The organism is Halobaculum gomorrense, assembly GCF_900129775.1.
In the GTDB taxonomy this organism is placed as follows: domain Archaea; phylum Halobacteriota; class Halobacteria; order Halobacteriales; family Haloferacaceae; genus Halobaculum; species Halobaculum gomorrense.
On record NZ_FQWV01000008.1, the window covers coordinates 57,672 to 114,074 of the forward strand.

A 56,403-nucleotide genomic window follows, 5' to 3' on the forward strand; every position below is an offset into this window, starting at 1 on the left:
CCGGCGATCCACCCAGGTCGACGACGGACTCCTCGCTCCGGGCGGTCAGGTCGCCGGCGCCGTCGATCCGTCCGTCGTCGACCCTGAGATCGCCCGGCCGAACGCCCGCGCCGTCGACCAGTGTCGCATCCCGCAGAAGCATGCTCGTCGGTCCGACTGGCGGTCGAAAGAGCGTTGCGAATCCGGGGGCGGACGAGTGGGGAGTCCGGTGGCGAGCCACAACGAGTTTGTTTCGCGGCGGCGTCCGAGAACCCATGGGGGATCCAGAGGCGACGGCGACAGCGACGGGAACGAGCGCAACCGGGCTCCGCGAACGCGTGTCGCTCGCGCCCGGCGCGGCCGCGGGCGTCGGGGCGTACCTGCTCGGCTACCTCGCGACGTACGCGACGCAGGCGAGCGCGGTGCGCGAGCGGATCTCGGCGCTGAACTTCCTCGCGAGCCTATTCGGCGGCGATCCGATCGCAGCGTGGCAGGGGGTCGGCTGGTACTTCTACAACGCCCACTTCGTGGCGACCGTGGCGCCGGCGCTGGGCGGCGGGACGCGCTCGTCGAACCTCCTCGCGAGCGCCGACGCGAGCGTCGCGTACCTGTACGCCGTGCCGCCGCTCGCGCTGCTAGCGGCCGGCGCGGCGCTCGCTGTCCTGGACGACGCGACCGATCCGACCGACGGGGCGCTCGCAGCCCTCGGCATCGTCCCCGCGTACTTCCTGCTCGCGGTCGGCGGCACGGTCGCGTTCGCGTACGGCGTCGGCGACGCCGGGAGCGTCCACCCGGACTCCGCCACCGGCGCGCTGCTGGCGGGCGTCGTGTACCCCGCCGTCTTCGGGGGCGCCGGCGGCGCGGTCGGCTCGCTAGTCGGTGACGCCTGAGGGACCGGACGCGGCGACCGCGCTTCCCGCTACAGGTCCCGGGCGACCATTTCGCCCCAGTGCTCGAAGCCGTACCGCTCGTAGAACGCCCGAGCGCGGTCGTTCTCGCGGTCCACGTCGAGCACCATCCGATCGAGCGGCAGGTCCTGTTCGCGGGCGACCCCGAGCGCCGCGTCCATCAGGTCGTCTGCGACGCCCGTCCCGCGGTACGCGGGGCGCACGTACACCTCGTTGAGCACGGCGGCGTCCCAGACGAACGACAACGACTCCGGAAAAACGAACACGTAGCCCGCGAGAGACGACGAATCGGCCTCGTCGCCGCTGGCGTCCGCCTCGGTCTCTGTGGCGCTGTCGGCGATGTCGGCGGTCGCCTCCGCGACCGTCACTGTGGCGGACTGTTCGTCGACGCAGCGGTCGACCCACTCGAGCCAGCCTCGCCGGTACTCCCCGGTCAGCTTCGCATCGTACGTCGCGGCCTTCTCGTCGCCGCCGGTCCCGGCGCCGAGCCCCGTCTCGAAGCCGCGCTTAAGTGTCCACAGCGCGTCCGCATCGGCGTCTTCGTACGGTCGGATCGTCACCGCCGGCTCGCTCGACTCACTCGAATCGCTCACACCCATCCGTTCGACGGCGGCGGAATCAAGCCGCCGGTGCCGGCGAGGCGGGCGACGCTACCGCTCGCGAGCGCACCGAACCGCCAGCACGCCGGCGCTCGCGACGATCAACAGGAGCTGCCAGCCGGCCCACGCGAGCGGGAACACGCGCTCAACGTGCTCGGGCTCCGCGCCCGGCGACGGGTCCACGCCGGTCGCGTAGTGGAGGGTTTCGGTCGTCCGGACCCGCTCGGGCGACAGGTCGACGAACGTCTGGAAGAAGCCCCGTTGGTTCGACAGGCCGGCCCGACCGTTCAGCGTGTAGAACTGGTCGTGGATCGGCCAGAACAGGTTCACGCCGTTAGTGACGTAGTCCAGTCCCACCCCCGCGACTGCGACGCCCGCGAGTGCGACCCACGCGACCGCCGGCGCCGACGGGCCGAACCGGCCGCGGAGCCACGAGCGGTCGCGAATGCGGGTGTCGTACGCCACGGCCCCAACCAGCGCGAGCGGGAGAAAGACGTTGTGACCGAGCGATCGGTGCGCGCCCGCGAGGAACGGCGAGACGAACGAGTCCAGGTCCGGGAGGACGGCCGCCACGAGGACGACCCCGACCGCGCGACGGCCGAACTCGTCCTCGCGCAGCAGCGCCGCTGCGAGCAGCCCCGCGAGCGCGACGTGAACGAGCGTGGACGGCACGGGGGGAGCCTGGGGTCGTGCGGGTATGGCCGTTTCGGCGCGCCGACCCCGCGAGGACGCGGACCGGCCGCTCCGACACCCTTACACCCGGGTGCACCGACCTCAGGAATATGACTGTGGGCGAGGACCCCGGCGAGGCACGCGCGCAGCTCGCCCGACGGATCGCGGGCGAGATCACCCTCTCGACGGACCCGGGAGCGACGCTCCGGAAGTGGCGCACGGACTTCGACGTCTCCCAGACGGAGCTGGCCGATCGGATGGGCGTCTCCTCGTCGGTCGTCTCGGACTACGAGAGCGGGCGCCGCGAGTCGCCCGGGATCGGCCTCGTCTCTCGGGTTGTCGAGGGGCTGCTCGACATCGACGAGGCTCGGGGCGGCTCGCGCATCCGGCAGTTCGCCCGCGTCGTCTCGGCCGGCTTCGAGTCCGACATCGTCCGTGACATCCGGGAGTACCCCGCGGCGATCCCGACCGAACGGGTGTACGAGGCGCTCGACGCCACGGAGGTGGCGCCCGGCGAGCGCGATACGGTCAACGGCCACACGGTGATCAACTCCATCGAGGCGATCACGTCGCTGTCGTCCGAGGAGTTCTACCGGCTGTACGGCCAGTCGACCGACCGCGCGCTGGTGTTTACCGGCGTCTCCCGCGGGGAGTCCCCGCTGGTTGCGCTGCGCGTGGTGACGCCGACACCGAACGCGGTGATCCTCCACGGCCTCGACGAGGCGGCGCTGTGGGACCACGCCGCCGCGCTCGCGCAGGTCGACGGGTTCTCGCTGGCGGTGTCGACGGCGGAGCTGGACCCGGCCCTGGAGGCGCTTCGGTCGCTGTGAGGTCGCGACTGGGTCGATTGGGTATCGGTGTCAGCGGTGCGACTCGACGAACTCGACGATCCGCTCGGCGCCGACGAAGCCGTCGGCGATGCGGTCGACCTCGACGGGCTCGCCGTTCTCGCCCACCTCGAACAGCGCGAGCGTCGGCACCGACCGGATGGCGTACTCTTCTGCGAGCGTCGGGTCCGTCTGTGGATTCACGAGCAGTATCGGCACCTCGGCCGCACGGGCGACGCTCCCCAGCACCGGTTCGATGCTCTGACACAGCGTACACCCCTTCGTGTACACGTCGACGAGCACGAGGTCGTGGTCCGCGACCGCGGCGCGCAGTTCCTCGCGGAAGGCGCGCGCGTTCACGTCTCGGGGCTTCGGGATCGCCGGCGTGTCGTCGGCAGTCGTGGCGGTCGTCTCGCTCATAGGACTCCTTCGACGCCCGCGGGCAAAAGGCGTTGCAGTCGTGTGTGAGAGCCGCGCACCGGCGCCCCGGGTCGACCTCGCTCGTCGGTGATGAGCGCGACGTTACTCGACGTAGTCGTACTTCCGCTCGCTCATCCGGCCCCAGCCGGTGAAGACGAACTCGCCGTCGGGGTGGGTGAACTCCTCCAGTTCCACGTCCATGTCGTGGTTGTGGCGGTCGTGGACCTGCTCGTACTCGTCGTACGAGAGGTCGTACCGCCGCTGGAGCTGGTCCTCGAGGTCGGCCGCCTCGATCTCTTCTTTCCAGCCGTCGGCGACGGTCTCGGCGTGGATTTCTGCCTGCGCGCCGGAGCCGTACGACGCGACGAGGAGCTTCTGTCCCGCGAGGTCCACGTCGTTCGCGGCGGCGTGGCGAAGCGCCGAGGCGCGAGCGATGTGGACCGATCCGGTGTACCAGTTGCCGACGCGTCGCGAGATGTCTAGTGTCGGCTCGATTATATCTGCGTACCAGCTCTGGTACTCCTCGGTCTCTTTGAGGTCGTCCATGTACGCGCGGATGGCCTCCTCGTACGACTCCCAGTCGTCGAAGTCCTCCTCTCGGGGTTGGCGCCCGATCCGGCCTTCGAGCGCGTCTTCGATCTCGGTGTCGCGGATCATGTGTCGGTAGCCGAGCAGGCCCGCCTTCCGGACCATCCCCGGGAACGGCGTGTGGAACGGCACGTACGCGAAGTCGTCGGGATGGGCGTCCCACGCGACCGACTCGAAGTCCGTCAGCGCCTCGCGCATCCGCGCGAGATACACCTGCATCGAGCGCTTTCCGTCGACGCTCGGGAACTGCTGGTTCGGCTTCAGGAAGTCCGTCTCGTCGGCGCTGCCGTACCCCTGCTCGGTCGACAGCTCGACGACCGACGGGTTCTCGGAGATGAGCATCGCCACCGCGCCCGCGCCCTGGGTCGCCTCCCCGGGGTCGCCGCGGGCGTACAGCGCCGTGTCGGTCGCGATGACCAGCGCCGACCGGCCGCGGTTGCGCCCCGCCTTGATCCAGTTGTACGCGTCGTCGATGGACTGCGTGCCGGCGACGCAGGCGAACTTCCGCTCGCCTTTGTTCGCGTGGTGGAAGTCGCCGTCGTACACCTGCTCCAGACACCCCGCGATGTACGTCGAGACCGGCTTGGAGTTGTCGAAGGCGGACTCGGTCGCCACGTCGATGCGGCCGATGTCCTGCGGGTCCAGCCCCTTGCGGTCCATCAGGCGCTTTGCGGCGTTTGCGCCCATCGTGACGATGTCCTCGTAGGCGTCCGGGAACGAGGACGTCTCGAGGCCGAGGCCCTTGGTGTACTTGCCGGGGTCCTCGCCTTTCGCCGGGGCGAACGTCTCCGGGAGATTCAGTTGGAGCTTCCCGGTCCAGATCTCGATCGCGTCGATGCCCACTGCTGTCATGGCTGGCCCTAAACGAAACTGGGTTGTAGGTCTGTCGATGGTGAGATACGTCGATTGTCGAACTCAGGCGAGGTGGTGACTCTGTCACCTACCCGTCGATGGTTCCTTTCTCCGGCTGCGGTCCGTCTTCACCGTTCTTCGTGCCACTCTGGAGGATCAGGGTCTGTGCGTTACCGTTCGGGCGTTCGAGTCTAGTCCCCAGTTCTCCCCCACCCGCCTGGTTGAACAGGAGTTCCCCGCCGGGCGTACTGGCTGTCATTCTGTTGCCGGGGTTTCCACCGACGAGCCGTGCGTTTCTGATGTCGATATCGAACCCGGCCGTGTTCTGTGACGCTTTCAATTCGATAACGTTGCCGTTGCCGGTCTCCACCGTCGACCCGCGGAGGTCGATTCCCCGGTTCGTCGAGATGACGACGTCGTTCTCCGTCGTCGTCTCGACCGTGACGTCACGAGCGGTGAACGATCCCGCACTCATATCGAGTTTCCCGACGGTGATGTCCTTCGCCAAGACGATGTCTTGGTTCCCGAAGTCACCGTTAGGTCCGCTCCCAGCGTTTGCGTCGAAGTCGGAGGCGGTGTAGGTCGTCTCACCGCTGTCGTACTCGCCATTGCCGTTGGCGTCGTTGAACGCGTCGGCGTTGGACGGGAGTGTCCCGGCACCGCCTTCACCGCTGGCGGTCGGCCTGGGCGTCAGCACGCTTGTCGGAATCGCCTGCTTCCCGCCCGTTCCGGGACCCTCCCAGGACACGTCGAGAACCTGTCGTCCCCGATTCTCGTACATGTAGATGGTGATGTTGTGCTGGCCTTCGGTCAGCGTCACCGACCCACTCTCCTCTTGTGCCGCGTGGTCGCCGCCGTTGTCGACGATCTGAGTCCCGTCGATGTACAGCCAACTCCCGTCGTCGGAATTGGTGTAGAACGTGTACGTCCCGTTTTGCGGTACGTCGATGTACGCGGTGTAGGCGTACGCGAAGTTGTCCTCTCGGTTCTCCGGGCCGATGGTGAACTGTAGCTTCTCGCCGGTTTCGACCGGCGTTCTGGAGTCGAGGTTCAGGTCAGACGGCTGACCCTCGTTACCGAAGTCGGCTTCGTAGTAGCGGTAGTAGATACCCCCGCCGCTGCTGCGGATTCTGACCGAGAGGATGTCGCTCGATTGCGCCGAGGAGGCGTACACCTTCGCCGTCTGATTTCCAGCACCGAGGTCCATCGTCACCGTCGACCGACCATCGTTGCCGGTCACGCCCTCGGAGTCGCCGCCGGTGAAGTCTGCGCCTGCGGTATTGTTCGAGGCGTAGTCGACCGACACGCCTGAGACGTCGTCACCCCCGTCGGTCGCTCGCGCGGTCATCTGGAGGCTTCCCCCTGAAGTGGCTCTGTCGACGACCAGCGTGTCGTTCGCGGCGTAGTACGTGACGCCAGTGTTGTCGCTCGTGATCCTATCGGTGTCCCACACCAAGTCGTAGGTGCTCGCTCCGCCGCCACCGCCGGGCGCGTCAGTCACGGTGACGCTCACGCGAGCGTCTTCGGGAGTCGTCTCGTTGAACACCACAGCGGGATTCGAGTCAAACGAGAAGTCGAGCGTCGCGTCCGCGCTCCCGGCGGTGTACTCGAACACCGCGCGCCCTCGGTCGTCTGTTCGGACGGTCGTCGAGGCGCCGTTTGCGAAGGATCCGTCACTCGCGACACCAGTGACGCCGACGCCGGCGACTGGGTTCCCGAACTGGTCGCGCACCTCGACGACGACCTCGCGGGTCGTCCCCGCGGTCATCTCCGAGGGACGCTGCTCAACGTCGAGGTACGCCGGCGATCGATCCGGAGCCTCGCCGGAGCCGACGTGGACCGCCGCGATGCCCAGCGAGTACGTTCGCGAGTCGTTCAACTCGATGGTGACCCCGCCCGGGGCGTTCCGCGTCCCGTTCACCCACCCGTCGGCGATCTCGTCGGCCAGAAGCTCCTCCCATCGGGTCGCGTTCAGCGTCGTCGGGATGGTGACGTTGAGCGTCCCGGAGACGCGCTCGCGCCTGGAGACGGTGCTCACCGCCTCCGGATCGACCGTCACCGCCGAGACGCCGCTTCGGCCGAGGTCGCCCGACACTGCGACCACCGTGATACGATCGCCCTCGACGACGCTCTGGTCGGTCAGCGTGAGGTTCGCCCCGCCGGGGAACCGGTTGAACACGACGCTCGACTCGTAGCGCGTCGTCGGAGCCTCGCGGTAGTTGTTGTAGCTCGGGCGGTATACGACGAACGTCGTGGACTTGTTCCGATTTCCGGAGGCGTTCCAGTAATCGCCTGCCTCGCTATCGACCGAACTCACCACCGTGAGATTCCCCAGCGAGACCCCGTTGGGTCCAGGCGGGTCAACCGTCTGCAGCCTCCCCGACGCCGGCGGCGGGTTCACGAAGAACGTCCGGCGGGGGTAGCGGGTACCCAGCTTCACCGTCACCGGTGCGGCGTCGCCGGTCCGACCGGTCGCCGTGATGCTTGACGACAGCGTTATCATGTCGGTCTGGACCGCCTGGCTGTGGCGGAACTCGACCGCGGCGTTCTGGTCGGGGACCACCGTCGCCTGGTACGTCGAGAGCGCGACGATCAGGAATCCGAAGAGGATCACCGCGCCGATCTGGACCGTGACGGCGCGATCGCGTTTCCTGTGTCCATCCCCCCGATCCGTCATGAGGCGGTGTAGCCGGAGGGCACTGATAAGCGTGCGGGACGGAGTATCAAATCGGAAGCCCCCACGCGGGCGCTACTCGTCTTCCTCGACGACCTCCGGGTCGGCCATCGCCGACTGCAGCGAGTCGAGGCCGTTGACCCACTCGGAGACGAAGCCGTACTCGAGATCCTCGACCAGGTCCATCGGAAGTTTCTCCCCGTCGATGATGCGCGTGCCCGCCTGGACGAGATAACCGAGCGCGGCGTCGACGTCTTCTTCGGCCTCTGCGGCCGCGGCGGCGTCGACGTACTCGGCGACGCTCCCCTCTTCGGCGGGACCCCCGACGATGTACTCCTCGGCGGTGTAGAACACGCATACGAGGCTCGTCTGCACGCCGTCGATCAGCATCGCCTTCTCCTCGTCGGCGATGTCGACATCCGCGAGCACGATGTCGCGGATGTCTGCGACCTCCTCGGTTGCCTCCTCCTCGTTCAGACGGCCGTCGTCGTAGGCCGCGAGGATCTTCGCGACCGCGATCGCGGTGTCGTCCTGGAGATTGAGCAGCAACCGGGCGGAGTCCTCGTTTTCGGGGTCGAGATCTTCTTCGGCCACACGGTCGAGCCAGTTCTGCCACCGATCGGCGGTGTAGAACGTCTCCTCGGATTCGCTCATACCCACACGGTTTCGGCCTGTATTGATATGCCTTTCTTCTCCCCGAACGCCCGGCGATCACGGCCGATTCGGGTGTTTGCAGCCGATCTTCCGTGGCACACCGAAGCATCGATACCGGTCACAGTTGCCGACGTTCCGCGTCTTCACCCGCGGAACGTCGGGTCCGACAGCGTCGCCTCGGTGTCGATGTCGTACACCGCCCGCGGCGTCTCCACGTGGGCGGTCCGCACCGCGTCCTCGTACCCCTCCTCCAACAGCCATCGAACGCGCCGGGGAACGGTCTTCGGCCCCAGCACCATCCCCGGCTTCTCGGGATCGTCGACGAAGTCGGTCTCCATCAGGAACGGCTCTCCGCGCTCGGCGGCGGTCCGCAGCCAGTCCTTCTCGCTCATCACGCTCGGCGTCGGGCCGGCCAGCTCCCCGGACGCGTAGTGCTTCACGACGCGCGAGGGGTCCATCCCCGCCTCGGCGGCCCACTCGGCGACCTCGGTGAGGTCCTCGCTCGCCTCGGTGTGTAACTGGACCGCGCAGTCCAACTCGGCGCCGTGTTCGAACGCCCGCCGCATCACGGCGTTCGACGCCGTCCACACGGCGTCGGAAACGTCGTAGTGGGGTCGACCCGACTTCAGCCCCAGCGCGCGGCCGTCGGCGACGAACTCCGCGGCGACGCCGATGCCCTCGCGCATCAGCTCCCGCGCCCCCGACGGGTCGTACCCCCCGTCGTCGACGAGCCGAGAGACCAGTCCCGGATGAACGCCCAGAACCGGCCACGCCCGGCCGCGGAGCCGCTCGCTGGCCTCGCGTGCGACTGCAACGGTCGTCTCAAAGACGGGACGGAAATCGTCGGCCTCCGAGGGCACCGGACCCAGGTGCCACGAGGGCTTGTTGACGACGAGCAGGTGCGTCCCCCCGAGGCGGGCGAAGTCGTCGACGGCGGCCATCCCGCGGCCGTGCTCGGGGTCGAGATGGAGGTGATCGTCGAGCACTGGCGTGCCCAGTTCCTCGCTCATGGTCGCGGTAGCGCCCCGGCGGTCGAAAACCCTGCGGGCTGTGACCGGCCGTGATCGCTCGGGGTCGGCTCTCGGGATCGCACGGAGCCCGTGCGTTCAAAACGGTGTCCGCCCGAGCGCGATGACCGTCGATCGGCCGCCGTCGGGGCTCGTCCAGATCAACCGAACGTCGGTGCCGGGCGGCACGGGTCCGTCGGTTTCCTCAGAGAGGACGATGTCGTCGCCGCCGGTGAGCGGGTAGCGCGTTTTTAGCGCGGTGTGCTCGTGTCCGCTGTCGGCGACGAGCGTCAAGTTCCCCGTGTTCTGCTTGGTGATCGTCTCGCCCCCGTGGATACTCGCGAGCACCTCGTACTCGCCGCCGACCGACCGGTAGGTGAAGTCCACCGTCAGCGCGGGCGGTCCGGCGTTGAGACCACCCGGCAGACCGAGCATCGCAGAGCCCAGCACGGCCGCGAGCAGGACGGTGATTGCGACCATCGCCACGGTTGCGATCACCGGCGTCACCCCTCTGTCGCGGGACGAGGATTCGCGCTGTGATGTCGCTGTCATGGATCTCCGACTGTCGGGACCCCCAGCGACGCACCCGAGTTATCGGTGATCCCGCCGAGGGACACTTAATCACGTCGCCGAGAGTATCACGAACGATACCCGAGCGACAGTTGCGCCCGATTCGGCGTGCCGGTCGCGACCGGGGTCGCGGCTCCGCCCCCGTCCACAACCACTAAGCGCGGCTCGCTCTTCCCTCCGGTAATGACCGACTGGACGGAGACGTACCGCCCGTCCTCGCTCTCGGAACTCCGGGGCAACGACAAGGCGGTGAAGGGCGTCCGCGAGTGGGCCGACACGTGGGACGACCACCGCGAGGCGCTCGTCTTGCACGGTTCGCCCGGCGTCGGCAAGACCTCCGCGGCGCACGCGCTGGCGGCCGACAAGGGCTGGGAGACCGTCGAGCTGAACGCATCCGACCAACGCACCGCCGACGTGATCGAACGGTACGCGGGCCGCGCGGCGAACAACGCCACTCTGGGCGGCTCGGCCGGCGGCGACGACACCGGCGGCCGCCAGCTCGTCATCCTCGACGAGGCCGACAACATCCACGGCAACTACGACCGGGGCGGCAAAAGCGCCGTCACCTCGCTCGTGAAGAGCGCCGGTCAGCCGGTGATCCTCATCGCCAATGAGTACTACGAGATGAGCCGCGGCCTGCGCAACGCAACGCAGGACATCGAGTTCCGAGACGTGGGCGCGCGCTCGATTGTGCCCGTCCTCCGCGACATCTGTCGCAAGGAGGGGATCGAGTTCGACGCGGACGCGCTGGAGCGCATCGCCGAGCGCAACGCGGGCGACCTCCGCGGCGCCGTCAACGACCTCCAGGCGGTCGCCGACGGCAAAGACCACCTCATGCTGGAGGACGTGGTCACCGGCGACCGGGACCGCTCGATGGGGGTCTTTCCGTTCCTCGATCTGGTGCTCAAGGAGAGTACGTCGGCGCAGGAGGCCCTCCAGTCGAGCTACGAGGTGGACGAGACGCCCGACGACCTGACGACGTGGATCGAGGACAACATGCTGAAGGTGTACGATACCGAGGAAGCCGTCCGCGCGTACGACCACCTCGCCGACGCCGACGTGTGGCTCGGCCGTGTGTGGGCCAGCCAGAACTACTCCTACTGGCGCTACGCAGGCGACAACCTCTCGGCCGGCGTCGCGGCCGCCCGCGATGGGACGAAGGGCGGCTGGACCCGCTGGGGCCGCCCGCAGTTCTACCACTCCACCTCCGACACGAGCGACGAGGTGGTCCGCGCCATCGCCGAGCGCGGCGGCTTCTCGATGGACACCGCCCGACGCGCCGTCCTCCCGTACCTTCAGGCGATGACCCACCACTGCAAGCCGCGAGCGCTGACGGTCGAAATGGCCGCGGCCTACGAGTTCGAGGCGGAACACGTCTCCTTCGTCACCGGTTCGGGGGAGACGACGAACAAGGTGGAATCGATCGTGGAGGACGCCGAGGACCTCCGCGCCGAGCGCATGGAGGAACACTCCGGCGGCGCGTTCGCCGGCGTCGCGCTGAGTGCAGAAACCGGGGAGCACGGCGACGCCGGTTCCGACGACGCGGGCGACAGCGAGGACGGCCAGACGAGCCTCGCTGACCCCGACGGCTCGGCGGAGTCCGGCGAGTCGGCCGGTGACGCCGGCCACGACGCCGTCCGCGACGCCGACCCCGACGCCGCCGAGGACGACGACGGCCAGTCGGGCCTGTCGGACTTCATGTGATCCGCGGGCTCAGCTGAGGCGACCGGCCCGGCGTTCGCCGGGACACACCGACTTTTCATCCCCGTCCACGAATCCAGCGCTATGCAAGCGGCCGTCCTCCGCGAGTACGGCGACCCCCTCGACGTGACCGACGTGCCAGAACCGGATCTCGAACCACACGGCGTCGTCGTCGACGTGGAGGCGTGCGGCATCTGCCGCTCCGACTGGCACGCGTGGATGGGTCACGGTGAGTGGGCCGACGATCAGGTCCCGCTCGACTTCGTGCTCGGGCACGAGCCCGCTGGTACCCTCGTCGAGGTCGGCGAGCGCGTCACCGCCGTCGAGGCGGGCGACCGCGTCGCCGTCCCCTTCAACCTCGGCTGCGGCGCGTGCCACGAGTGCGCGAATGGCCACGGGAACACCTGCCTCGACGGCCGAGCGCTCGGATTCGAGCGCGCCGCACCGGGCGCGTTCGCCGAGCGGGTCCACCTCCCGCACGCGGACTACAACGCGATGCGTCTCCCGGAGGGGATCGCGCCGCGAGACGTGGCCGCCCTCGGCTGCCGGTTTATGACCGCGTACCACGCGCTGGAACATCGCGCCAACGTCGGCGCCGGCGACTGGGTCGCCGTCCACGGCTGCGGCGGCGTCGGCCTGTCGGCGGTGCAGGTTGCGGACGCACTCGGCGCCCGCGTGATCGCCGTCGACGTTGACGACGACGCGCTCTCGCGGGCCGCGGCTGCGGGCGCCGACGAGACCGTCCGCGGCGACGCGGTGGACGTGCCGGAGACCGTCGAATCGATCACCGGTCGCGGCGCGCACGTCTCGCTGGACGCGCTCGGTCGCGCGGAGACGTGCCGCAACTCCGTCGCCTGCCTCCGCGAGCGCGGCACGCACGTCCAGGTCGGCCTCACGACCGACGCGGAGCAGGGGGAGGTGTCGCTGCCGACGGACGCGATGACGCGCTGGGAGGTGGACTTCCTCGGCTCGCGGGGGATGCCGCCGACGCGCTACGACGAACTCCTCGGGCTGCTGGAAGCCGGCGATCTCGACCCGAGCGTCCTCGTCGGCCGCGAGGTCGGGCTGGAGGAGGTTCCCGGACGGCTGGCTGCGATGACCGACTACGAGACCGAGGGAGTCGAGGTCCTGACGTTCTGAGGAGAGGCACCGAGGGCGGGGCGAAACTCCGTGTTCGGTCCGGTTTACGCGGTCGAGAGGCGGACGCGAACGCCGTCGGGCGCGGCCGCGACGAAGCCGTCGCCGTCGTCGCGCACGTCGACCCCGGCGGCAGCGACCGACTCGCGGACCGAAGCCACCCCGCCGGCGTCGGGAACGATCACCTCGAACTCGGTGAGTCCGGTCCCCGAGGCGGGCGCTGTGCGGCGGTTCCAGGTATTGAGCCCGAGGTGGTGGTGGTAGCCGCCGGCGGCGACGAACAGCGCGTCCGTTCCCATGCGCTGGCGCACGTCGAACCCCACGGTGTCGACGTAGAACGTCTCGGCGGCGCCCAGGTCGGTCACCTCGAGGTGGACGTGACCGACGGTGGTTCCAGCAGGGGCAGCGTCGCCCGCGCTATCGGCGCCGCCGGCGCGGTCGGCCAGCAGCGCGTCGACATCGAGCCGCAGCGTGTCCATTTCCACTGTGTCGCCGGACTCGGGCCACTCCTCGCGCGGTCGGTCGCGGTACAGTTCGACGCCGTTGTCCTCGGGGTCGCGAAGGTACAGCGCCTCGCTGACGCGGTGGTCGGACGCGCCGGTGAGCCCGACGCCGGCGTCACGCACTCGGGCGAGCGCGTCACCGAGCGCCGCCCGGGACGGGAACAGAAACGCGGTGTGGAACAGGCCTGCGGCGTCTGGGGGTCGCGGGTCGGCACCTGGGGATTCTTCGAGGACGAGCAGGTCGCCGGCGTCGGCAGTGCCGAGGACCGCTCGACCGGCGCGGCGCTCGCGAACCCGAAGACCGACGGCGTCGCGGTAGAACGGGAGCACCGCATCGAGATCGGAGACGGTGAGCGTCACGCGGCCGATCCGCGCGTCGGGGTCGATGCCGGTGGGCGAGTCCATGGACGGTGACACGTTCGATCGAGGGCGGACCACGGTGATAGTCGTGGCGCCGCCGGCGGATCGATCCCGCGTCCGCGACGGCGTCGGGGTGTGTTGGCGCCCGAGCAGGCTACTCCGGGAGCCACGACGCCTGGTGTGCGAGGACCAGCCCGACGAGCAAGATCACGAGGCCGCCGGCGGCGGCACCGAACACCGTGTCGTAGGCGAAGCCGGCGCCGCGGAGCGTCCCGACGACGGAGGACCCGGTCGCCTGCACGACCATCATCGAGGCCGAGTAGACGGCGTAGGCGGACCCGCGGGTCGCGTCGGGCAGCGTGTCGAGCAGGTAGGTGTCCATCGCCGGGAACAGCGAGTGGATGACGTAGCCGGTGACCGCCGACACGAGCAGGAGGGGAATGAGGCCGGAGACGGACACGAGCGCGAACAGGCACGCGATGAACGCCGCGAGGACGCCCAGCAGGTACGGAACGTGAGGGAGGCGGTCGGCGAGTCGCCCGGAGATCAGAAACGCCGGGACGCCAGCGCCGAAGACGACGGTGAGCGCGTTGCGGGCGACCGTCGGAGAGAGTCCCTTGGCGAGCATGTACAGCTCGTAGAAGTTGAACACGCCCTGCCAGACGAAACCCGTGAGGCCGAGGATGAGCACGCCCGTGAGGACGGTCCGCCACTCGGCGCGGGCCGCGGCGAGCAGTTCGCGGTCCTCGTCGCCCGCCGCCGGGAGGTCGGCGTTCCTGGCGGTGACGAACAGCAGCAGCGTCACGATCGCCGCGGCGACCGCGAGAACTGCGAAGACGGCGCGCCAGCCCGCGGCCGCGTCGATTCCGAGCCCGAGGGCGACGGTGACGAACGGCGCTGCGCTGACGGCGGCCAGTTGGCTCGCGGTGCCGTGGATCCCCATGACGCGGCCGACGGTCTCGGGGAACAGCTCCGAGACGAGGGGGTTCCCCGCGATGAAGTAGACGCCGGAGGCGAGCCCCATTCCGACGGCTGCGAGCATCAGCACGTCGATACCCGGGGCGAGACTCGCGAACGTCGCCGCGAGCGTGAGCACCACGCCCGCGGCGAACACGACGTAGTGGCGCGGCACCTTCGTCAGGAGCCACCCAACCGGGAGGCGTGGCGCGGCGCTGCCGACCCACACGAGCGTGACGAGCAGGCCGGCGGTCGCCTCGCCGATGCCGAACGTGTCGATGAACTCCGACAGCAGCGGCGCGAACACCACCCGCGCCATGTTTACCAGGAACACCGTCCCGCACAGCGTTCCGAACAGCCGTCCCCGTGACACGGCCGTCGCTTTCGCGCGACGGGGGTCAAGCCTTCCGACTCGTCGTCATCCCGTGTCGCGCCGGGCCGCGCCGGGTCGCCCTGCCGTACCCGGGGTCGCGGGCAACGCCGTCCTTTTCAGCCCCCCGCCTCAACGTGAGGGCGTGAAATCCACACGGAAGGGGCTCCGCAAGGGTGAGTTGGAGAAGGACAACTACGAGCGGCTGCTGTGCGCCGAGTGTGGGAAGTCGCTGGCGAAAGAGAACCCCCCAGACGAGGTGTACTCCGTGCGGCGCTGTCCCGACTGCGACCGCGAGTGGAAAGAGCTTCGCTGAATCGCGACGGCCGAGCCCGCGACGGCCGCGCCCGCAGTGAGGACTGCCTGCGACCACAACTGACCAAGCCCCTCCGCGACCCGTTCTCCGATCCGTGCCACCTCGTTCGGATCTGCGGACCGAGTGGGTCCTGCCGGTCCCCGCGAGCGGCCCTACTCGAACACCGAGTCGAACGCCGCCGCGCCGAGCGGGTCGAACGTCCCCGCGGCGACGCTCTCGCGGACGTGTTCAGGCCGACTACAGCCGACGAGCGCGGCCGTCACCGCCGGCGCCGAGCGGGCGAAGTTCAGCGCCCGCTGAGCCGGCGAGTCCCCCGCCAACTCCGCTTCGACGGGTCCAGGGATAGCGCCAGAATGGACCAGATCGCCCTGCCCGAGACTCGCGGCGGCGAACACCGACAGCCCTTCCCGGTGACAGAACTCCAGCGCGCTCACCGGTCCGTCACCGGCCCCGCCCGCGCCTCCGCTCTCGTCGCTTCCGGCGGTGTCGCCGACGCCGTGCGCCTCGACGGTGAACGCGTCGGCCATCCGAACGTTGAACGGGAGTTGCACCGCGCGCAGGCCGTGGTCCTCGACGCCGACCCGGTCTGCGGCCGCCCGCGCCCGCGAGAGGACTTCCGCGAGGTCGAGGTGCGCGTCATGGTCACTGGGCACGCGGAACGCCTCCCACGTCGCGACGCCGTAGCCGCCGATATCGCCGGCTGCGCGGCGCCGCTCGAGCGCCTCGAAGGCCGCGCCGAGTTGGTCGTAGACGGCGCCGCGGTCCCGAACCGCGAGCTGCCGCTCCGGGCTGTCGACGTAGTAGCAGTCGATCGTGTCGACGCCGAGCGCGTCGAGCGAGCGGTCCAGCATCGCGTCCAGATATCCGGGCGCGATGCAGTGGCTGCCGTGAGCCAAGTCCGCCGGATCGACGAGCCCGGCGTCGAGGAAGCGCTCGCGGACGTACCGGCCAGGGTCGTCGGGGCGCTCGCCGTCGAACGGGAGGACCCCCGCCTTGCTCGCGATCACGACGCGGTCGCGATCGACGGCGGCCTCGCGGACCGCCTCGCCGACGACGCGCTCGGCGCGCCCGCACCGGTAGTTGCTCGCGGTGTCGACGAGGTTGATGCCCGTCTCCAGGCCGGTGACGAGCGCCGCGCGGTAGCGGTCGTCGACCGCGTCGGTCGGGTCGCCGAGGTACGTCCCGAGGCCGACGCTGGAGACGACGCCCGGCCCAAACCGCCGGAAGTAGGTGCGACCGAAGCGGTCGCCGAAGCGGTCGCGGAACGCCCACGTTCCGCTTGCAGTTGCCATACCGACGAGAGGGGACCGAACGCGAAAAGGGCTACCGCTCGCCGTCCATCGCGTCGAACAGCCGATCGAGCAGCGCCTCGCGTCCGACTACGGGGGTTTCCTCGCTCCCGTCGGTGGTGACCTGGGGACCGATCTGGCCGCCGCCCATGCGCGCGTGCCCGCCGGCGGACGCCTGTTCCATGTCGCCGACCGCCGCGTCCAGCGCCCGACCCATGTGGACGCGGTCGTCGCGCGAGCGGCCGGAGAGGTGGACTGTGCCATCTTTCTGTCCGAGGACGACGACGGCCGTCACGCCCTCCAGCCCGACGAGTTCGTCGGCCGCCTGCGGGATCGCGTCGACGTTGGAGACGCGCCCCACGTCGCTGACGGCGAAGGAGCCGCGGACCTCACGACCGGCGATGGCGCGGGCTTTCACGTCCAGCGCCTCGGTGCTCACGGCCGGGTCGGCGATGCGTTCGAGGTTGTCCTCGTCGACGCCCGGCTGCAGATACGCCGCCGCCGCGAAGTCCTCGGCGGAGGCGCCCCTGGTCAGCCTGTTCGTGTCGGAGATGATGCCGTACAGCAGGCCCGTCGCGGTTCGCGTCGAGAGGGTCGCGCCCGTCACCTCCGTCTCGTGGGCGTCCGGCGGGATCGGCGTCGATCCCGTGTCCCGGAAGTACTCGGCGAGGATGCTCGCCGTCGCGCCGTAGTCCGTCCGCACGTCGGTGTACGCCTCGCCGCCGCCCTCGCCGGGATGGTGGTCCACGACCGCGTACGGAAGGACGCCGTCGGCGCCCGCGAACCCCCGTGGTGCGTTGTGATCGACGAGGATGACCGCCTCCGCGGAGAGATCCGAGACGTGGTCGATTCGGTCCAACTCCACGTCGAGTACGGTCCGGAACGCCCGGTTCTCCTGGCGGCGCACCTGCCCGGAGTACTGGACGATCGCGTCGGTGTCGACGCTGTCGGCGAGTTCAGTGACGGCGAGCCCGGCCGCCATCGCGTCGGCGTCGGGATTCGGGTGGAGGAGCACACTGATCGACTCGCGGCCGGCCAGCAGCGCGCGAAAGCGCTCGCCGGGCGTCCGTCGGAGCCGCCGGTACAGCGCCAGCGCAGCCACGAGCGCGAGCGCGCCGCCGGCGACGGCGACCACGACACGGGGGTTCGCGGACAGCGCATCCCACCCGCGCTGGAGCGCCCGCGTGCTCACCTGTGCCATAGCGGCGCTATTCGGTCCCCACATATGAAGGTACGACACGCTTACTCGCCGCGATCCGACTCGATGGCGTCTTCGTATCCGCTTCGATACGTGGGGTATTTGAACTCGTACCCGAGCTCCCGAAGCAGCGCGTTCGAACAGCGCTTGCTCGTGCGGATCCGGCGCTCGGCGGCCGTCGAGAGGTCGCCCGCGGCGATCCGTTCGTCTTTCGTGCGTTTCTCCGGGCGGTCGACGCCGCACTCGTCGGCGAGCCAGTCGGCGAAGGTCCACTTGTCGGCGGGCTCGTCGTCGACGACGAGGACGACCTCGTCGCGGGCGAGGTCCCCCTCCAGCAGGAACCGCACCGCGCCCGCGGCGTCGTCGCGGTGGACCATGTTCAGGTACCCCGCGGTTACCGGGCCCTCGAGGTACCGGTCGAGTCGGTAGCGGTCGGGACCGTACAGCCCCGCGAACCGGGCGGCGGTGCCGTCGATGCCGGCGGCCGCGGCCTCCTCGCGGGCGACCCGCTCGGCTTCCGCGAGCACGCGGGTCTTCTCGGTCGTCGGATCCAACGGCGTCTCCTCGTCGACCCAGTCGCCGTCGTGATCCCCGTAGACGCCGGTGCTGGACGTGTAGACGAGCCTGGCCGGCGGCGACTCGCGGCCGCCGTACTCGCGGATCACGTTCTGTAGCCCCTCAACGTACACCTCGCGGGCCGCGTCCGCGCCGCGGCCGCCCGAACTGGCGGCGAACACGACGGCGTCCGTGTCGGGAAGCCCCGAGAGCGATCCGAGGTCCGTCGCGTCGGCGGCGACAGCGGTCGCGCCGGTGGCCTCGACGGCGGCCACCCCCGACGGGGACCGACGGACGCCGACGACCTCGTGGCCCTCCGCGACGAGCTGGCGGGCGAGTTCGAGGCCGACGTAGCCGCAGCCGACGATCGTGACGTGCATCGTTCGGTCCTCGCTCGTGGTTACGGCGTCCGCTCGATCACGAGCGCCTGCATGTCGGCTAACTCGCCGAGCGTGAGTCGGGTGCGGCCCTCAAGCGCCTGCTGTACCTCCTGGCCGGTCAGGTCCGCGTCGATCTCGGCGGCGATCGTGTCCACGTCCAGGATCGCGGTCACCATCTCCATCATCACGTGGTCGCGCACCTCGGAGGCGATGGCCTCGGCGGGGACGCCCTCCGCCCGTTCGAGGATGGCCGCGGCGTCCCCGAGCCGAACCGTCGCGACCGCGTCGGCGTCGCCGTCGGCCATCGCGGCGACGACGGACTCGTCCACGCCGGTCTCGGCGGCCACCGTCGCGGGATCGGCGCCGTCCAGCGCGGTCGCCAACTCCGCGGCGTACGCCTCGAGCAGGTCCCTCGGTGTCGCCTCCTCCGGGTCCGCGAGGGCGTCGTAGAGCATACCCCTCCTCCCGGCCGCGGGGGCAAAACCGTTGTCACTCCCCGCCCCCCGAGAGACAGGTCGGCGCCCCCGCATCGACTGCCCGCCCGCTCGCGTCCGGGACGGACGGACACGGCCAGCCCGCGGATCGCTCGTCGGCGTTCCCGTCGATATCGCCGACGCCCGACGTGCCTGCCGGGACGACGACAACGACGACCGTCCACGTCCGGAACGCCACGCGGTCGCTCCGGCCGAGCAGTTCTGCCGTTCCATCGCTGTCGACATCGAGCGTGACTCGAGCGCCGTCACGAATGTAGCGAACCGTCGCGTCCGCGCCGTCGGGGGCGCCGGCGGGCGCCGAGACCTCGAACTGGGGGTACGCGCCGGCGACTTCCACGTCCCAGACGTTCACCGTCGCGTACCAGTAGCCGGGGACGGGCGCGACCGGGAGTCCGGCGAGCACCGGACCGAGCTTCCCCGCTCCGTAGCGCCGGTAGAGCGCCTCCGTCGCGTTCGCGCCAGCGCGCCGGACCGCGGACCGCAGCTCCGCGCGCCGCGCCGCCCGCGTCTCGTCGACAACCCCCGCCCTGACGCCCGAGGGGACGGTGACACGCGAATCCGTCACCGCGGCCGCGAGTTCGACCCGGAGGCGGACCGCGAGCCGGTCGCGGTCGATCGCGGATCCAGCCCCGCCCTCACCGACCGCTGCGCGCGCGATCGCGGCTGCATACGATCCGTCGACGACCGCTGCGGTCCTCGCTCCCGCCGCGGGCCATCGGCGCCTCGCGGTGCGGAGCACGGCGAGGCGGTCTCGTCGGGAGAGGTCAGTCCGCCGTTCGAGTACCGAGCACACGCGAGAATCGACGACGCGCAGTTCGGCCGCGACCCTGCGGCGCAGCGTCGCACGGGCGGAGGCGAGACTCGTCGAGGGCTCCCCGCCGGCGCCGGCCGCGACTGCAGTGCGGTTCGTGGCGACGAGCGCGCGCCCGGCCGCCGCCAGCGACGCGGTTCGCCGAGCGGGCAGCGTGGCGTCGGTGACGGCGTCCGCGGCGTCCCCGGTCGGGACCGCGAACAGGTTCGTGTTGCGCGCGACGAGCGGACGGACCGTCTCACCGGGCGCCAACGAGTCGATCCGGCGGGACCCGACGGCCGTGACCGGGAGGTACCCCGGCACTCCGTGGGGCGTGAGCACCACCTCGCCGGCGCGCCACCGTCCAGCGGAGGCCGGTCGGGGTGCGGTCGCCTCGCTCGCGATGCGCGCGAGGTCGTCGATCCGATCGTCCGCCCCAGCGCGGAGCTCGTCGATCCGATCCCGATAGGCGTCGTTGCGGGCTGCCGATCCGCCCGCGCGAGCGTCGAGTTCGGCGATCACGCTGTCGACGTAGGCGGCCCTGGCGGCGACGCGCGCGCGGTCTGCGGCGCCGTCGTACGTCGCCGGCGCGTCGACGATCGACTCCCGCCGTTCCCGGACGACCGCGGCCAACCGCGCGGCCGCATTCGCCTCGCCGGCGGCCACGGCCGAGCGCACCACCGGCACGGAAACGTTCCGGACTCGTTCGCGGACGCCGATCAGATCACGGTAGATCCAGTCGTCGAGTTCGGGCGGGCGGTCGCCGTAGACGGTCGTCCGATCGACGGTCTCGTGCCCCAACCTGACCCCGCTGGCACGAGGACGGACCGCGGCTCGCGCTGCCCGATCCGTCGCCCCCGGCGGCAACAGGTCCGCCCGCGCGGCCGCCGGCACGTCCGCGAGGTTCAGCCCGTCGACGGCGCCTCCGCGGACGAAGCGGGGCGCCGTCGGCCGGTCGGGGCCGGTCGAGGGGTCGTACTCGACCGTGAGCGTGATCCGGACCCGGTAGCGGTCCGTCCACCTCGCCGTCGTCGTCCGGATCGATCCGTTCCCCACCCAGCGCCGCGTCACCCGGTTGCGGACGGCGACCGTCCGACGCTCGTCGGCTGCGACTCGGTCGCGACGATCGGCGGTCGGACCGCCGATCGACTCGTGCTCGACCACGACGACCCGTTCGTCGAGCCGCTCCGACAGCAGCGTCCAGTTCGGCCCCGGTGGCGACCGCGGCGGGCGCTGTGCCAGCGTGACGCCGACGACCCTGACGCGGCGGGTCGCCCGGGAACGATAGGCGCCCCGAACTGCGGCGTCGAATCCGCCGTCGGACCGGTGGTCGAGGAACGCGACGAACGCGCGGTCCGCGCTCGCGTTCACGCCGACGCGGAACGAACGGCCGCCGTCACCGCCGGTTCGACTCGCGCCGTCGAGCGTCGTCGTGGTCGTCCCGGTCGTCGTCGCCGGCCGGTCGACAGGTCGCATCACATTACGGGCATCAGCAAGGACGCGCTCGGTCCACGCCGGGCCGCGCGCCATCGCCGGCGCGAGCAGGTCGCGCGCGCCGACGCGGGCGGTCGCCGTGAGCAGCGCCGCTCGGCCGGCGGGGTCACCGCGGCCGTACACCGCACGCTGTGCGCGCAGCGCCGCGGCGTTCGTCGACAGCTCGACGTGGCGCGCGGCGAGGACGTTCGAGATCGGGGCCCCGAGGTACTGTGCCGTGCCGCGAGCCTGGGCAACCGACCACAGGCGCCACGTGAGCGCACGACCCAGTCCCGGCCCATCGACCGGCGAGCGATTCAGCCGGGCCTCGTACGCGGCGGTCTGGTCGTGCATCGCGAGCACGGGGACCGCGACGGAGACGGTATAGTTCACCCGGCGCGTCGCGACCGTCTCGCCGCCGCGCATTGCGGTCAGCGTCACGTTCCGAACGGTGACGCGCAAGGCGGTCCCGTTCGCCAGCGACGCGACCGAGACGCGCTCGACGGCCGCTCGCGCGTCTGCGGGCGACGCGATCGACTCGACCGCCGGAAGCGACGCGGTCGCCGTCACGCCGCCCGCGTCGGTGGTCGCGTCGGCGAGCGCCTCGGCCGTCGCCAGCGAGATCCGCAGTCGGAGGGCGTCGCGGAACGACCGGTTCGGGTCGAGCGCACGCCCAACAGTGGTGTTCGCCGGCGTCGTCACAGGATCGAGCGCCGCCTCATGAGCGGCACCCGTCGCGGCCGCGCGGACGGCGGGTCTACCGACCGACTCCATCCTGTCGAGTGCGTCGTCGACCGCGGTGTCGACGACGACCGGCCCGCCGAGCGCGAGCGAGTTCGCGTACGCGACGCTCCCGAGCAGGAGAACGACGGCGACCAGGGCGAACGGGACGCGCCCGCGGTCGCGGTCACCGCCCCCGCTGCCGAGCGAGCGACTTCGCGGAGACTCGGCGCCAGCACTCGGCCCCGTGCCGGTGAGAGCGCTCACGGCGACCACGTCCTGACGACGATGGTCACCCGGGTCGGATCGCCGGACCCGCAGGCGTCGCGTTCGCCCGCAGGGCTCTCGGCGGCCGCGCCGGCCTCGGCGTCAGCGGCGAGGGCGGCGGCGAGTGCCCGGTTCGCCGAGCGCGGACCGCCGCGCTTCAACCGGGCGATCGCGTCGACGCCCGTCGCCCGTCCTGCCCGACGGTACCGGTCGGTTACGGCCGCCGACGCGATCGGGTCGCCGCGGGCGGCCGCGGCGATCCTGTCGGGGGGAAACAGCACGGCGACGGCCCGCGAGGCGGCGGTGGTGGCGCCGTCTTCGGTGTCGCTCTCACTCGCGGCCGGGACGGACGACGCCCCCACCGGGACCGAGAACCGGGCCGCGCGGACGGTCACGGTCGGCGGCGGCCGCGGCCCGACCCGTACCGTCGCGCCGAGCCCCGCGCACGGGAGCGGGCGCCAGACCGCGCGGATCGCCGTTCGCGATCCGACGGCATCGGCGACGGCTCGACGGACGCCCCGACGGTAGTCCCCGACTGCGGGGGAGAGAGCCGTGTCGTCGATCGTTGCCGACCGGGTCACGGCCCGCGCGAGGTGCTCCCCCAGCGTCCCGTGAGCGATTCGGTCGGCCTCGGGCGACGCGGCAGCGTCGTCGGGTCCGGTCGTCCCCTCGGCTGCGACGATCGTGTACTCCACCGATGCCGTCGTCGTCGCGAGTGTCGCCGCCGTCTCGCTCGCCCGGGACTCGGCCGCATGTGGGGCCGTCTTCGCCGCGTCGTCGGTAGCGGCGAGCGTTCCGGCGGCCGCGCTGACGAGCAGGAGCGCGAGGCACACGTCGAGCAGCGATCCCGTCATCGCCACACCGTGACGCGGAGGCGACCCGGACGGATCCGGCCGGGCGCGAGCGCGACGCCGACTCGCCTGGTCGCCGTCGCGCGGCCGTCGCCGTCGGCCACCGACTCGGGCGTCGCGTCGCCGGCGCTCCAGCGACGGCCGGCGACGGCGAGCGTGACGTTCATCCGCCGGTTGGTCCCCGCCGTCGCGGCGCCCCCGCCGAGTCGCCCCGGATCCGCGACGCCGCCGACAGTGACGGCCTCGTGCACGCGTTCGAGCGCCGGACGCGCGCTGGGCGTCGACCTCGATCCGCCGACGCCGTCGAGAACGATCGCGTAGGCGGCGACGCCGAGCGAGAGCGCGAGCACCGCCGCCAGCGCGACGGTCGGCTCGGCGAACGCCCGGTCACGCGACGAGGACGAGCGTGACATCCGTCTCCCCCCACGAGACGTGCCGGGCGTACAGCGTCCGACCGGCGGTCCAGTCAGTCTGGCTGGCGGCGGCGAGCGTGTCGCTACCGCCGTCGCCGTCGCTTTCTGCGCGCGCGGCCGCGACTGCGACGGCGAACTCCTCCGGTGCATCGAACGCGCGACTGGGGGAGTCACCGAGAGCGATCCCCGAGAGTCGCCCGTCGGGGTCGACCGGGACGACGGCACCCGATCCGAAGGCGGCGAACGCGGATCCGCCGTCCGAGCGCAGGGAGACGCCCCGAGTCGTCACTCGGACCCGGTCGGCGGCGATCCGGTAGCGCGCGGCAGCGGGCGCGTCGGCCGCGGCGACCGCGTCGACGGTCGCGGCCGCGGAGACGGCGTCCGGGGGCGGCGCGGTCGGAAGGCCGGAGACCGCACCCAGCGTGACCGCGCCGGCGACGGCGAGGCCGAGCCAGGCGTACCAGACATCGAGTGGTGCATCAAGCATGTACCGGGATGGTCCCGTTCTCGTATTTGAACGCTCGCCGTGGCGGGATCGTCACCCCGCCCGCGGCGGGATCGTCACCCCACGATCATCGCGACAGCCGCGTGGCCGGCGACGAATGCGGCGCACGCGGTGACGAGTGCGAGGCCGACGCGGTACCCCACGATCGTCGTGTCGAGCCCGCGCTCCAGCCCGGTCGCGAGCGCGGTCAGCGTGGCCGCGAGCGTCAGCACGTACACGCCGACGACCGGACCGACCAGCGAGACTGAGACGGCGGTGCCGGCCGCGGCAGTCCCCCCTGCGCTCGCGCCGACGCCCGCTCCGATCCCAGCGAGGCCGTCGAGCCGCCCAGCCAACGCGACGGTCGCTCCGCCGACGAGCGGCCCGAACAGCGCCGCCGTGTCGCGGAGGGTGCTCGTCACCGTCGCCAGCTCGCGCCGTGCGGCGCGCTCGGCGTCGGCGAGCGCGGCGAGGCGGTCCGCGTGCGCGACGAGCGCGTCGCCCGCCGGACGACCCGCCGCCCCCGCGGCGACAATCGCCGTCACCGCGTCGGCCGCCCGGCCGCCGGCGCCGCGAGCGGGACCGAACGGGGCGCCCTCGCCCGCGAGCGCCGTCTCGACCGTGATCCCGAGCGCCGATCGCCGTCTGGCCGCCGCCGCGAGCGCGTCGCCTGTCGGCCCGTCGAGCGAGGACGCGACGGCGAGCAGGGCGCGCTCAACGGCCTCCCCGTCGGCGACCCGTCGACCGAGCAGGGCGAGCGCGTCGCTCAGTCCGCGATCTCGCTCGGCGATCGCTCGCCGCGCCTCTCGCCGCGGGTGGAGGTACACGACGAGCGCCGTTCCGACGCCGGTCCCGATAGCCAGCACCGGACTCGCCCAGTCGTCAACGATCAGAGGGGCGACGACCCACGACAGCGCGGCGCCCGCGACGCCCCCGAGGAGTGTCGCCGCCCGCCGATCGGGGACGGCCGGATGCGACGCGTCGATCCGCGGCGCCGGCAGCGCGACCGGCCGGCGAAGCAGGAGCCGGCCGGCGGCGACCGCGAGTCCCGCGGGTAACAGCAGGTCGTACACCGCGGCGAACGCCGTCGGAGAGAGCGGCACGCCGGCGGCGACCGCGGCCGGGAGCGTTCCGACCAGCGCGAGTGGGAGCAGGACGCCGAACGCGTACAGACCCGTAACCGGGGCCCGGAGGTCGCCGGCGAACGATGCGCTCCGATCCCGTAGCCCCTCCTCGACGGTCGCGACGGCGCGGATCAACAGCTTCGGACCGTCGTCTGAGGGGTCCGCGGCCGCGGCCGCGAGCAGCAGGGCCACTGACCGGTCGAGCGCCGGGAACCACTCGCGCCACTCCGCGGCGAACGAGGAGAGGCCGGCATCGGCGGAGCCGACGACAGCGGCGCGCTCGCCGTGCTCCCGGAGGCTCCGCTGGAGCGGCCCGTCCCCGCCGTTCGCCGCGAACCGCACTGCACGCTCCGGTATGGGGTTGAGGCGCAGCGACAGCGACAGCGCGCTCACGACGGTCGTCGCGTCGGCGATCGCACGCGTCCGAACGACGGCCGCCGCGATCACCGGCGCACGGTGGACCGACACGGCGACGACCCCTCCGACGGCGATCGAGAGGCAGCCGACGGCGACCACCCCCTGTGGGGGGAGCCCCGACCCGGCGAGGAACGCAGCCGTGAGTGCGGCGACGAGCGCACCCGTCCCCGCGATCACGCCCGCGGTCCCCGCCGCGGCCGTGACCTGGTCTGCATCGACGGCCAGCCCGATGACCGCGCACGCCCGGTCGAGGTCGCAACGTCCGTCCCCGTCCCCGTGGTCGAAGTCGCATCGTCCGTCTCCCTCCCTGCACGGGACCATCCGCGCGGTCGCTCGGTCGGGCCACGCGCGAGCGGCCGTCGCGATCGCCCGCTCGGCGCCAGCGGTGAGCCGGCGAACCCACGATCTCGGTTGGTCCGCCGACCGCGTCGCCGCCGTCATCGGTCGCCAGCCGCGTCGACCCCGCTGGTCCCGGTCCTGCCGGCGTCCGCGAGCGTCCGGATCGTTGCCCCGCGAGTCCGGAGCGCGTCGCGAACGTCGCCGTACCTCTCGCCCGGACGGGCAAGCGCCGCGAGGGCGCGACTCTGCCCGCGGTCGATCACGCCGGTCGAGATCGCCGTCTCCCCGTCGCGTTCGGCGAGCGCCGCGAGGTCCTCGCGAGTCGGTCCCCGCACCTCCTCGATCGACGCCAGCGCCCGGTCGGGGCCGAGCGTGACCACCAGGTCGGTCGTCGCGAACGACGAGGCCGGAACGCCGAGATCGGAGACGACCCGTTCGCGAACCGCCGCCCCGCCGGTTCCGTGGATAGTGCCCAAGACGGCGTCGGCAGCGGCGCCGACCCGCATCGCCTCGTACAGCGCCTGCGCCTCCGGGCCGCGAACCTCCCCGACGACGAGCGCGCCCTCCCCGAGTCGCAGCGCGGTCCGAACGGCGTCCGTCGGCGAAAACGCGGCGTCGGTGCCCGCCTCGGCGCGGAGCGGTTGCACGTCGCGTTCGGCTTCGCGAAGCGCCGCCACGGGGAGCTCGGGCGTGTCCTCGATCACCACGCTCCGCGTCTCGGCCGCGAGTTCGAAACACAGCGCGGCCAACATCGATGTCTTGCCCGCGCCGCGCGGTCCGGCGATCAGGATCGCAGCCCCCCGTTCGACGGCGACCGAGAGCAGTCCGGCCGCCCACGGCGAGAGCGAGCCGACCGCGACGAGCCGCGGGAGCGTCCACGGGTCGTCGGCCCGCCGACGGAACGCGAATCCCTGTCCGTCGGTCGCGGGATCGGTGACCGCGGCCACCCGCACGCCGTCCAGCGAGGCGTCGGCCGCGGGCGACGCCCGGGAGAATCCCCGACCGCTCTCGGCCCGGAGTCGGCTCGTCAGCGCGTCGACATCGGCGGGCGACAGCCGGACGTTGCTCGTCATCGGCTCGCCGTCGACGACGACTCGGACTGGCCGCTCGGTCGCGGGCGCCGACAGGAACGCGTCGGTCACGCGCTCGTCGGCGAACAGCTCGTCCAACACGCCGACGCCGCGGGTATGACGCCGAAGGGACGCGCCGAGCGCCGCTATCGGGAGCGGTTCGCCGGTGGGTGTATCGGCGGCGACCCGCCGAACGGCCCGAGCGGGACCGCGCGGCCCGTGAGAGACTCGCCCGGCGGCGAGGGTGGCTGCGGCGTCCGTCAGGACCGAGAGCGCGGCCGCCGAGAACGCCCGCTCCGCGGGGACGAGTTGGTACCGCGGGAGCCTGTCGGGGCGATCGTAGACGAGGGCGCGACCGCCGGTATCGAGGTCCCGCTTCGCTCGGAGCGTCGAGTCCGGCGGTGGCGTGGGCCGAGTGCGTCCGAGCGACACCGCCGGCGCGACGCTCGCCGCGAGCGCGGCGCCCGGTTCGCCGCGGGCGTCGACCTCCTCGGCGCACGCCGCGAGCCCGCACTCGGCGACGAGCCTCGCGACCGGACCCGCACGGCCGAGCGCCTCGCGGGCGATCGAGACCGGCGCGCGGCGAGCGCGCGCCGCCAGGTCGGGGTCGTGAATCGCGACCGCGTCGACAAACCGTCCCGCCGCGAGCAGCAACGCGAGCGACTCTTCCTCGTAGATTCGGTCGACGCCGCCCGATCGAACCCGAACGAAGGCGGCGTCCCGATCGGCGAGCGCGCCGATCACCGTCGCTCTGCACGCCGGGTGCGCGGCGAGATCGCCCCCGGAGCACGCCCCCGCATCGACGTGCAGTGTCGCCGACCCGCTCACCGACCCCCGATCGGACCGGGACTCGAACGCAGTGGCACACCGACATCCGTCGTCCCCGCCCTTGCCTCCGGCGTCGGTCCCGTCTCCGCTCCGGTCGACCGCTCCGTCGCCGACGCGGTCGCGGAGTTCGTCGATGAATCGCATGGGGACCGTGGTCCCGTTTCGGTACTTGAACCTGCGTGCGCTGTGGAGGCACCGACCGATCGGACCCGGATCCGTCGCTTCAGGTGACTCTCCTCGCTGGACGCCCCCCGACTCGGGGCAACGGGGACCAGCGCCAGGCGGACGGTCCCGCGACCGGAGAACTCGATCCCGGCGGCCGGCAGGTCGTACGGTGCGGCGAGCGGCGTCCGCTCGGGGGCTGCGTCCCCGATGGCCCGAACGAACACCGCACCGGTTGCGCCGTCGCCCGGACACAACGCGAGGAACCGAACGCGTGCGGCGGCCAGCGAACGCCGAGGCACCGCCATCGAGACGATGCGGCGGGCGGTCGGGCGGTCGTCCGCCGCTGCGGTCTCGCCGGGCTCGGACGCGAGCGTCGCCAGGGCCGCGCGGTCGATCCGATCCGGGACCCGATCGAGGGCCGCGGCCGTCCGCTCGACCCGCGCGGTCTCGACGGCCGGCAGCGACGCGGCGAACAGCGCCGACGCGACCGCGACCGCGACGACGACGCGGATCACAGCGCGTCTCGCAACCGCGCGACGAGCGGCGCGCCCGAGCCGCCGTCGTCGTCGGCTTCCGCGCCGGCGGCTTCCTCCGCGTCTCCGCACGCGTCCGCGTCCCGTGACGCATCGAACTCCAAGACCGGCGGGTCGTCGCGCGCGCGCTCGACCGCGGCGGCTGAGGGTACGTTCGCGCCGGCCGCAGCGTCGTCGGGGGAGGCCGGTGGCGCCCCCCGTCGTCGCTCGACCGCCGCCAGCGCTCGGTCCGCGCGCCGCTCGACGCGCTCGTTCACCGAGCGTATCGACCCGACGTACCCGCGGATCGCCTGCGTCGCCGACTCGAGTTCGGCGACGCGCTCGTCGAGGTCGTCCAAGCGCGCCGACACGCGCCGACGCTCTGCGATCGCCTCCGTGGCCTCCTCCGCGGTGTCCGCGAGGGCCGTCTGGTCCGCGGTCCCCTCGTCCGAAACCGCCCGCTCGACGGCGTCGAGCCTGCGTCTGAGGTCGTCGACAGTCGTCATCCGAGCGGTTCCGTCGCCGGGCGGCGCGTCTCGTCCGTCGGGGCGGTCGTGAGACATGCGATCGGTGGTCGCGTCTTCGTATTTGAATCTCGGGCGTCGGCCGCGACGATCGGGCGACGATCTCCGGCGGTCGCCGCGAGTGGCGTTGAGGCGACGGTTCCGACCGTCGGGCGGACCGTGGGAAGATTCAAGCGCCGGGCTGTGCGACGTACTCGCGTATGAAGACGGTCCTCATCGGCGTCGGCCAGGCTGGCGGTAAGGTCACCTCCTCGCTGGTCGAGTTCGACCACGACATGGGGTTCAATTCGGTCCGGGGTGCGCTCGCGGTCAACAGCGCGACTGCGGACCTCCAGTCGCTTCCGATCGACACGGTCCTCGTGGGCCAAGACCGGGTGAAAGGCCACGGGGTCGGCGGCGACAACGAACTCGGCGCGGAGGTGATGCAGTCGGACGCCGGCGAGGTGATGGCCGCGCTGGACGGAAGGATCACGGCCGAGGCGGAGGCGATCGTCGTCGTCGCGGGGCTGGGCGGCGGCACCGGCTCCGGCGGCGCCCCCGTGCTCGCGAAGGAACTGAAGCAGGTGTACGATGTCCCGGTGTATGCGATCGGGATCCTCCCCGGTCGGGGGGAGGGCGCGATGTACCAGGTGAACGCCGGCCGGTCGCTGAAGACGCTCGCGCGGGAGGCCGACGCGACGATCCTCATCGACAACGACGCGTGGCACTCCTCGGGCGAGAGCCTCGAGGAGGGATTCGAGAGCATCAACAAGTCCATCGCCCGTCGGGTCGGGCTGCTGTTCGCCTCCGGCGAGAACGTCGAGGGCGTCGGTGAGTCCGTCGTCGACAGCAGCGAGGTGATCAACACGCTCCGCTCGGGCGGCATCGCCGCGCTCGGCTACGCGAGCGCCGAGGCCGACGACGACCCGGACACGAACGTCAACGTGGTCACGAGCATCACGCGGAACGCGCTGTTCACGGGCACGAGCCTCCCGAACGCGTCGACTGCTGACGCCGCGCTGCTCGTCGTCGCCGGGAAGCCCGACCGCATCTCGCGCAAGGGCGTCGAGCGCGCCCGCAAGTGGCTCGAAGAGGAGACCGGCTCGATGCAGGTCCGCGGCGGCGACTTCCCGCTGGAGTCCGAACGGCTCGCTTCGCTGGTGCTGCTCGGCGGCGTCGAGCGGTCCGCGCGCCTGAAGGAGTTCATGGAGCAGGCCAAAGCGGCGCGCGAGGAGGCACAGCGACAGGAGGCGAAGCGCGACGACGAGGAGAAGCTGTTCCAAAACGACGATCTCGACGGCCTGATCTGAGCCGGCCGACGGCTGGTCTCGGCGCGCCGACCGCGTTTTCTAAGTAGCCGCAACCCCGATCCTCGGTCAATGCCACGCGGACCCGAATGGCTCTCGTTCCGTCGGTACGCGGCGTTCACCACTGGGATGGCGCTGACGCTCATCTCGCTGGGGATCTATACCGCGGCAACCGGCTCTGGACTGGCGTGCGCCCAACAGTGGCCGCTGTGCGACGGCGGCGTCCTGCCGCAGTCGATCCCCTCGTTCGTCGAGTGGTTCCACCGGCTGTGGGCGATGATCACCGGGTTCTTCATCCTCGGCGGTGCGGTGTGGGCGTGGCTCGCCCGCGACCGCCTGTCGAGGCGGGCCCGACACGCGGTGACGCTGGCGACGGTGCTCACGCCGTTGCAGGCCGTCTTCGGCGCGATCACGGTGACGCTCAACGGCGCGATCCCCGGCGGCTACTCCGCCCCGGTCCACGCGGCGCACTTCCTCACGGGGTTCTCCATATTTGCGCTGCTGTCGTACACGACGCTGCTGGCGTACGAGGGGCAGTTCTCGCGGGACACCCTCGGGCGAAGTCGCCTCGCCGTCGGCGTCGGATCGGTCGGATTGCTTCTCGCGTGGGTGTTCTCCCGGATCGATCCGGTCTCGTCGTACGCGCCCGTCGAGCAGGCGGCCTTCTTCGCTGTCTCGCTCGTTGCGTTCGCTGCCCTTGTGGCGGCGACGCGGTGGCTGGGCGCACTGGGCGAACTGGTTCCGCGGGCGGCGACCGGCGCGGCCGCGGTGCTGCTGTTCGTCGGGATGGTCCTCGGTCGGGACATCATTCTCTACACCACGGGCGTCAGATTCGTCAACTGGCTGGCGTTCGCGCTCGCCGTGGCGCTGACGGTGGGGGCCGCGTGGACGCTTCGCGGCGTCGAGTCCGATGTCGCCGAGTCGGCCTACGGGTCGACCGACGACTGAGCGGCGGGCTGGCCTCGCCCGCGCAGGCAATTCTTTCACAGTCGGGTCCCACCGAAGATGACTAATAGCAACGCAGGTGTAGACACCCACGCTATGGACAGACGCACCTACCTCAAGTCCGCCGGCGCGGCCGGCGCGGCGCTTTCGGTCACCGGTTGCCTCGGCGGCGGCGGCGGGAGCGAGACGATCACGATCGGATCTGACATCCCCTACCCGCCGTTCGAGATGATGGAAAACGGCGAGGTCACCGGGTTCGACCCGGCGATCGCGCAGGCCGTCTTCACCGACGAACTCGGCTACGAACACTCGTTCAAGGACACCTCCTTCGACGGCATCATCCAGGCGCTGAACAACGGCAACTTCCGGGTGATCATGTCCGCGATGACGATCACCGAAGAGCGCGCCCAGGAAGTCGACTTCTCGGATCCGTACTTCACCGCTTACCAGACGATCGCGACGCTCGAGAACTCCGACATCACCTCGAAGGCGGACCTCGCGGGGAAGACCGTCGGCGTCCAGAAGGGGACGACCGGCGCGGGCGCCGCCGAGCAGCTCAAGTCCGAGCTGAACGGCGACCTCACGATCAAGCGCTACGACACCATCGCGTCGGCGTTCAACGCCCTGTTGAACAACCAGGTCGCCGCCGTGATCAACGACAACACCGTCAGCGCCGAGTACGTCAGCAAGAACGACGAGGACCTCCGGTTCGTCGAGGGCGAGGGCGCGGCTGCCGAACAGGGCCGTGAGGCACCGCCGTACCTCACCCTCACCGTCGAGGACTACGGGATCGCGTTCCGCAAGGGGGACGAGCTCGTCTCCGAGGTGAACGACGCGCTGGCGACGATCAAGGAGAACGGCACGTACGACGACATCTACTCGGAGTACTTCGCCGGCTGAACCCAGTTCCATGGGTACCAGCCACTCGTCCCACGACGCCGAGGCGTCCGGATCGACACAGATCGCTTCCGACGAGACGCTTCGCCGGCTCAGTATGGCCGTCGCCGGAGCGTTCACGCTGCTCGTGCTCGCGTTCCTCGCGATCCTCTTTTTGGGCGCGTACATCCCCGTCGAGTCGTTCGGCGAGGGGTTCGTCGACTACTCGCTGCTCGTTCAGATCCTCACGCCGCCGTCGGGGTACTACACCGCGTTTCTCAACGTCATCGGCGTCGTCGTGGTCTCGGCGATCACCTCGGTGATCGCAGGGATCTTCGTCGGGCTCGGCCGCGTCTCGAAGACGCCGTTCACCGCCCGGATCAGCCGCGCGTACGTGGAGTTCTTCCGCGGGACGCCGTTGTTGTTCCAGCTCATCGCCGTGTACTACGGCATCCCGGCGCTGTTCGGCACGGGTAACTTCCCGATCCAGAACTTCGGATGGCCGGCGGCCGTCATCGGGCTCACGCTGAACCACGCCGCCTACACGGGCGAGGCGGTCCGCGGCGGGATCGAGTCGATCCCGGAGGGGCAAATGGAGGCCGCACGGACGCTCGGGATGGGCTACGTGCAGTCGATGCGGGAGGTGATCCTCCCGCAGGCGTGGCGCAACGCCGTCCCCGCCGTCGGCAACGACATGATCATCCTGGTGAAGGACACGTCGCTACTCACGGTCATCGCGTTCCCCGAACTCATCAGCCAGTGGCAGTACACCTACTCCAACACGTTCGATGCGTGGACGCCGCTGGTCGTCGTGGGCGCGCTGTACCTGCTCATCACGGTGCCGCTGTCGTCGATCGTTCAGCGCGCCGGCAGCGTCGTCGAGACGGGTGATCGGCGATGAGCGATCGGCCCCACCTGCTGGAGTTCGAACGGGTGAACAAGTACTTCGGCGAGACGCACGTGCTGAAGGACATCGACCTCGAGGTCGACGAACGGGAGGTCGCCGTCGTCATCGGCCCCTCCGGCTCTGGGAAGTCGACGCTCCTGCGGTGTACGAACCGGCTGGAGGAGATCCAGTCGGGGGAGATCCGATTGGACGGCACACCGATCACCGCTCCGGACGCGGATGTCGACCGACTCCGCCAGCGCATCGGGATGGTGTTCCAATCGTTCAACCTCTTCCCGCACAAGACCGCCCTCGGGAACGTCTCGCTCGCGCCGATCGAAGTGAAGGGCATCCCCGAATCAAAAGCGCGCGAGCGCGCCCGTACCCTCCTTGAGCGCGTCGGGCTCGGCGATCAGACCGACTCGTACCCGAGCGAGCTGTCGGGGGGACAACAGCAACGGGTCGCCATCGCCCGCGCACTGGCGATGGATCCGGAAGTCATGCTGTTCGACGAGGTGACCAGCGCGCTCGACCCCGAACTGGTCGGGGAAGTGCTGGAGGTAATGCACGACCTCGCCGACGAGGGGATGACGATGATGGTCGTCACCCACGAGATGGGCTTCGCCCGCGAGGTTGCCGACACGATCACGCTGATGGCCGACGGCGAGCTCGTCGAGCGGACGCCCCCCGAGCAGTTCTTCGACCAGCCGACGACCGACCGCGGACAGCAGTTCCTCTCAAAACTGCTGTAACCCCGTTACATCCCCCGGTCTGGTGGAACGCGGATCCGGCTGACGAGTGGCACGCCGCCGGACCGATGACGGGCCACGAATCCGGGACGCCGACCGCGTTCGGTGTGGGGAATCTGCGGGTATGTGATACCGTACCCCAGCATATAAGAGGTCGTCTCACATCCTTCCGGGCATGGCTGAGAAAGACACGAGTAGACGGCGGTTCCTCCAGGCAGCGGGTTCGGCGACTGCGGCGGTCGCTCTCGCCGGCTGTTCGGGTACCGGCGGCGAGTCGTCGCCGACCGAGGAACCGACGGATACGAGCGGGGATTCGATGCAGACGACTGAGCCCCAGCAGACGATCGAGCGGCCGGAGCCCTCGACGCGCGACGGGTACCTCCAGCGGGCCAACCGCCACTGCCACGACCAGGCGCCGTGGGTGTTCCTCCACCGCCAGTACTCCGTGTACGGCGTCTCCGACGACATCAACTGGCAGCCGCGCCGTGACGAGCGCGTCGACGCGTACGCCATCGAGCCGGCGACTGACTCCGGCGACAGCGCGGTGATGACGCAGTCGCAAATGGACTCGGGGCTCGACCCGCAGGACCACCGCGAGACGCCGACGGACAACATCGTCCTCCAAGCGTACGAGGGGCTGCTCGAGCGCGACCGCCAGGGGGCGATCATCGAGGTGCTGGCGACCGACTACCGGCGCCTCGACGAGACGACAGTACAGTTCACCGTCCGCGACAACGTCTCGTTCCACTCGGGTGACTCCCTGACGCCCGAAGACGTGGCCTACTCGATCAACCGGATCGTGAAGGAGTCCGTGGGCATCGCCTCGCCGCAGTCCGACCAGCTTGTCGGCGTCGCCGGCGCGGAAGTGGCATCGTCCGACGACCGGACGGTGAACGTGAACCTCACCGGGCTCAACCCCATCGTGTTCCAGTCGTTCGCCACCTACTGCGACATCATGAACAAGTCGTGGGTGACGAGCCACGACAACGCGTACATCAACCAGAACATGGAGGGGACCGGCCCGTTCAAGCTGGCGAACTACGAGCAGGGCGTCGCCGTCGAGTTCACCCGCAACGACAACTACTGGCAGGAGGCGGCGGCCCTCTCGGGGTTCACGATCAACGCCGCGAGCGAGTCGTCGACGCGCGTGAACCGACTGCTCGCCGGCGAGTCCGACATCATCGTCAACGTCCCCCCGCAGGAGGTCTCGCGAGTCAACAACAACGACGGCACGTCCGTCTCCGCCGTTCCGTCCACGCGCGTCATCTTCAACGCGATGCGGTACGACGTCGAACCGTTCGTCTCCCCGCTGTTCCGGCAGGCGGTCAACTACGCCGTCGACCTCGAGTCGATCGTGCAGAACGTCCTCCAGACGTTCGGCGACCCGACCGGGCAGCCGACGCTGGAAGGCTTCTTCGGGTACAACCCCGACCTCGACCCGTACCCGCGCGACCTCGACCGCGCCGAGCAGCTGGTCGAGGAGTCCGGCTACGCCGGCGCCGAGATCGAGCTGATTACGCCGATCGGACGCTACCTGAAGGACGTCGAGATCGCTCAAGCGGTCGCCGCCCAGGTCGACGAGCTCCCGAACGTCACCGCGAGGGCGCGCCAGGTCGAGTTCTCGACGCTCGTCAGCCAGGTGACGACGGGCAAGATAGAGGACAAGCCCCACTGGTACCTGCTCGGGTGGGGGAACGCGACGTTCGACGCGGTCCAGACGATCCAGCCGCTCCTCGCGAGCGACGGGGCGCTCACGTCGTACAAGAACGACGAGCTCGACCGCCTGCTCGACGAAGCGCAGAGTCTCCCAAGCGAGAGCAACTAGGCCGTCATGGGTTACGGTCGATTTCTTCTCAAACGCGGTGTACAGGGAGTGGGAGTCGTCTGGGGAGTCGTGACCGTCGTGTTCCTCCTGCGATTCATCACGCCGGGGTCGCCGATCGACACCGTGGCGCCGCTCGACGCGAGTCAGGAGACGCGACGACAGATCGCGAGAGAGCTGGGACTAAACCAGCCGCTGTACGTCCAGTATTTGGACTACATCTGGGAACTCCTCCATGGCAACATGGGGTACTCGTACATTTCGAGCATCCCCGCGTCGGTACAGGTGTTCCAGAAGCTGCCGGCGACGCTGGAGTTGGCGGTCGCCGCGAGCGTCGTCGCGATCGTCCTCTCGATCCCGCTGGGGGTCGTCTCGGCCACGCGCCGTCACCAGCCGGCGGACTACGCGGCAACGTCGTTCTCGCTGTTGGGCATCTCGACGCCGAACTTCTGGCTGGGGATCATGCTCGTGCTCATGTTCGCGGTCGAACTGAACGTCTTCCCGACCAGCGGGCGCGCCTACGGGTTCATGCAGTCGCTGGCGGCGATCACCGGCCCGAGGCCGTTCTTCACAGTTGTGACCGCGTGGGTCGCGTCGCTGTTCCTGCCGGCGATCACGCTGGGGACGTACTTCACGGCGCTCATCACCCGGCTCGTTCGCTCGGGGATGCTCGACGAGCTATCGTCGGGGTACGTACGCGCGACGCGAGCGAAGGGGCTACCCGAGACGCTGGTCCGCTACAAACACGTGCTTCGAAACACGCTCGTCCCGGTCGTGACCGTCCTCGGCCTCCAGTTGGGGACGCTCATTGGGGGCGCGGTCATCACGGAGGCCGTCTTCGCGTGGCCCGGACTCGGCAGTGAGATCATCCGCGCAATCAACGCCCGTGACTGGCCGATCCTCCAAGGGAGCCTCATCGTCATCGGGACGGGGTTCGTCCTGCTCAACATCGTGGTCGACGCGCTGTACGCGTACCTCGACCCGCGGGTGGTGGCCGAATGAAGATCGGACCGCTCTCGATCTCGCCGCGCACGATCCGGAACCTCCGCAAGGAGTTCCGGTCGTCGGGACTCGCGCGGATCGGCGTGGTGCTCATCGCCCTGGTGGTGCTCGCGGCGGTGTTCGCGCCGCTGATCGCCCCGCACAACCCGCGAACGCAGAATCTCGATCGCGCGCAGTTGCCTCCGCTGGGATTCACCGACACCGAGCAACAGACCCAAACCAAGATCGTGGACGGGAGCGTGCAGACCGTGACGCGAAACGTCACCGTGAACGCGACGGCGACGTACCCGCTCGGGACGAACGCCCTGGGGCAGGACATGCTGTCTCGGGTTATCTACGGCGCGCGGACATCACTGCTGGTCGGATTGCTCGGGACGGTTCTGGCGGCGCTGCTCGGCGTCACCGTCGGGCTGACGGCGGGATACTACCGCGGTCGGATCGACGACGCGCTGATGCGAACGGCCGACGTGTCGCTGGCGTTCCCGTCGCTCGTGCTCGCCATCGCGCTGATCGGGCTGTTCAGTCGCTTCCAGGCGGACGTGGCCTACCGGGTGAGCGACCCGCTCGTCACCTCGGGGCTCGCGGGGTGGTTCCGCGACATGGTCGGCTTGCCGACGCCGATGCCGGAGACGTTCGTCATCCCGACGGTCGTGGTCCTCGTCGTCGGGTTCGTGAACTGGGTGTGGTTCGCTCGCATCGCGCGCGGCGAGGCGCTCTCTATCCGCGAGGAGGAGTACGTGAAGGCCGCCCGCGCGCTGGGCGGCAGCGACGTGCGGATCGTCTTCCGGCACGTCCTGCCGAACGCCATCACGCCGATCCTCGTGCTGGCGACCATCCAGGTCGCTGCGATCATCCTGTTGGAATCGTCGCTGTCGTTCCTCGGCTTCTCCGGGACGACGCTCTCGTGGGGCTTCGACATTGCGCAAGGACGTGGCTACCTCTCGTCGTCGTGGTGGATCGCAACGATGCCCGGGATCGCGATCGTGCTCTCGGTCATCGGCATCAACCTCGTGGGCGACTGGCTCCGCGACGCGCTCGATCCGGGTATCGAGGGCGAGGGGGGGATGTAGATGAGCGAACCCGCTCCCGCCACAGCGCGCGCCGGCGCCGCCGACGGGCACGGTGCCCCGGAGGGGAACCCGGACGACGTGCTTCGCGTCCGGAACCTCTCGACGCGCTTTTTCACCGAGGAGGGGCAGATCAACGCCGTCGAGTCGGTCGACTTCACCGTCCGCGACGGCGAGGTGTTCGGCATCGTTGGCGAATCCGGTTCCGGGAAGTCGGTGGCTGCGCTGTCGCTCATCGATCTGGTCGACTCGCCGGGCCGGATCACCTCCGGCGAGGTGTGGTACCGCGACGCCGACCTCGCCGACGAGTTCCGCGACGACCTGCCCGAGGCCGTCGACGGCGACTTCGTCGACACCCGACGGCTCCCCGAGGGCGTCCGGCGCGCGCTGCGCGGGCCGGCGTTCTCGATGGTGTTCCAGGACCCGATGTCCTCGCTGAACCCCTCGATCACCGTCGGCGAGCAGATCGCCGAGGCCGTCGAAGTCCAACGGCGCGCGCGCGCGAACCCGCGCAGCACCCGCTCGCGCACCCAGGAGTACGGGATGGGTCGACTCATCGTCGACACCCTGCTTCCCAACCGCGGGTACACCTCCGAGTCGAGCATGAACCGCGCGATCGAACTGCTCGAACAGGTCGGCATCCCCGACCCCGCCGAGCGCGCCCACGAGTACCCGCACCAGTTCTCCGGCGGGATGCTCCAGCGCGCCATGATCGCGCAGGCGCTGGCCGGCGAGCCGGACGTGCTGATCGCCGACGAGCCGACGACCGCGCTCGACGTGACGATCCAAGCGCAGATTTTGAACCTCCTGCGCGACCTGCAAGAGGAGCAGGACACCTCCGTCGTGATGATCACCCACGACTTGGGCGTCATCGCCCGGATGTGCAACCGCGTCGGCGTCATGTACGCGGGACAAGTCGTCGAGCGCGGTACGCTCGCGGACGTGTTCGAGTCGCCCGTTCACCCCTACACGGAGGGACTCATCGGCTCGATTCCGGACCTCGACGATCCGGATCCCCGACTCCAGCCGATCGGGGGGAACGTCCCCTCGCTGCTGGACGAGGAGATGGGCGGCCGCTGCTTTTTCGCCGACCGCTGTCCGAAGGCGATGTCCGACTGCCTGCAGGACATCCCGGAGTACGCCGCAGACGAGGGATGCGACGACCACGCCGTCAGGTGCGTACTCGCTGAACGCGAGTACAGCGAGGCGGACGCGCTCCCGGCGGACTACTTCGACCGCAACAAGGAGGTGCGGGGCGATGAGTGAGCCCGCGTCCGCCGACGGCGACGACCGCGCCCGCGACGCGTCCGCCGACGCTGCCACCGCCGAATCGGGCGGAGACGAGCCGCTGCTCGAGGTTCGCGGCCTGCGGAAGTACTACTACGAGAACGACTCGCTGTTCGACCGGCTGCTCGGTCGCGAGCCGACCAGCGTGAAGGCCGTCGACGGGGTCGATCTCGAAGTGTACCCCGGAGAGACCCTCGGCGTCGTGGGCGAGTCCGGCTGCGGAAAGTCCACGACCGGCGAGACGCTCCTCCGGCTGCGCGAGGCGACCGACGGCACCGTCCGCTTCGACGGCGAGGACGTCATGGAGCTATCCGACGACGAACTGACGCGCTTCCGCAAGCGCGCGGGCATCGTCTTTCAGGATCCGTTCTCCAGCCTCGACCCGCGCATGACCGTCGGCGACATCGTGAGCGAGGGGCTGAAGATCCACAACCTGCCCGAGGAGTCGCCCGCTGACGGCCGCTCCAAGCGCGAGTGGCGGCGCGACCGGGCGAGAGAACTGCTCGAACGCGTCGGGCTCTCGGCCGACCAGATCGACCGCTACCCCCACGAGTTCTCGGGGGGCCAGCGACAGCGCGTCGGCATCGCCCGGGCGCTCGCGCTCGACCCCGAGTTCATCGTCCTCGACGAACCGGTCTCGGCGCTGGACGTGAGCGTCCAGGCACAGATCCTGAACCTGCTTGAGGACCTCCAAGGGGAGTTCGGGCTGACGTACCTGTTCATCGCCCACGATCTCTCGGTCGTGCGTCACATCTGCGACCGCGTCGCCGTAATGTACCTCGGCGAGGTGGTCGAGACCGGCCCGACCGACGACATCTTCGAGTCGCCGAAACACCCCTACACCGAGGCGCTGCTGGAGTCGGTCCCGCGCGCGTCCGTGGAGGAGCAGGGTCGGCGAGTCGACGCGCTCTCGGGCGACGTGCCCTCACCGCGTAACCCGCCGTCGGGCTGTCACTTCCGAACGCGGTGTCCAAAGGTGATCCAGCCGGCGACCGTCGACATCCCGCAAGAGCAGTACCGCGGCGTGATGAACCTCCGCGACCGTCTCGAACGCCAGGGGTTCACCGCCGAGTCCGTCTGGGAGACGCTCGAAAGCGAGCGCGACACCGTCGCGTTCAAAGAGGCGCTGCGCGAGGAGTTCGACCTCGCCGGCCTGTCGGGCGCGACGATGGACACCGTCGAGGACGCTCTCGAGATCCTTGCGAACGGTCGCGAAGAGGAGGCCGCGGACCGACTGCGGGACGCGTTCGCCTCCCCGTGCGAGGAGGAGGAGCCGGTCCTGACCGGCGGCGAACACGCCGCCGCCTGTCACCTCTTCGCCGACGAGGAGTACGACCGCGACCTCGACCCCGACGAGGTCGGGAACGCGATGGGCGGAGTCGCCGGGGTCGAGATGGCCGGCGAACCGTCGCCGGACGGTGACACGGCCGCCGCGGGCGACTCGGCCGACGCGACTGATTCAGCGGAGTCCGACGATGCGGACGGCGGCGCGCGGTAGTAGCCGCCTCGCTGTCCGCGCCGCCCGCGCCGCCCGTGTCGGCGGCGCCAGCAGCGTTAGGGGCGTCGTCTGCCGGTGGCCGCGGATGGTGTGCGTCTCCGAACAAGAGCGTGGAGACGCGGTCTCGCTCCGGTCGACCGCAGACCGGCACTCACGCGTGGTTATCAACAGAGTACTGCGGTCGATTCCCGACGCGACGGCGCCAGTACCTCGACGCCGGACTGCAGTCGGCGCCGATCCACCTGGATCGACGCCGATTCGATCGGACGATCGCCGCGCGCACTCCTGTTCAAATAAACCGGCTTAGAAGGTTCTATAAACTGTTTTGAGCGATTTAAACTATTTGTAAAACGTCCGAGGTCTCTGATCGGCGACGGTGAACGGTCCGAATCCTCCCGAATGCTCTTCATACTATATGTGGTCGGGAGTGTATCGGTACGATGTGCGATGACCCCCTCCAGCCCCCTTCCATCGGTCGCGAACCTCCGCAAGGCGGTTCCGACCTCGACTGGTCTGAAAGACGCTCTTACCGGGTTCGCCGACATCAATCGAACGGCCGCAGTCGAGCCGATCCGGGCACTCGCGTTCTACGCGGCGATCGTCCTCCCGCTCGTGTACCTGCCGTTGATCGCGAACGGCATCACGGCGGAGCGGCTCACCATAATCGCCGGGCTCCTGCTCGCGAACGCCGCGGCGCTGGTCCTCGGTCACGGCCACGGCTCTCGGTAAGCGGTCGCTCGGCGATTCCCCACCGCTCGTTCTCTCTGACTCACGCGGCTGTCCCGATGTCAACGGCGGAGTCGACCGACGGGGTGCCCTGACACAAGCTGGATGTGGTGGTAGACGCGACTACTTCGAGCGGTTCGTCGGTAACGAAGAAGTGGGTTGGGGCGGATTTGAACCGCCGGCCTCCTCCATGTCAAGGAGGTGTCATAACCGGACTAGACTACCAACCCGACCGGGCTCTCTCTGCATTCATCGATTTTGGAAGGATATAATTAAGACTTCCGAAAGCCCCTGGTTCCGAGGCGCCGTCCCACGTTTTCGCGAGTCATCCGCCGCTGACCGGTGGGAAGAGCGCGAGTTCGTCGTCTTCGTCGACGGGGGTGGCGAGTCCCTCGCCCTCGCGGATGTCGCGGCCGTTGCGGAGGAGGTTGATGTGGCCACGGAGGTCGCCGTCGTCGTCGAGGACGCGTGCCGCCAGCGCGGGGTGAGCATCGAGCAGCGCGTCGAGCGCCTCACCGACCGTGGCGGCGTCCGCGGCGTCGACCTCGGGCTCCGACTCTCCCGTGGCCTCCGCGAGGTCGGCGAACAGCTTCCAGTTCATGTCTCACCGTCGCCCTCGGGCGGGCAAGAGCGTTGCGCTGACGGCGGTCACCGAGCGGACCGGGTCACGGTCCAGCGGCCGCCGCTCGGCGCTCGATCTCACGGATCTGTTCCGGACGGGCGACCAGATACAGCGTTTCGCCCGGCGACAGCGTCCGTCCACGCGGCGGGATCGGCTCCACGTCGCCGGCGGCGGTCTCGACGGCGACGACGGCACCGGACACGGATTCGACGCTCTCCCCGTCGAGGTCGCTTTCGGCCTCGACGCGAACGGCGCCCATCGTCTCGTCTGCCGCACGGAGCACCGATGCGAACTCCCGGTCGGCGCGCGGACTCGCGGGCAGGGTGAGCAGGTGGTACCGCTCTGCGGCGTCGAATCGGTCGGCGTCGGATGCATCGACCGCCAGCGTCACCACGTCACCGGTGCTCGCTCTGAGCTCAGCGGTTGCGACGCGCTCGGCGGCGGGCGACTCGGAACCGGCCGTCGGCACGTCCCCTTCGGGACGGCGCCACACCTGCACCACGTCGCCGGGGCCGGCGCCGTTTGGGGGGTCGGCGCGAACGGCGACGGCGCATGCGCTCGGGTCGAGCGTCGGGCCGATCCCCGCGACGCGTCTGCCGACGCCGAGGTGGGTCACCTGGTAGCCGTCGAACTCGGCGTCGACGTGACCGACATCGTACTCGGCTTTCAGTCGGCCGATGAACTCGTCGCGAAGCGCGTCGGTCGAGAGCGTCCGGGGAAATAGCAGGGTCTCGCCGGCGAGGCGATCTTTCGTCGCGTCATCCACCGGGTCGTAGCCGTCGATATCCGCAATCTCCGCGGGCAGCGTGAGCGGTCGGATCCGACCGATCGTTCGCACGAAGCGACTGACCTCCCCCTCGACCGTGTCGCCGCCCGTAATGGCCGTCACGCTGGTCGCGAACCGGTCGCCAGCGTCTCGACCGGGTGTCGCCGCGCCGGCGGCGACGAGGAGACTGACGACGTTTCGAACCACCGTCATCGGGGCGAACGGATCCGAAGCGATGGCGCCGCCGACGGGGATGACCGTAGCGAACAAGCCGACAGTGTTGAGGTAGACGGCGACGACCGCCGTTCCCAAGAGCGTGGTCAGCCCGCGGGGAACCGCCTCGGCGACGTACCACCGGTAGGCGGCGGCGCCGACGGACGCGACGAGAAACGACGCGATCGCGAACCCGACCAACCGGGGCGCGTTCAACTGCGCGAGCCCCTCCACGGTCGACTGCAACGGGAACGGGTCGGCGTGCGGTCTCACGCCCCCACCTCCCGCTCGAACCGGTCGAGGTCCCGACGCGTCCCGACGACGATGAGGTCCGTCCCGGCCGTGGGCGTCGTCTCGCCGCCGGGAGCCAGCCGCCAGCCGCCGCCGTCGCTGACTGCGAGCACGGCGACGCCGTACGTCTCGCGGACCGCAACGGACCGGAGGCTCGCTCCGTCGAGCGGGCCGCCGGCCCGGACCGAGAGCCGTCGGAAGCGCTTCCCCGCACGACGAAGCAGCGAGAGTACCTCGAACTCGCGGCGCGTCCCGCGCGAGCGAACAACCACCCGCGACGCGTCGGCGCCGAGCAGTCGCATCGCATCCTCGCGGTCGACGGCGACCGTGAGTCGCCCGTCGCCGCCGGCGGTCGTGGGCGACGCGGGCGGGGATCCGGGGTCGTTCTCGCCCCCGTCGGTCGCGGCCGGCAGCGCCGTCGGCGCCACCGCCTCGGAGTCGGTCGCCTTGCCGTCGGTGCGCGCGGCGACGACCGTGCCGTCGACGGGGGCGGCGTCACCGTCGGCCGCGACGACGGCGACCTCGTCGCCGCGGGCCAGCCCCGTCGGGAGCAGCGCGCGGACCGAGACCGCTCGCTTCCCGTCCGGGACGCGCTTGGACACGCCCGCGAGCGGCGGCGCGGCGGCGACGCTGGCGCGGCCGCGCTCGTCGAGGCGAACGGACACCTCCGCGAGGTCGTGAGCCGAGCGGAGTCGATCCGCGACCGCCGCCTCCAGGTCCGCCAGCGGGAGGTCGGCGTCGAAGTCGTCCTCGAAGGCGCGGATCTCGGCGCGCAGGTCCGACGGTAACGGGGGGTACCCCTCGATGTCGGCCACGTCGCCGACGATGGAAACGTGAACGCGCCCCCGACCGCTGGCGAGGTCGACCACCTCGGCCGAGAGCGTCCGCTCGGTGAGGCGAGCCAGCGAGAGCCGCTTCGGGAGCGATGCGCCCATCGCGTCGCCCTTCGCGTGGGCGTACAGCGAGATCATCAAGATCACGATGATCGCGACGAGCAGCGCCGTCCCGTTCGCGGCGTCTCGGATCGTCTGGTCGTTGAGCGCGAGGAGGCCGCCGTTGACCCCCGCGATCGCCAGCGAGAGGACGACGACACCGAATCCGGGAATGGAGACGCCGGTGACGTACTTGAACGTGAACCCGAGCGTCCACGCGACGAGCGCGGGGACGAGCCCGGTGAGCAGGCCCAGGTATAGCCCGAGCAACACCTGTACCGGGAGCGAAGAAGCGACCATACGACGCGCAGACGGGCGGGCCACAAATTCGTATCGGGAATCGCGCCCCCTCGATCTCGTATCGGGAATCGCGCCCCCTCCGTCCGGGCCGACGATCGAGGCGAGTCTGGGGCGACGAGCGGCATGGGCCGAGACGGCGACCGAGGCGCCGTGTCTGGTCCGGCGGCGCGACCCCCAGGGGTGACGTGTCGCACTGTTTATCCCGTTCGGCGGGAGATGTCGGGTGATGGCAGGGTTGCGAGCGCGGATCGGCGGTCGAGTCGCGGTGTTGCTCGTCGGCGTCGCCGCGCTGGTGTCGATCGTCACGGGGATCACCCGTATCGTCGCGCCCCCCAGGAACCGGCTGCCGTTCGTCGCGCTGTTGCCCGAGGAGGCGACGGTCCTCGCGGGGTTCACCGGCGCCATCACCGGGTTCCTCCTGCTGGTCGCGGCCTACGGGCTGCGCCAGCGACTCCGAGCCGGGTGGTACGCCGCGCTCGTGTTGCTCCCGCTGACGGCGCTGCAGGGGCTCGTCGGCTCAACGACCATCGGCCTCCTGCTCGCGCTGGTGTCGGTCGTCGCGATGCTCGCGCTCGCGCTCGACCGGGCCCCCTTCTCCGAGGAGATCGACCTCACGCCGACACAGTGGGCCGCCATCGCCGGGCTTATCGGTGCGTTGGGCTACTCGACGGCCGGCGCGTACGCGCTCAACGACCAGTTCACGAACCTGGATTCGATCACCGACGCGGTGTACTTCTCGATCGTCACGGCCTCCACCGTCGGATACGGGGACGTGACCCCGACATCGGCGCTGGCGAAGTGGTTCGCCATGTCGGCGCTCGTGGTCAACGTCGCCGCCTTCGCGGTCGCGCTCGGGGTCCTGTTCACCCCCATGATCGAAGCCCGCCTCACAACCGCCCTCGGACGCATGACTGACTCAGATATCGACCTGCTCGCCGATCACGTCCTCGTGCTCGGTTACGGCGAACTCACGGAACCGCTCATCGACGAACTGCTCGAAGCCGGCGTGCCGTTTCTCGTCGTCACGCCGGAGGAGGCCCGCGCGCGGATGCTCAACGAGCGAGACGGGGTTCGCGTGTTCACCGCCGACCCCTCCGACGAGAAACCGCTCGAACGCGCGAACGTTACGCGCGCACGCGCCGTGGTCGCGGCGACGAACAACGACGCCGAGGACGCGCTTGCGATCCTCACCGCCCGCCAGCTCAACCCCGACGTGACGATCGTCGCAGCCGCGACCGAGCGCGAGAACATGAACAAGCTGAAGCGCGCCGGCGCCGACACCGTCATCTCGCCCGCGACGATCGGCGGGCACCTCCTCGTCGAATCCGCGCTGGGAGGTGAGGACTCGGAGGTGGTCGCGCGGCGGCTGCTCGACGAGACCGACGACGACGACGACTCTGCCACATGACGGCCGAGACGGCGATCGCGCGGCCGGTCAGTGCGCCGCGAGCGCCGCAGTGATCTCCTCGACGAGCCTCGCGTCGTCCGTCCAGAAGCCGGTGTAGCCGTCGGCCGTCTCCTCGGCGACGAGACCGGATGACTGCCCTCCCTCGCCGCCATCGAACGTCACCACCCAGTAGCGTCCGATTTCGTCCCGTTCGGGCGCGTCGGCGCCGACCGCGTGATAGGTGACCCCCGGAAGCTCCGGCGGCTCCCAGTCGTCGACGCCGTGGACGTGGATGTCGAGGTCAGTCTCTGTCGCGAGGTGGCAGTACACCGGCAGCTGCGACTCGAACGTCGACAGCGTCTGGAAGCTAGCGTGGAGCGTCCCGTTGCCGGCGCGGTAGGCCCGGTCTTCGATCTCCTGGCTCACCGCGAGCAGCGGTCGCCGGCGCAGCGCCGTGAACACGGTCCGGTCGAGCAGGTCGAAGACGGCGCGGTAGCCGGCAGCCGTCTCCTCTCGGTGACCGAGGTCAGCGGTCGAGGGGTCCACCAGCACCTCCAACTCGTCCACGCCGATCACGCCCGCGAACTCGCCGTCCGTCTCGACGAGCACGAACGGCTCCGGGCCGTTCGCGGGGATCGGCTGCACGTCGAACGCGACGCCGTGACGCTCGAACAGCCCCTCGATCTCCGTCGGCTCTTCCGTTCGAAAGACCGTGATCGCGTGATAACGGCGTTCGATCGACGCGAGCAACGAGTCAAGCGCGGTCACTGTTGCACGGACTGCACGTCAGCGACGCTCCGCTCGATCACCGTCGCGACCGCGGGGTCGACCGCAGTCGCGCTCACGGCCCCCTCCGTCGGGTCGTACTCGATCAGATTCAGTTCCGCCAACCGGGGGAGATGGACGTGCGTGAGCGCGATACGCGTCCGAACGTGCTCGTTCGGCGATACGGCCGACCCCGAGTCCGCGGCCTCCCAGCCGGACAGCAGCGTCGCCAGCTCGTCGACCGACCTCGAGCCGGCGTCCGCGTCCAACAAGAGGTGTAGCAACCGCCGCCGCGGTTTCGACGCGAACGCTCGATAGAGCTCGTCGTCCGCCAGCGTCACGCGTTCGCCTGCCTGTCCCTCCCCGCGCTGGTCGGTCCCCTTGTTCGCCATGTTGGTGTAAGTATTGCCGCCAATCCGACAAAGCGTCTTCGACAGATATCTGTCACTATCTCGATCCGCCCCAACGGACGGGATGCCCGTCAGTCGGTATCCCGACGAACCGCCCGACTGCGGTCCGATTGGACCGCCGATCTCGGGCGATCTCCTACAGGGTCGCGACGGCGTCCAGGGCGATGTCGATGGCGCGGCCGACGTTGTTCTTCGCCTTCTCGGGGAGTTCCTCCTCGGAGTCGGCGCGCTTCTGCGTGCCGGCGACGAGGTTGCCGTCGGCGGTGCAGATGGCGCCGGCGTTCATCCCGCGGCGGCGCGCCAGCGAGAAGACGGCCGACGCCTCCATCTCGATGGCGAGCAGTCCCGCCTCCTTCCAGTCGGCGACGTACTCGTCGGACTCGTTATAGAACGCGTCGTCGGAGACGATCGGGCCGACGTGAACCTGTTCGCCTCGGGCCTCCGCGGCGCCGACGAGCGTCGATAGGGTGTCGTAGTCGGGGACCGCGGGGTACGTCTCGGACTCGTAGCGCTTGCTCGTCCCCTCCTCTTTGGCGGCGCCGGTCGCGACGACCATGTCGCCGATCTCCACGTCGGTTTGGAGCCCGCCGCAGGTGCCGACGCGGATCACCGTCTCGACGCCGACGTTGTGGAGTTCCTCGATGGCGATCGCCGCGGACGGACAGCCGATGCCCGTCGAGCAGATCGTGAGATCGACGCCGTCGTAGGTGGCGTTGACGACGCGGTACTCTCGGTTCTCGGCGACAAGTTCGGACTCGTCGCAGTGATCGGCGATGCGGTCGACGCGGTCCGGATTCCCCGGGATCAGCGCGGTCTCGTGTACGTCGCCCTCGTCGACGAGCAGATGGGGCTGGTTGGCCATACGCTCGGTCGCCTCGCGCTCAGCAAAAAGCCCGCGGAAGCGACGGCGGACTCCACAGGCTACGGGTCGCCGCTGTCCGTGTACACCTCCTCGAGGTCGACCTCGGGCTCGCGTCCCGGCTTGGCTCGCGACGGACGGCTGTCGGCCTCCGGCGCGGACCGGCGAGCACGCTCGGCGAGCCGCTCGTGGGTGTCGAGCGTCGGGTCCCCCTCCCCCGGCTCGAGCTGCACGTACCGCCCGTCCGGACGCATCACCCACCGCCGGCGGTTGTCTGCCAGCATGTACGCCAGCACGGTCTCGAGCTCCGCGCGAATCGAGGGGTCGTCGACGGGCGCGACCGCCTCGACGCGACGGTCGAGGTTGCGTGTCATCCAGTCGGCGGACCCGACGAAGTACGCCGGGTCGCCCTCGCGACCGTCACTCCGCTCGCCGTCGCCGTCCGCCTCGGCGTTGGCGAAGTAGTAGATGCGCGAGTGTTCGAGGAATCGTCCCACCACGCTGTGGACACGGACGGTGTCGGACAGCCCCTCGATGCCGGGCCGCAGCCGACAGATGCCTCGAACGATCAGGTCGATCTCCACGCCCGCGCGGGCCGCCCGGTACAGTTCGCGGACGATCTCCGGGTCCTCGAGGGCGTTCATCTTGGCGACGATCCGGCCGTCGCCGCCGGCGCGTGCGACCGCCGCTTCGGTTCGAATCAGCGCTGTGACCCGCGAACGCAGGTTCTCCGGTGCGACGAGCAGGCGGTCGTACTCGCGGTGGCGCGCGTGGGTGGTGAAGGAGTTGAACAGGTTCACCAGGTCGCCGCCGATCGCCTCGTCGGCGGTGACCAGCCCCAGGTCGACGTACCCCTTCGCCGTTCCGGAGTGGTAGTTGCCGGTGCCGACGTGCGAGTACGTCGCCACGTCGCCGTCCTCTTGCCGGACGACCAGCGCGACCTTCGAGTGCGTCTTCAAGCCGATCGTCCCGTAGGCGACGTGGATCCCCTCCTCCTCGAGACGCTTGACCCACCGGAGGTTGTTCTCCTCGTCGAAGCGCGCCTTCAGCTCCACCATCACGGCGACCTGCTTGCCGTTCTTCGCGGCGTCGATCAGGCTGGCGATCACCTTCGAGTCCGGTGCAGTCCGGTAGATCGCGGCCTTGATCGCGAGCACGTCTGGGTCGTGTGCGGCGGCGTCGAGAAACGTCTGCACGGTCCCGCCGAACGACTGGTACGGATGGTGGAGGAGCACGTCGTCGCGGCGCAACTCCGCGAACAGCTCGTCCGGATGGTCGGGGTCGACCCCCTCGAACCGCGGGTGTCGCTGGGGCGTCCACGGCTCCAGCTTCAGATCGGGCCGGTCGAGATCGACGACGGCGTCGAAGTCGTCGAGCGCCAGCGGCTCGGGGCGCACGAACACCTCCCGTTCGCTCACGTCGAGGTGTTCGACGAGCAGGTCGCGGACCTCGGTGGGCATGTCGTCGGCGACCTCCAGGCGGACGACCGTCGCGAAGCGTCGCTGACGGAGCACGTCCTCGATCATCTCGATGAGCCCCTCGGCGACCTCCTCGTTGCGCCGGACTTCGGCGTTGCGCGTCACGCGGAACGTCGAGGAGTGTGACACCGTCGTCTCGGGGAACAGGCTGTCGAGGTTCGCCTCGATGAGCCGCTCCAGCGGGAGAAAGCGGGTCGCCCCGCCGCCGCCCGCCGCCGGCTGTGCGCTCTCGGCCGTCTCGGTCCCGCCGGGGTTGGCACAGACGGCGTCGACCGGGACAAGCCGCGGGCGGTTCTGCGGAACCTTGATCCGCGAGAACCGCTCCTCGTCGTCGTCGTCGCGCGTCAACACCGCGATCGACAGCGAGAGGTTCGAGATGAACGGGAACGGGTGTGCGGGGTCGAACGTCAGCGGCGTCAGCGTTGGCATCACCTGCCGCTCGAAGTGCTCGGCGAGCCGGTCGCGGTCGTGGGGGGTCAGAGCCTCCCACGACACGATCTCGATGCCGGCCTCGCGCAACGCCGGGTCGACGGACTCGGCGTAACACCGCGACTGCCGCTCGAAGATGTCGCGGGCGTGTTCGAGGACGGCCTTCCACTGCTCGCGCGGCGTCCGCCCGTCCGGCGTGGTCTCGGTGACGCCGGCGGCGATCTGCTGTTTCAGCCCGCCGACGCGCTTCATGAAGAACTCGTCCAGGTTCTTCGTCGTGATCCCGAGGAACCGCAGGCGATGGAGGACGGGGTTGCGGTCGTCCTCGGCCTCGTGCAACACCCGCCGCTGGAACGCGAGCTCGCTCAGCTCGCGACTGAGCTGGAGGCGCTCGTCGTCGACCGCGATATCCGCGCCCGATTCGACCGGCTCGTTCGCGATCGGCGGGGTCTCCGCGCCGAACCGCGCCCACGACACCGGCCCCTCCGCTGGGTCGACCGCCTCCTCGATCGACCAGTCCGCGCCGGCGGCGTCCAGCGGCACGTCTGAGAGCCCGTCGGACGGCAGCCGCGCCGCCGACCGCGCGCGCTCCTTGGCCTCGTCGGCGTCGCTCGACTCCGGTGGTGATCCGTCTGCGTCGCCGTCACCGTCGCTCCCGGCATGCTCGTCCGCCTCCGCCGGCTCGGCCGCGGCGTCGTGCTGATCAGTTTCCTCCGCGCCCGTCGCTTGGCTCGAACTGTCGTGCATCGGTCCGTCGATACCGTGAGGAGACCGCGACAGCTGGTAAGCGTTCCTGTCAGAGCGGTATCCAGTGGGGCGTACTCATCAATAGCACTCCGTAGCGGTTCCCACGTTGGGGAACGGTCTCGAATCCGTCGCGTCGTCCGGTCGGTCGCTGCCGCGGGAGGGAGTCCGCAAGCCCGTCGCACTCGCGGCACCGAACCGGGGACGCGGAGCGCCAGAACGGCTGTGGGCTGCGGGACTGCGATCGCTTCGACGGCCGAAGCGGCGATCGGTCGGGACCCCGTTCGACGGCCGCGGCGGTCAGTCGGAGTCGCTTTCGATCGGTGACGGCCGTGGCGACCGACCGTTCGCGTCGGACGCCGCGCTGAACGGCGGATCGAGCACCTTTCGATCCGCACGCTCCTCGGTCGGTTCGGCGGCCGCGACCGAGTGGAAGCGGTCAGCGCGCCAGTCGTAGGCGGTGAGCTCGCCCCCGTAGACGCAGCCGGTGTCGAGCCCGACCGCGAATTCACGATCGATCGGGCGCGCGAGCACCGTATGACCGAAGAAGACTCGCTGCGGCCCCGCGTACTCCTCCCACCAGTAGGGGCGGTCCCCGTAGCTCCCTCCGGGAACGAGCGACCGGGTGTTCTGGAGGTCGTCGACCGTGTGTTCCTCCAGCGGGACGCGCGGGTCGACGCCGCCGTGGACGACCAGCGCTCCCGGGGCGTCGCCGTCGCTCGCCCACGAGACGGCGACCGGGAGCGACGCGATCCAGTCGAGGTCGTCGTCGGAGAGGTTCGAAAGCTCCTTCTCGCCGCGCAGCAGCTTCTGCTCGTTGTTGCCGCGGACGGTCAGGAGGTTGTCGGCCGAGCGAACGCGGTCGACGACGGCCGCGCTGTCGGGTCCCTTGCGGAGGAGGTCGCCGACGAAGACGACGAGGTCGTCGTCGGTGACGCCGAGCTCAGCGAGCAGCCGATCGAGCTCCTCGGGGCGGCCGTGTACGTCGCCGACGATGTAGACGTGCTCCCACTCGGACACGTCGACCCGTCTGTGAAGCGGTTCGACAGCTCGGCCGAATCGCGGCGCGTTCATCGGCCGGGAGGACGGCCTCGAAGGATAAAAACGCCGCCGAATAGGGCTACTGTGAACTACGTAGACACGCGGGATCCCCGTCTGGAACGGCATCTACCGGTCGGGCCGGCCGCTTGCTGTCGGGTGGTCGGACCCCCTCGTAGCGGGCGTATCGCCATCGCGTCGGCGAGCGACAACTCATTCGTCGTTCACCGCGTCGCCCGCTCGACCACGCGGGTAGCGCAATCCCTTTCCCCCGCTCAGTCGAACGCCAGCGTATGAGTGCCTTCGACGAGGACGCCCTGGCGAAGTACCGCGAGGCGGGCGAGATACTGACGACGGTGATGGCGGAGGCGCGCGAGCTGGTCGAGCCGGGCGCGACGCACCTGGAGGTAGCTGAGCACGCGGAAAATCGGATTCGCGAGGAGGGCGCCGGCCTCGCGTTCCCGGTGAACGTCTCGATCGACGAGGAGGCGAGCCACGCGACGCCCGAGCGCGACGACGAGGCGGAGTTCGGCGAGGACGTGGTCTGTCTCGACATCGGCGTCCACGTCGACGGCTACATCGCCGACGCCGCGGTGACCGTCGATCTCGCCGGGGAGACGGAGCTAGTCGAGGCGGCCGAACAGGCGCTGGAGGCTGCCGTCGACGCCGCGGGGCCGGGCGTCCCGGTTGGCGAGATCGGCGCCGAGATCGAGGACGTGATCGGTGCCTACGGCTACACCCCGGTGTACAACCTCTCGGGCCACGGCGTCGAGCGGTTCGACGCGCACACGGGGCCGAACGTTCCCAACCGCGGCGTCGACCGCTCCGTCGAACTGGAGCCCGGACAGGTCGTCGCCATCGAGCCGTTCGCCACCACCGGCCGGGGCAAGGTGGGCGAGGGGAGCGAAGAGGAGATCTTCGAGTTGACGCAGGACGTGTCGGTGCGCAACCGAGCGGCCCGACAGGCGCTCGAACAGGTGCGGGAGTTCGACGGGCTGCCCTTCGCCGCGCGATGGCTCGACGCCTCGCGCGACGAGATGGCGCTCCGGCGACTCGTCCGCCAGGGCGCCGTCAAGGGGTATCCCGTCCTGAAAGAGCAGGACGGCGAGTTGGTCAGTCAGGCCGAGCACACGCTGGTCGTCACCGAAGATGGGGTGGAGGCGACGACCGAGGGGCTGTTCTCGTGAACGGGCGGGGGTGACGGGCCGTCGACGCAGTCGCTGGCCGGTCGTGGACACCCGCGGACAGCTAGTGCGGTCCCGCGGCCGCTCCGGGTCGGCCGACGGGACGGTCGATCGATGCAGGCAGTCGGTGTTACGCGTTGTTCATTCGCGTCGCGTTCTCGGCTCCACACTCGTTGCAGGTGGTGATCCGGTACGGTTCGCGGGAGAACTCCGCGTTTTCCTCCTTCTGGCTCTCCGTGCGGATCTCGACCCGCACGTCATGCGTCGTCTCCCCGCCGCACGCACCGCACCGTTCGGTGACGTGGTCGGGGTCGGAGGGTTGGGTCGCCATGCGCGTCCGCCTACGACGCTAACCCGGATAAAGCTACCACGTGCGATATAAACGTTTGCCTCCCCCCCGTTTGCGACGGGACCGGCGCGCCGACGCGCGCACCGGGGTTCAAGGGTCCCGCGGTCGACCGCCGTGTATGGATCAGGTGTTCGCGCCGTGGCGGATCGAGTGGGTCGAACGGGACGGCGACGACGGAGACGCGATCGACGGGTGCCCGTTCTGCGTGCTGCCCGAGCGCGACGACGACCGCGCCTCCCGGATCGTCGCCCGCAGCGAGCGGTCGTTCGTCCTCCTCAACAACTACCCGTACAACCCCGGACACGTCATGGTGATTCCGCGAGTCCACGAGGGGAAGCTCCCCGCGCTCGACGACGCGGCGCTGCTGGATCACGCCCGCCTGAAGCAGCGAACGATGCGCGCGCTCGACGACGCGCTCGGTCCGAGCGGGCTCAACGCCGGGATGAACCTCGGCGGGAGCGCCGCCGGCGGCTCCATCGACGACCACATCCACACCCACATCGTCCCTCGGTGGGAGGGCGACACGAACTTCATGCCGGTCATCTCGGACACGAAGGTGATCGTCGAGGCGCTGGATGACACGTGGCAACGCCTCCGCGATGCTTTCGCCGAACAGGACGGTGCGCGCGTCGGCGGCGACGACGAGGCAGTGCGGCTCGCGTTCGAGTCGGATTCCTCTCACGGCTAAAGCCGTGGGATTCCGCCGTGTATTTCTGTGAGACCGCGTCAGCCCAACGATTTTATCGGATGCACCCACACGTTCGCGTATGAGCAGATCCGCGGAGGAGGCCGTCGACCACGCGGGCGAGGCGGACCTCGACCCGGCGGAGGCGTTCGCCCTCCTCGGCAACGAGACCCGCATCGACATCCTCCAGTCGCTGCACGAGGCGACGATCGAACGCGACGACGACAGCCCTGTCGCGTTCTCCGAACTGTACGACCGCACCGACCTGGACGACAGCGCGCACTTCAATTACCACCTGAAACAGCTGCTCGACCACTTCGTCCGCAAGGTCGAGTGCGACGGGACCGACGACGAGTGTTCGGAGGGGTACGAGTTCCGGACCCCCGGCTGGAAGGTGGTGCGCTCGGTGTTCGCGGGGACGTTCACCGGCCGCAGCGAGGTCGGTCCGTTCGACGCGCCGGGCGCGTGTTACGAGTGCGGCGGCGATCTCGGGGCGCGATACGCGAACGAACTCCTCACCATCGCCTGCACCGAGTGCGGGCGCACGCCGGTGAACTACTCGTTCCCGCCGGGCGGACTCGCAGACCGCACCCCTGAGGAGTTCCTCGACGCGTTCCACCACCACGTCCGCCACCACTACTGCCTCGCCGCCGACGGCGTCTGCCCGGAGTGCATGGGTCGCATGGAGACCGACCTGGTCGCCGACACCGCGGTCCCCGGACAGGCGGTCGCGGTGCGCCACACCTGCGGCCGCTGCGACAACCGCCTCACCTCGGCGGTCGGCGTGAACCTCCTCGACACCGCGCCCGTGCTTACGTTCTTCGCCGAGCGCGGCGTCGACCTGACGACCGAGCCGTTCTGGACGCACCCGTGGACGGTCAGCGACGTGCACACGACCGTCGTGAGCGAGGAGCCGCTCCGCGTTCGCCTCGACCTCCCCTGCGACGGCGACGAGATCCGCGTCACGGTCGACGAGACGCTGGAGGTGCTCGCGGCGGAGACGGCGACCGGCGGCGACGGCGAGGAGTAGCCCGGGCCGGAGTCAGCGCCCGTCGTACACCACGTCGCCGCCGACGGCGGTCGCGGCCACGCCGATCTCGCCGATCAACTCGGACCGCTCCCAGGGCGACTCCTCCAGTAGCACGAAGTCGGCCGCCGCGCCCGGTTCAAGCGTGCCGACTCGCTCTTCGTCGAACCCCGCGTAGGCGGCGCCGCGGGTGTACGCCCGCAGCGCCTCGGTGACGCCCAGCGACTGTCCCTCGCTGGGGGCGTTGACCGCGTAGTGGACGCCGAGCAGCGGGTCGAGCGGCATGCAGTCGCTGCCGAACGCCAGCGGCGCGCCGGCGTCGAGGTAGGCGGGGAGACGATTCGCGTCGGTGCGGCGGTCGCCGAGGCGGTCGTCGTACAGGCCACCCTCGAAGCCCCACTTGTGGAAGTTGGGCTGCATCGACGCGACCACGCCCAGTTCGGCCATGCGTTCGATCGCCTCGTCGCTCGCGAGTTCGGAGTGCTCGATCCGGTGGCGGGCCGCCGCCGGGTCGTCCGTCTCCTCGTAGGCGTCGAGCACCGCGTCGATCGCCGCGTCGCCGATCGCGTGCAGCGTCACTTGGAAGCCGTGGTCGTCCGCGCGCGCGACGAGATCGCGGATCCCGTCGGGGGCGAGTACCCACGTGCCCGTCTCGTCGGCGTCGTCGGCGTACGGTTCGTGGAGCTTCGCGGTCCGGCCGCCGAAGGTGCCGTCGGTGTACGACTTCACGCCGCCGACCTGCACCATGTCGCTGCCGTGGTTCGTGCGCAGGCCGGCGTCGATCAGCGAGTCGAGGTGGTCGGCCCAGTAGTTGATCCGCACGCGCACCGAGAGGTCGCCGGCGAGGTCGAGTGCGCGGTACACCTCCGGGGCCCTCGACTGTCGGACCATGTCGTGGACCATCGTGACGCCGCGCTCGTTCGCCATCGACTGTGCGGCGCGGACCAGCTCCTCGGCCTCCGCGGCGTCGGGTTCGATCGCCTCGTACACGGGGTCGACGGCCCCCTCGACGATCACGCCGGTCGGCTCGTCGTTCGGCCCCGCCGTGTGCACGTCGGCGTCGGGCATCTCCCCGCGGAGGCGCTCGAGGACGGCGTCGTTGACGCTCGCGACGTGCATGTCCTCTCGGAAGGCGACGACCGGCGCGGTCTCGCTCACCGCGTCGAGGTCGTCGCCGGTGAGGTAGCGCGAGTCCGCCCACATCGACTCGTCGTAGCCGAACCCGAGCACCCAATCGTCGATGTCCGCGCCGTTCCCCCCGTCGCGGCTCCCGGCGTCGCCCGCGTCGACCTCGGCGGCGCGCTCGCGGAGCAGGTCGACGGCCTCCTCTGGCGAGTCGGCCGTCGAGAGGTCGGCGTGGACGAGCGACCGGCCAGCGTTGAGGAGGTGGGTGTGGGCGTCGACGAGGCCGGGGAGCGCGACGCGCCCGCCCGCGTCGATCGTCTCGGTGTCGGCGCCGGCGAGGAACTCCACGTCGTATGTGGAGCCGAGGCGGACGACGCAGCCGTCGCGGACGGCGAACGCCTCGTGGGTCTCGTCGGGGTCGGCGAGCGTGTGCACCTCGGCGTTCGTGACGACGAGGTCGGCGGGGTCGGTCATGTGAACCCCCGAGTCCGCCCGGAGCAAAACCGTTCGGGAAGCGGTCGCGACCGGTCGGTGGCGGGTGTGGCCGTCCGGGGCGGGTGGGCGGAACCGACACGACTTAGCGGCCGCCGCCGTCACGCGGAGGTATGACCGACACCGACGCCGCCGCGCTCGCCGAGCGCGTGCGCGAGGGCGACCTCCGACTGTAC

General features: G+C 70.3%; 53 protein-coding genes, 1 tRNA gene and 1 pseudogene (2 of these 55 running past the window's edge). 21 read left to right on the forward strand and 34 right to left on the reverse strand.

Annotation, left to right across the window (positions count from 1 at the left end; genetic code table 11):
• Window positions 1–142, reverse strand: the start of a protein-coding gene (locus tag BUE16_RS13285; RefSeq protein ID WP_073310535.1) for a metal-dependent hydrolase family protein. Its footprint begins 1,055 nt before the window's first position; the window shows 142 of its 1,197 coding nt (coding positions 1–142); the start codon lies at window positions 140–142; the stop codon falls past the left edge of the window.
• Window positions 143–254: 112 nt separating this feature from the next.
• Here BUE16_RS13285 and BUE16_RS13290 point away from each other — a divergent pair, with 112 nt between their 5' ends.
• Window positions 255–869 carry a hypothetical protein gene (locus BUE16_RS13290; RefSeq protein WP_073310537.1) on the forward strand — a complete coding sequence of 205 codons (615 nt, stop codon included), beginning with the start codon at window positions 255–257 and terminating at the stop codon, window positions 867–869.
• Window positions 870–898: 29 nt separating this feature from the next.
• Here BUE16_RS13290 and BUE16_RS13295 read toward each other — a convergent pair whose 3' ends face one another.
• Together BUE16_RS13295 and BUE16_RS13300 are read right to left on the reverse strand one after the other, a co-directional pair.
• On the reverse strand, window positions 899–1,447 hold the full coding sequence (locus BUE16_RS13295) for a GNAT family N-acetyltransferase (RefSeq protein ID WP_073310736.1): 549 nt from the start codon (window positions 1,445–1,447) through the stop codon (window positions 899–901).
• A gap of 90 nt (window positions 1,448–1,537) precedes the next feature.
• A complete protein-coding gene (locus BUE16_RS13300) occupies window positions 1,538–2,158 on the reverse strand; it encodes a metal-dependent hydrolase (RefSeq protein ID WP_073310539.1) in 621 nt (206 codons plus the stop codon).
• 110 nt (window positions 2,159–2,268) lie between these two features.
• Here BUE16_RS13300 and BUE16_RS13305 point away from each other — a divergent pair, with 110 nt between their 5' ends.
• Window positions 2,269–2,988, forward strand: coding sequence for a helix-turn-helix domain-containing protein (locus tag BUE16_RS13305; protein WP_073310541.1), 720 nt, complete (start codon window positions 2,269–2,271; stop codon window positions 2,986–2,988).
• 30 nt (window positions 2,989–3,018) lie between these two features.
• Here the strand turns inward: BUE16_RS13305 and BUE16_RS13310 are convergent, their stop codons facing one another.
• The 6 genes from BUE16_RS13310 to BUE16_RS13335 all read right to left on the reverse strand — a co-directional run bounded on the left by BUE16_RS13310 (window position 3,019) and on the right by BUE16_RS13335 (window position 9,732).
• Complete coding sequence (locus tag BUE16_RS13310; protein ID WP_073310543.1) at window positions 3,019–3,405, reverse strand: thioredoxin family protein; 387 nt, start codon at window positions 3,403–3,405, stop codon at window positions 3,019–3,021.
• 102 nt (window positions 3,406–3,507) lie between these two features.
• Window positions 3,508–4,845: a hydroxymethylglutaryl-CoA synthase gene (gene hmgB / locus BUE16_RS13315; protein WP_073310545.1), complete on the reverse strand. Its 1,338-nt coding sequence runs from the start codon at window positions 4,843–4,845 to the stop codon at window positions 3,508–3,510.
• A gap of 88 nt (window positions 4,846–4,933) precedes the next feature.
• Entirely contained in the window at window positions 4,934–7,522 is a 2,589-nt protein-coding gene (locus BUE16_RS13320) for a PA14 domain-containing protein (RefSeq protein ID WP_073310547.1), read from the reverse strand.
• A 72-nt stretch (window positions 7,523–7,594) separates the two neighbouring features.
• On the reverse strand, window positions 7,595–8,173 hold the full coding sequence (locus tag BUE16_RS13325; RefSeq protein ID WP_073310549.1) for a DUF2150 family protein: 579 nt from the start codon (window positions 8,171–8,173) through the stop codon (window positions 7,595–7,597).
• A 143-nt stretch (window positions 8,174–8,316) separates the two neighbouring features.
• On the reverse strand, window positions 8,317–9,183 hold the full coding sequence (locus BUE16_RS13330) for a TatD family hydrolase (protein ID WP_073310551.1): 867 nt from the start codon (window positions 9,181–9,183) through the stop codon (window positions 8,317–8,319).
• Window positions 9,184–9,279: 96 nt separating this feature from the next.
• Window positions 9,280–9,732 carry a type IV pilin gene (locus BUE16_RS13335; RefSeq protein ID WP_079991654.1) on the reverse strand — a complete coding sequence of 151 codons (453 nt, stop codon included), beginning with the start codon at window positions 9,730–9,732 and terminating at the stop codon, window positions 9,280–9,282.
• 201 nt (window positions 9,733–9,933) lie between these two features.
• On the opposite strand from BUE16_RS13335, the gene BUE16_RS13340 reads away from it, so the two are divergent.
• Window positions 9,934–11,454, forward strand: a complete 1,521-nt coding sequence (locus BUE16_RS13340; RefSeq protein WP_073310555.1) for a replication factor C large subunit — start codon at window positions 9,934–9,936, stop codon at window positions 11,452–11,454.
• Between the two features lie 81 nt (window positions 11,455–11,535).
• Entirely contained in the window at window positions 11,536–12,591 is a 1,056-nt protein-coding gene (locus BUE16_RS13345) for a zinc-dependent alcohol dehydrogenase family protein (protein WP_073310557.1), read from the forward strand.
• A gap of 44 nt (window positions 12,592–12,635) precedes the next feature.
• Here the strand turns inward: BUE16_RS13345 and BUE16_RS13350 are convergent, their stop codons facing one another.
• Both BUE16_RS13350 and BUE16_RS13355 read right to left on the reverse strand, forming a co-directional pair.
• Complete coding sequence (locus BUE16_RS13350) at window positions 12,636–13,496, reverse strand: VOC family protein (protein WP_073310560.1); 861 nt, start codon at window positions 13,494–13,496, stop codon at window positions 12,636–12,638.
• Window positions 13,497–13,605: 109 nt separating this feature from the next.
• Entirely contained in the window at window positions 13,606–14,781 is a 1,176-nt protein-coding gene (locus tag BUE16_RS13355; RefSeq protein ID WP_073310562.1) for an MFS transporter, read from the reverse strand.
• A 142-nt stretch (window positions 14,782–14,923) separates the two neighbouring features.
• Here BUE16_RS13355 and BUE16_RS17020 point away from each other — a divergent pair, with 142 nt between their 5' ends.
• A complete protein-coding gene (locus tag BUE16_RS17020) occupies window positions 14,924–15,094 on the forward strand; it encodes an HVO_0758 family zinc finger protein (protein WP_200778444.1) in 171 nt (56 codons plus the stop codon).
• Window positions 15,095–15,246: 152 nt separating this feature from the next.
• Here BUE16_RS17020 and BUE16_RS13360 read toward each other — a convergent pair whose 3' ends face one another.
• From BUE16_RS13360 to BUE16_RS13410, 12 genes and pseudogenes are all read right to left on the reverse strand, one after another.
• A complete protein-coding gene (locus BUE16_RS13360) occupies window positions 15,247–16,386 on the reverse strand; it encodes an aldo/keto reductase (RefSeq protein WP_073310564.1) in 1,140 nt (379 codons plus the stop codon).
• A gap of 31 nt (window positions 16,387–16,417) precedes the next feature.
• Complete coding sequence (locus BUE16_RS13365; RefSeq protein ID WP_073310566.1) at window positions 16,418–17,584, reverse strand: DHH family phosphoesterase; 1,167 nt, start codon at window positions 17,582–17,584, stop codon at window positions 16,418–16,420.
• Window positions 17,585–17,625: 41 nt separating this feature from the next.
• Window positions 17,626–18,516 carry an NAD-dependent epimerase/dehydratase family protein gene (locus BUE16_RS13370; protein WP_073310569.1) on the reverse strand — a complete coding sequence of 297 codons (891 nt, stop codon included), beginning with the start codon at window positions 18,514–18,516 and terminating at the stop codon, window positions 17,626–17,628.
• A 20-nt stretch (window positions 18,517–18,536) separates the two neighbouring features.
• Entirely contained in the window at window positions 18,537–18,971 is a 435-nt protein-coding gene (locus tag BUE16_RS13375; protein WP_073310571.1) for a DUF5791 family protein, read from the reverse strand.
• Between the two features lie 34 nt (window positions 18,972–19,005).
• Complete coding sequence (locus BUE16_RS13380; protein ID WP_143165444.1) at window positions 19,006–22,260, reverse strand: DUF7286 family protein; 3,255 nt, start codon at window positions 22,258–22,260, stop codon at window positions 19,006–19,008.
• Window positions 22,257–23,114 (reverse strand): DUF7284 family protein, encoded by an 858-nt coding sequence (locus BUE16_RS13385; RefSeq protein ID WP_143165445.1) that lies wholly within the window; start codon window positions 23,112–23,114, stop codon window positions 22,257–22,259. The genes BUE16_RS13380 and BUE16_RS13385 overlap by 4 nt, the downstream gene beginning before the upstream one ends.
• Entirely contained in the window at window positions 23,111–23,524 is a 414-nt protein-coding gene (locus BUE16_RS13390) for a DUF7285 family protein (RefSeq protein WP_073310578.1), read from the reverse strand. The genes BUE16_RS13385 and BUE16_RS13390 overlap by 4 nt, the downstream gene beginning before the upstream one ends.
• Complete coding sequence (locus BUE16_RS13395; protein ID WP_073310580.1) at window positions 23,499–24,011, reverse strand: DUF7283 family protein; 513 nt, start codon at window positions 24,009–24,011, stop codon at window positions 23,499–23,501. Before BUE16_RS13395 ends, BUE16_RS13390 begins: the two co-directional genes overlap by 26 nt.
• Before the next feature lie 74 nt (window positions 24,012–24,085).
• On the reverse strand, window positions 24,086–25,990 hold the full coding sequence (locus BUE16_RS13400; RefSeq protein WP_200778445.1) for a type II secretion system protein: 1,905 nt from the start codon (window positions 25,988–25,990) through the stop codon (window positions 24,086–24,088).
• Window positions 25,987–27,930, reverse strand: coding sequence for an ATPase, T2SS/T4P/T4SS family (locus BUE16_RS13405; RefSeq protein WP_073310582.1), 1,944 nt, complete (start codon window positions 27,928–27,930; stop codon window positions 25,987–25,989). The genes BUE16_RS13400 and BUE16_RS13405 overlap by 4 nt, the downstream gene beginning before the upstream one ends.
• Window positions 27,931–28,046: 116 nt before the next feature.
• Window positions 28,047–28,556: pseudogene (locus tag BUE16_RS17580) on the reverse strand (DUF7311 family protein); the annotation flags it as partial.
• On the reverse strand, window positions 28,463–29,026 hold the full coding sequence (locus BUE16_RS13410; RefSeq protein ID WP_073310584.1) for a DUF7310 family coiled-coil domain-containing protein: 564 nt from the start codon (window positions 29,024–29,026) through the stop codon (window positions 28,463–28,465). The pseudogene BUE16_RS17580 and the gene BUE16_RS13410, both read right to left, overlap by 94 nt.
• 161 nt (window positions 29,027–29,187) lie before the next feature.
• Between BUE16_RS13410 and BUE16_RS13415 the strand changes: the two genes are divergently transcribed.
• The 11 genes from BUE16_RS13415 (at window position 29,188) to BUE16_RS13465 (ending at window position 41,134) form a co-directional block, all read left to right on the forward strand.
• Window positions 29,188–30,276, forward strand: coding sequence for a tubulin/FtsZ family protein (locus BUE16_RS13415; protein WP_073310586.1), 1,089 nt, complete (start codon window positions 29,188–29,190; stop codon window positions 30,274–30,276).
• Between the two features lie 69 nt (window positions 30,277–30,345).
• Window positions 30,346–31,221 carry a COX15/CtaA family protein gene (locus BUE16_RS13420; protein ID WP_079991656.1) on the forward strand — a complete coding sequence of 292 codons (876 nt, stop codon included), beginning with the start codon at window positions 30,346–30,348 and terminating at the stop codon, window positions 31,219–31,221.
• Between the two features lie 93 nt (window positions 31,222–31,314).
• On the forward strand, window positions 31,315–32,118 hold the full coding sequence (locus BUE16_RS13425) for a basic amino acid ABC transporter substrate-binding protein (protein WP_073310590.1): 804 nt from the start codon (window positions 31,315–31,317) through the stop codon (window positions 32,116–32,118).
• 10 nt (window positions 32,119–32,128) lie between these two features.
• Window positions 32,129–32,995 (forward strand): amino acid ABC transporter permease, encoded by an 867-nt coding sequence (locus BUE16_RS13430; protein WP_073310592.1) that lies wholly within the window; start codon window positions 32,129–32,131, stop codon window positions 32,993–32,995.
• Window positions 32,992–33,732, forward strand: coding sequence for an amino acid ABC transporter ATP-binding protein (locus tag BUE16_RS13435; RefSeq protein WP_073310594.1), 741 nt, complete (start codon window positions 32,992–32,994; stop codon window positions 33,730–33,732). The genes BUE16_RS13430 and BUE16_RS13435 overlap by 4 nt, the downstream gene beginning before the upstream one ends.
• Window positions 33,733–33,904: 172 nt before the next feature.
• Window positions 33,905–35,554 carry an ABC transporter substrate-binding protein gene (locus tag BUE16_RS13440; RefSeq protein ID WP_073310596.1) on the forward strand — a complete coding sequence of 550 codons (1,650 nt, stop codon included), beginning with the start codon at window positions 33,905–33,907 and terminating at the stop codon, window positions 35,552–35,554.
• 6 nt (window positions 35,555–35,560) lie between these two features.
• Window positions 35,561–36,553, forward strand: coding sequence for an ABC transporter permease (locus BUE16_RS13445; RefSeq protein WP_073310598.1), 993 nt, complete (start codon window positions 35,561–35,563; stop codon window positions 36,551–36,553).
• A complete protein-coding gene (locus BUE16_RS13450; RefSeq protein WP_073310600.1) occupies window positions 36,550–37,623 on the forward strand; it encodes an ABC transporter permease in 1,074 nt (357 codons plus the stop codon). The genes BUE16_RS13445 and BUE16_RS13450 overlap by 4 nt, the downstream gene beginning before the upstream one ends.
• Window positions 37,624–38,886: an ABC transporter ATP-binding protein gene (locus BUE16_RS13455; protein ID WP_079991657.1), complete on the forward strand. Its 1,263-nt coding sequence runs from the start codon at window positions 37,624–37,626 to the stop codon at window positions 38,884–38,886.
• On the forward strand, window positions 38,879–40,405 hold the full coding sequence (locus tag BUE16_RS13460) for an ABC transporter ATP-binding protein (protein ID WP_073310603.1): 1,527 nt from the start codon (window positions 38,879–38,881) through the stop codon (window positions 40,403–40,405). Before BUE16_RS13455 ends, BUE16_RS13460 begins: the two co-directional genes overlap by 8 nt.
• Before the next feature lie 447 nt (window positions 40,406–40,852).
• Window positions 40,853–41,134 carry a hypothetical protein gene (locus BUE16_RS13465; RefSeq protein ID WP_073310605.1) on the forward strand — a complete coding sequence of 94 codons (282 nt, stop codon included), beginning with the start codon at window positions 40,853–40,855 and terminating at the stop codon, window positions 41,132–41,134.
• Window positions 41,135–41,286: 152 nt separating this feature from the next.
• On the opposite strand, the gene BUE16_RS13470 is transcribed toward BUE16_RS13465, so the two are convergent.
• The 4 genes from BUE16_RS13470 to BUE16_RS13485 form a co-directional block, all read right to left on the reverse strand.
• A tRNA-Val gene (locus BUE16_RS13470) sits at window positions 41,287–41,361 on the reverse strand.
• 95 nt (window positions 41,362–41,456) lie between these two features.
• Window positions 41,457–41,732, reverse strand: a complete 276-nt coding sequence (locus BUE16_RS13475; RefSeq protein WP_073310607.1) for a ubiquitin-like small modifier protein 1 — start codon at window positions 41,730–41,732, stop codon at window positions 41,457–41,459.
• A gap of 64 nt (window positions 41,733–41,796) precedes the next feature.
• Window positions 41,797–43,005: a hypothetical protein gene (locus BUE16_RS13480; RefSeq protein WP_073310609.1), complete on the reverse strand. Its 1,209-nt coding sequence runs from the start codon at window positions 43,003–43,005 to the stop codon at window positions 41,797–41,799.
• The gene (locus BUE16_RS13485; RefSeq protein ID WP_073310611.1) at window positions 43,002–44,255 is read right to left on the reverse strand and encodes a potassium channel family protein; all 1,254 of its coding nucleotides are present in this window, start codon (window positions 44,253–44,255) and stop codon (window positions 43,002–43,004) included. The genes BUE16_RS13480 and BUE16_RS13485 overlap by 4 nt, the downstream gene beginning before the upstream one ends.
• Before the next feature lie 226 nt (window positions 44,256–44,481).
• Between BUE16_RS13485 and BUE16_RS13490 the strand changes: the two genes are divergently transcribed.
• The gene (locus BUE16_RS13490; protein ID WP_073310613.1) at window positions 44,482–45,663 is read left to right on the forward strand and encodes an NAD-binding protein; all 1,182 of its coding nucleotides are present in this window, start codon (window positions 44,482–44,484) and stop codon (window positions 45,661–45,663) included.
• Between the two features lie 27 nt (window positions 45,664–45,690).
• Here BUE16_RS13490 and BUE16_RS13495 read toward each other — a convergent pair whose 3' ends face one another.
• The 5 genes from BUE16_RS13495 to BUE16_RS13515 all read right to left on the reverse strand — a co-directional run bounded on the left by BUE16_RS13495 (window position 45,691) and on the right by BUE16_RS13515 (window position 51,401).
• Window positions 45,691–46,410, reverse strand: coding sequence for a DICT sensory domain-containing protein (locus BUE16_RS13495; RefSeq protein WP_073310615.1), 720 nt, complete (start codon window positions 46,408–46,410; stop codon window positions 45,691–45,693).
• Window positions 46,407–46,799 carry a DUF7344 domain-containing protein gene (locus BUE16_RS13500; protein ID WP_079991658.1) on the reverse strand — a complete coding sequence of 131 codons (393 nt, stop codon included), beginning with the start codon at window positions 46,797–46,799 and terminating at the stop codon, window positions 46,407–46,409. Before BUE16_RS13500 ends, BUE16_RS13495 begins: the two co-directional genes overlap by 4 nt.
• 154 nt (window positions 46,800–46,953) lie before the next feature.
• Complete coding sequence (locus tag BUE16_RS13505; RefSeq protein ID WP_073310617.1) at window positions 46,954–47,679, reverse strand: nucleoside phosphorylase; 726 nt, start codon at window positions 47,677–47,679, stop codon at window positions 46,954–46,956.
• A 59-nt stretch (window positions 47,680–47,738) separates the two neighbouring features.
• Window positions 47,739–50,330, reverse strand: coding sequence for a polyphosphate kinase 1 (ppk1, locus tag BUE16_RS13510; protein WP_073310619.1), 2,592 nt, complete (start codon window positions 50,328–50,330; stop codon window positions 47,739–47,741).
• A 297-nt stretch (window positions 50,331–50,627) separates the two neighbouring features.
• Window positions 50,628–51,401, reverse strand: a complete 774-nt coding sequence (locus tag BUE16_RS13515) for a metallophosphoesterase family protein (RefSeq protein ID WP_073310621.1) — start codon at window positions 51,399–51,401, stop codon at window positions 50,628–50,630.
• Window positions 51,402–51,658: 257 nt separating this feature from the next.
• Here BUE16_RS13515 and map point away from each other — a divergent pair, with 257 nt between their 5' ends.
• Window positions 51,659–52,552, forward strand: a complete 894-nt coding sequence (gene map / locus BUE16_RS13520) for a type II methionyl aminopeptidase (protein ID WP_073310623.1) — start codon at window positions 51,659–51,661, stop codon at window positions 52,550–52,552.
• A 127-nt stretch (window positions 52,553–52,679) separates the two neighbouring features.
• On the opposite strand, the gene BUE16_RS13525 is transcribed toward map, so the two are convergent.
• Window positions 52,680–52,880 (reverse strand): DUF7835 family putative zinc beta-ribbon protein, encoded by a 201-nt coding sequence (locus BUE16_RS13525; protein WP_073310625.1) that lies wholly within the window; start codon window positions 52,878–52,880, stop codon window positions 52,680–52,682.
• Between the two features lie 136 nt (window positions 52,881–53,016).
• Between BUE16_RS13525 and BUE16_RS13530 the strand changes: the two genes are divergently transcribed.
• Both BUE16_RS13530 and BUE16_RS13535 read left to right on the forward strand, forming a co-directional pair.
• On the forward strand, window positions 53,017–53,586 hold the full coding sequence (locus tag BUE16_RS13530; protein WP_073310627.1) for an HIT family protein: 570 nt from the start codon (window positions 53,017–53,019) through the stop codon (window positions 53,584–53,586).
• A 79-nt stretch (window positions 53,587–53,665) separates the two neighbouring features.
• Window positions 53,666–54,613, forward strand: a complete 948-nt coding sequence (locus BUE16_RS13535) for a winged helix-turn-helix domain-containing protein (RefSeq protein ID WP_073310629.1) — start codon at window positions 53,666–53,668, stop codon at window positions 54,611–54,613.
• Window positions 54,614–54,625: 12 nt separating this feature from the next.
• Here BUE16_RS13535 and BUE16_RS13540 read toward each other — a convergent pair whose 3' ends face one another.
• On the reverse strand, window positions 54,626–56,209 hold the full coding sequence (locus BUE16_RS13540) for an amidohydrolase (RefSeq protein WP_073310631.1): 1,584 nt from the start codon (window positions 56,207–56,209) through the stop codon (window positions 54,626–54,628).
• Between the two features lie 131 nt (window positions 56,210–56,340).
• Here BUE16_RS13540 and hmgA point away from each other — a divergent pair, with 131 nt between their 5' ends.
• Window positions 56,341–56,403 carry the beginning of a hydroxymethylglutaryl-CoA reductase (NADPH) gene (hmgA, locus tag BUE16_RS13545; protein ID WP_073310633.1) on the forward strand. It continues 1,158 nt past the right edge of the window, so 63 of the gene's 1,221 nt are visible here — the first part of the coding sequence; its start codon is at window positions 56,341–56,343; its stop codon lies beyond the right edge, outside the window.

Coding starts and splice junctions, on each gene's coding strand:
- BUE16_RS13370 (WP_073310569.1), bottom strand. CDS start 18,516: ATGCACGTCACGATCGTCGGCTGCGGCTACGTCGGCCTCGAACTCGCC.
- BUE16_RS13340 (WP_073310555.1), top strand. CDS start 9,934: ATGACCGACTGGACGGAGACGTACCGCCCGTCCTCGCTCTCGGAACTC.
- BUE16_RS13305 (WP_073310541.1), top strand. CDS start 2,269: ATGACTGTGGGCGAGGACCCCGGCGAGGCACGCGCGCAGCTCGCCCGA.
- BUE16_RS13390 (WP_073310578.1), bottom strand. CDS start 23,524: ATGTCACGCTCGTCCTCGTCGCGTGACCGGGCGTTCGCCGAGCCGACC.
- BUE16_RS13310 (WP_073310543.1), bottom strand. CDS start 3,405: ATGAGCGAGACGACCGCCACGACTGCCGACGACACGCCGGCGATCCCG.
- BUE16_RS13535 (WP_073310629.1), top strand. CDS start 53,666: ATGAGCAGATCCGCGGAGGAGGCCGTCGACCACGCGGGCGAGGCGGAC.
- BUE16_RS13290 (WP_073310537.1), top strand. CDS start 255: ATGGGGGATCCAGAGGCGACGGCGACAGCGACGGGAACGAGCGCAACC.
- BUE16_RS13415 (WP_073310586.1), top strand. CDS start 29,188: ATGAAGACGGTCCTCATCGGCGTCGGCCAGGCTGGCGGTAAGGTCACC.
- BUE16_RS13490 (WP_073310613.1), top strand. CDS start 44,482: ATGGCAGGGTTGCGAGCGCGGATCGGCGGTCGAGTCGCGGTGTTGCTC.
- BUE16_RS13500 (WP_079991658.1), bottom strand. CDS start 46,799: ATGGCGAACAAGGGGACCGACCAGCGCGGGGAGGGACAGGCAGGCGAA.
- BUE16_RS13475 (WP_073310607.1), bottom strand. CDS start 41,732: ATGAACTGGAAGCTGTTCGCCGACCTCGCGGAGGCCACGGGAGAGTCG.
- BUE16_RS13325 (WP_073310549.1), bottom strand. CDS start 8,173: ATGAGCGAATCCGAGGAGACGTTCTACACCGCCGATCGGTGGCAGAAC.
- BUE16_RS13330 (WP_073310551.1), bottom strand. CDS start 9,183: ATGAGCGAGGAACTGGGCACGCCAGTGCTCGACGATCACCTCCATCTC.
- BUE16_RS13445 (WP_073310598.1), top strand. CDS start 35,561: ATGGGTTACGGTCGATTTCTTCTCAAACGCGGTGTACAGGGAGTGGGA.
- BUE16_RS13385 (WP_143165445.1), bottom strand. CDS start 23,114: ATGACGGGATCGCTGCTCGACGTGTGCCTCGCGCTCCTGCTCGTCAGC.
- BUE16_RS13345 (WP_073310557.1), top strand. CDS start 11,536: ATGCAAGCGGCCGTCCTCCGCGAGTACGGCGACCCCCTCGACGTGACC.
- BUE16_RS13485 (WP_073310611.1), bottom strand. CDS start 44,255: ATGGTCGCTTCTTCGCTCCCGGTACAGGTGTTGCTCGGGCTATACCTG.
- BUE16_RS13320 (WP_073310547.1), bottom strand. CDS start 7,522: ATGACGGATCGGGGGGATGGACACAGGAAACGCGATCGCGCCGTCACG.
- BUE16_RS13350 (WP_073310560.1), bottom strand. CDS start 13,496: ATGGACTCGCCCACCGGCATCGACCCCGACGCGCGGATCGGCCGCGTG.
- BUE16_RS13525 (WP_073310625.1), bottom strand. CDS start 52,880: ATGGCGACCCAACCCTCCGACCCCGACCACGTCACCGAACGGTGCGGT.
- BUE16_RS13450 (WP_073310600.1), top strand. CDS start 36,550: ATGAAGATCGGACCGCTCTCGATCTCGCCGCGCACGATCCGGAACCTC.
- BUE16_RS13530 (WP_073310627.1), top strand. CDS start 53,017: ATGGATCAGGTGTTCGCGCCGTGGCGGATCGAGTGGGTCGAACGGGAC.
- BUE16_RS13395 (WP_073310580.1), bottom strand. CDS start 24,011: ATGCTTGATGCACCACTCGATGTCTGGTACGCCTGGCTCGGCCTCGCC.
- BUE16_RS13335 (WP_079991654.1), bottom strand. CDS start 9,732: ATGACAGCGACATCACAGCGCGAATCCTCGTCCCGCGACAGAGGGGTG.
- BUE16_RS13420 (WP_079991656.1), top strand. CDS start 30,346: ATGCCACGCGGACCCGAATGGCTCTCGTTCCGTCGGTACGCGGCGTTC.
- hmgB (WP_073310545.1), bottom strand. CDS start 4,845: ATGACAGCAGTGGGCATCGACGCGATCGAGATCTGGACCGGGAAGCTC.
- BUE16_RS13505 (WP_073310617.1), bottom strand. CDS start 47,679: ATGGCCAACCAGCCCCATCTGCTCGTCGACGAGGGCGACGTACACGAG.
- BUE16_RS13405 (WP_073310582.1), bottom strand. CDS start 27,930: ATGCGATTCATCGACGAACTCCGCGACCGCGTCGGCGACGGAGCGGTC.
- ppk1 (WP_073310619.1), bottom strand. CDS start 50,330: ATGCACGACAGTTCGAGCCAAGCGACGGGCGCGGAGGAAACTGATCAG.
- BUE16_RS13435 (WP_073310594.1), top strand. CDS start 32,992: ATGAGCGATCGGCCCCACCTGCTGGAGTTCGAACGGGTGAACAAGTAC.
- BUE16_RS13515 (WP_073310621.1), bottom strand. CDS start 51,401: ATGAACGCGCCGCGATTCGGCCGAGCTGTCGAACCGCTTCACAGACGG.
- BUE16_RS13360 (WP_073310564.1), bottom strand. CDS start 16,386: ATGGCAACTGCAAGCGGAACGTGGGCGTTCCGCGACCGCTTCGGCGAC.
- BUE16_RS13400 (WP_200778445.1), bottom strand. CDS start 25,990: ATGACGGCGGCGACGCGGTCGGCGGACCAACCGAGATCGTGGGTTCGC.
- BUE16_RS13430 (WP_073310592.1), top strand. CDS start 32,129: ATGGGTACCAGCCACTCGTCCCACGACGCCGAGGCGTCCGGATCGACA.
- BUE16_RS13455 (WP_079991657.1), top strand. CDS start 37,624: ATGAGCGAACCCGCTCCCGCCACAGCGCGCGCCGGCGCCGCCGACGGG.
- BUE16_RS13365 (WP_073310566.1), bottom strand. CDS start 17,584: ATGGCACAGGTGAGCACGCGGGCGCTCCAGCGCGGGTGGGATGCGCTG.
- BUE16_RS13425 (WP_073310590.1), top strand. CDS start 31,315: ATGGACAGACGCACCTACCTCAAGTCCGCCGGCGCGGCCGGCGCGGCG.
- BUE16_RS13465 (WP_073310605.1), top strand. CDS start 40,853: ATGACCCCCTCCAGCCCCCTTCCATCGGTCGCGAACCTCCGCAAGGCG.
- BUE16_RS13460 (WP_073310603.1), top strand. CDS start 38,879: ATGAGTGAGCCCGCGTCCGCCGACGGCGACGACCGCGCCCGCGACGCG.
- BUE16_RS13540 (WP_073310631.1), bottom strand. CDS start 56,209: ATGACCGACCCCGCCGACCTCGTCGTCACGAACGCCGAGGTGCACACG.
- BUE16_RS13440 (WP_073310596.1), top strand. CDS start 33,905: ATGGCTGAGAAAGACACGAGTAGACGGCGGTTCCTCCAGGCAGCGGGT.
- BUE16_RS13410 (WP_073310584.1), bottom strand. CDS start 29,026: ATGTCTCACGACCGCCCCGACGGACGAGACGCGCCGCCCGGCGACGGA.
- BUE16_RS13375 (WP_073310571.1), bottom strand. CDS start 18,971: ATGCTCTACGACGCCCTCGCGGACCCGGAGGAGGCGACACCGAGGGAC.
- map (WP_073310623.1), top strand. CDS start 51,659: ATGAGTGCCTTCGACGAGGACGCCCTGGCGAAGTACCGCGAGGCGGGC.